Origin of the sequence: Nocardia sp. NPDC047654, from assembly GCF_043205035.1 — a bacterium.
Taxonomy (GTDB): domain Bacteria; phylum Actinomycetota; class Actinomycetes; order Mycobacteriales; family Mycobacteriaceae; genus Nocardia.
The window spans coordinates 282519-340189 of the sequence record NZ_JBIDDF010000001.1 but is presented as its reverse complement, the minus strand read 5'-3'; the positions used below and the strand labels follow the sequence as shown (position 1 = coordinate 340189).

The following is a 57671-nucleotide window of genomic DNA, read 5'->3' as shown; positions in this document are numbered from 1 at the left end:
CGTCGCAGCTCGCTCCGTGGCCGGTGCGAGACGCTGCACGAGCACCACCGCGCACAGCACATAGATCACGTCCGAGGCGATGAACAGCGGCGAGGCCCAGGTGGACATCTCCTGCGCCAAGACGAGGACGAGCCCCGTCGGCCAGAGCGCGAGCAGACGTAGTCGGCTCTCGGTACAGACGAACGCATCACTCCGGCTCCATTTCATTGAACAGTCTGTCTTGTCAAAGAATGAGCTTTAGGCGGACAGCCTGTCAACTGAAAATGGCAAGATGAAGCTCATGACCAAGCGCAAGTACGATCAGGTCGCGCGCGCCGAGGGCGCCGAACAGACCCGGCGGAGAATCCTCGACGCCGTCGCGCAGCGGTTACGTGAGGCCCCCACAGAGCAGCTGAGCCTCGACAGGGTGGCCAGGATCGCCGGCGTGTCCCGCTCCACGATCTACGTTGATTTCGGCTCTCGCGCAGGACTTTTCGACGCTTTCGTCGCCGATCTGTCCGAGCGGACGGGCATCGGGGAGCTGACCGCCGCGGTCGGAGCCGACGATCCTCGCACCCATCTTCGCGAAGCCATCGCCGCCGCCAGTCGCATGAAGGCGCGCGATCTCGACATCTATCGGGTCCTGCACGCGATGGACCGCCTGGACCCCACCTCGGCCGCGGAAGCCGTGCGCCGCATCGAGGACGATCGACGAGGCGGAGTCGCCCATCTAGCCCAGCGCCTGGCCGCTGCGGGAGTCCTCCGCGACGACGTTTCCGTCGAGTGGGCCATCGACGTCCTCTGGGCACTGACCAGTTTCGAGAGTCTCGACCTGCTGATCACCGGACGTGGACTCGGCGTGGAGGACGCCGTGGAACGCCTCACCGCCACCGCGGAGCGCACGTTGTGCACGTCGGCGGGGACGTCCGAGCGGTTCTCGTGATGGTCGCCTCGACCGGGAAGCGGGCCTTCGACCCGCTCCTCGACCAGCCGTTGTCCGGAGTCCGTGCGTCCCGGCACAACTCGGCACGATGAGCGCCGTGAACGCCCACGGACGCGTGGCAGCCGCACATCGGTCGCCGGGACAAGCCCGGTGATAGCGGGTTAGCATGCCTGCACGCTGCGGTGGTTTCGCGGCGTACTGCCGGAATGTTCGATGGGATGAGGGTATCGATGGAACCGACGGTTCGTCGTCTTGTGGTTGGCAGCTCGGTGATCGCCGCGCTCGCGCTCGGCACGCTGGTCGTGGCGCCGGAAGCGGTGGCGGATGCGCCGTGTCCGGAGGGCTCCGCGCGCGTATTCCTGGCCAACAGCACGAACACCTGCCAGGGCGGCGGGACGGTCAGTTACGACCCGCCCGGCGTGGTGTCGAAAGTGTGCTCGACCGCGAGCGCCGACGTGTCCGCCGAAGCGACGTTCAAGAATCGCCGCGGCAAGCTGATCACCCAGAAGCTCGACCTGAGCGGCGGCCGCTGCGGACGATTCGACATCGCGGGCCAGCTGGGCGCCACGGTCACGGTCGGCTGAGTCGACCACCCGGGCCGAACAGCAGCGCGCTGTCGCCGAACTCGTGCCACAGATAGCCGGTGTCCACGGCTGCGGTGTAGGCCGCGGCGACGGTTTCCTCCCCCGCCACGGCGACCAGGAGATCCAGGTGTGACGCGCCGGGCGCGTGCCAGCCTGTGATCAGGCCGTCCACCACCCGGGCCGGGCGATCCACTCCGAGCACCACGTCCGTCCATCCGCGCGAGGCGTGCACCAGGCCCGAGGGGTCGGCGGCGGTTTCCAGCGCCCGCGTCACCGTGGTACCGACCGCGACCACGCGTCCACCCGCGGCTTTCGTGGCGTTCACCAGCCGCGCCGTAGCGGGCGGCACGACGAACCGCTCGGGGCTCGGCGGTTCCCCCGCCTCCGGTGACGAGACCCCGGTGTGCAGGGTGATCGGCGCGAGAGCGACACCCGCGGCGATCAGATCCAGTACCAGACGCTCTGTGAAAGGGCGTGCCGCACTGGGCATTTCCGCGCTGCCCGGCACCCGGCCGAAGACCGTCGTGTAGTAGGAGGCCGACCATCTTTGCGGCACATACGAATACGTGATCGGTCTGCCGTGCGCGGCCAGTAGCCGAGGTACGTCGGTGGTGACGTCCGCGCTCCAGAGACGTCGTCCGCCGGGCAGCCAGGGCGTGCGCAGCGTCGCCGTGCCGCCCGGTAGTCGCAGCACGGTCCCGGACGAGAGCCGCTGCACCGGATAGGGAGTGCGCCGCGTCGTCCGCACCTCGATCACCCAGCGGCCGTCGTCCAGCCAGGTGGAGAAGTGCAGCACCACCGGCTCGTCCTCCAGCGCGGCGTCGAGGGCCGACGACATGGTCGCCGAGTTGTTGACCACCACGAGATCGCCGGGACGCAGCCGGTCCGGTAGTTCACGGAACATGCCGTGGGTCAGTTCCCCATCGGCGACGAGCAGGCGGACGTCGTCGCGCGCGATACCCCGCGCCTCGGGCGGGACGGCGGCGTTGCGTTCCGGGGACAGGTCGAAGGACGGCAGGGTGGTGCGCACCGTCATGACGCCGTTCCGGCCACGAAATCCGCTGCGGCATACCGCCCGCTCCTGGGTTTCTCCGCGAGCAGCCGCAGCAGCGCGGGTACCACCGTCGCGGGCTCCGGCCGGTCGGAGATGTCGGCGCCGGGAAACGCCGCCTGATGCATCTCGGTGCGCATGTCACCCGGGTCGAACGCGTAGATCGACAGGTCCGGATGCTCCGCGCCGAGGATGGCGGTGAGCTGGTCGAGCGCCGCCTTCGACGACCCGTATCCACCCCATTCGGGATACGGCTCCGACGCGGCGTCGGAACTGATGTTCACCACGGCGCCGCCCGGGCGCAGCAGCGGCAACGTGAATTGCAGAATCGCCAGTGGCGAAAGCACATTCGTGCGAAGTACGCGCTCGAATTCCTCGAGCGGATAGTCCGCGAGGCGAGGCAGCGGACTCGGACCGAGGCGGCTGGCGTTGTTCACGACCAAGCCCAGTTCACCCGCAGCGCGCGCGGCATCCGCCAGCCGCGCACGATCCGCGGGATCGGTGACGTCACCCGGGATCGCGCGGAACTCCGGTCCGAGTTCGGCGGCCACCCGCGTCAACCGGTCGGCACGACGCGCGGTCCCCAGCACCCGCCACCCCTGTTCGATCAGCGCCCGCGCGAGGGCCGCGCCGAATCCGGCCGACGCGCCGGTGACCAGTGCGGTAGGACGAGACATGATGGACCTCCTGGTAGTCGCCTACCAGTCGATCCTCATACCTCAACGGTCCTTCAGGTCAAGCGCCGATCACTCCTCGGCTTCGGCATCCTCCGCGGCCGTCTCGGGCGCGACCGCTACGGGGCCGCCCTCCAGCAGCCGCCGGAACCCCTCCTCGTCGAGGATCGGCACACCGAGTTCCTCCGCTTTGGCGGCCTTGGATCCGGGCGCGTCACCGATCACCACGAACGCGGTCTTCTTCGATACCGAGCTAGCGGCCTTGCCGCCGCGCATCAGGATCGCCTCCTTGGCGCCGTCGCGGGTGAAGCCCTGCAACGAGCCGGTCACCACGATGGACAGGCCCTCGAGGTTGCGCTCGATGGATTCGTCGCGTTCATCCTCCATCCGCACACCCGCCGCCCGCCATTTCGCCACCACGGCGCGGTGCCAGTCCACCGTGAACCACTCCGCCACCGCGGCCGCGATGGTCGGGCCCACGCCGTCGGCCGCGGCCAGGTCTTCTCCCGACGCCTGCTCGATACGGTCCAGGCTGCCGAATTCGGCGGCCAGCGCCCGCGCCGCGGTGGGCCCGACGTGCCGGATGGACAGGCCGACCAGCACCCGCCACAGCGGCCGGTCCTTGGCCACGGCCAGGTTCTCCAGCAGCCGCTTGCCGTTCGCGGAGAGGCTGCCGTTCTTGTTGGCGTAGAGCGAGGTGGTCAGCAGCGCCGCCTCGTCCAGATCGAAGAGGTCGCCCTCGTCGGTGATGGCGCCGGACTTCAGCAGATCGATCGCGCCTTCGTAGCCGAGGGCCTCGATGTCGAAGGCGCCGCGGCCGGCCACGTGATAGACGCGCTCGCGCAACTGCGCCGGGCAGAACTGCTGGTTCGGGCAGCGGATGTCGGCGTCGCCCTCCTTCTCCGGGCGCAGTTCGGTGCCGCACTCGGGGCAGTGCGTCGGCATGACGAATTCACGCGCGTCTTCGGGACGCGCGTCCACCACCGGCCCCAGCACCTCGGGGATCACGTCGCCCGCCTTGCGGATGGTGACCGTGTCGCCGATCAGCACGCCCTTGCGCTTGACCTCGGCGGCGTTGTGCAGGGTGGCCATCGCGACCGTGGATCCCGCGATGGACACCGGCTCCATCACCGCGAACGGCGTCACCCGGCCCGTGCGGCCCACGTTCACCTGGATGTTCAGCAGCTTGGTCGTCGCCTCCTCGGGCGGGTACTTGTAGGCGATCGCCCAGCGCGGCGCCCGTGAGGTGGAGCCGAGGCGGCGTTGCAGCGCGGTCTCGTCGACCTTGATCACCTGGCCGTCGATCTCGTGCTCGATGTCGTGCCGGTGCTCGCCCCAGTAGGCGACCCGTTCGATCACCGCGTCGATGCCCTGCACCCGCCTGGTGTGCTCGGACACCGGCAGACCCCACGCGGCGAGCGCGCGGTACGCCTCGTACTGCGAGGTCGGCGTGTAGCCCTCGATCCGGCCGAAGCCGTGGCAGATCATCCGCAGCCTGCGCCGCGCGGTGACCGACGGATCCTTCTGCCGCAGTGACCCGGCCGCGGTGTTGCGCGGGTTGGCGTAGGGCGGTTTGCCCTCGGCCACGATGGCGGCGTTGAGCGTCTCGAAATCCTCCAGCCGGAAGTACACCTCGCCGCGGACCTCCAGCAACCGCGGGATCGGGAATTCCTCGCTGGGGTTCAGCTCGCCGGGGATGTCATCGATGGTGCGCGCGTTGAGCGTCACGTCTTCGCCGGTGCGTCCGTCGCCTCGGGTGGCGCCGCGGACCAGCCGCCCGTTCTGATAGACCAGGTTCAGCGCGACGCCGTCGATCTTCACCTCGCACAGGTAGTGCAAGTCCGGCCCCGTCTCCGCCTCCACCCGCGCGGCCCAGCCGCGCAGCTCGTCGACGTCGAACACGTTGTCCAGCGACAGCATCCGCTCGAGGTGGTCGACGGCGGTGAAATCGGTCGCGAAGCCGCCGCCGACGAGCTGGGTCGGCGAATCCGGTGTGCGCAGGTCCGGATGTTCGTCCTCCATGGCCTGCAACCGCCGCAACATCGCGTCGAACTCGCCGTCGGAGATGATCGGCGCGTCCCGGACGTAGTAGCGGAACTGATGCTCACGCACCTCGTCCGCGAGTCGCTGCCACTCCACCCGCTGCTCTGCCGACGCCGGGGCCGCCGCGCTGTCGCTGTCACTCACCCAACGCACATTAGCGGAGGGCACCGACAGCACATCGCCGTGTTAGCGCACGTCGCCGCACCCGACGGCACGGATTCCGGCCGGTCCGTTTCCCCGGCCCGGCAACGAAGCGGCGGAACCGATGGCGCTCTCCGCTAGACCACGACATGCCGTTCGGAATGGTGCGGCAGCGCCACCGGGCGGGGGCACCGATCGCGACGAGCGGACGTCCGCGCCGAGCCCCGGGCCCATGGGAGTCATCGGGCCGCTGTGCTCGTCGGGAACCACCGCGCACCCATTTCGAGGCGACGCACGCCCCGGACATCAGGAAAACGAAAGTTCTTCCGGCTCCTCGGCATACGCGCGCGCGACATCCGTGGCCAGGCGCAGCGCCCGCCGGCTCCACTCCAGCGGGACGCCCGCCAGACCGCATGCCGGACCGACCGCCACCCGTTGCGCCAGCGTGCGGCGGCCGAAGCCGAGCCGATCGATCAGCCGCACGCCCGGCTCGGCGAAGGTCCGCCAGGTGACCTCGGTGGCCGGTACCCCGGTCGGGACGACGCCGAGCATCAGTTGCTTGCCCGCTTCCAGTGCCTCCCCGACCTCGTCGAGCTGCTCGGTGCCGATCGTGGCCAGGTCGAACCCGAGCGCGTCGGCGGCGCTGCGGCGCAGCAGGCCCAGCGCGGGTGGCTCGGCGCAGCTGTGCACCAGCACCGGCGCGGATTGGGCGGCGATCACCGTGTCGAGCAGGGCCAGCGCTTCCGGCTCGGGTAGGGCGCGCACGGTGTTCAGCACGCTCGCCCCGCGCAGCGAGCCGTCCAGCACCGCGGACAGCGACGGTTCGTCCAACTGCAAGACGACCTGCGCGCCGAGCCGCTTGCGCACCTCCGCCACGTGCTGCGCCAGCCCCTCGGCCAAGGATTCCGCGAGGTCACGCACCGCGCCGGAATCGGTGAGCACGCGATGACCGCCGGGCAGCTCGACCTGCGCGGCCAATGTCAGCGGGCCCGCCGCCTGCACCTTCACCGGATGGCCGCGGCCGGACAGACCGGCGTTCTCCCACGCTTCCTCGAGCGCGTCCAGATCGGTCCGCAGCAGGTCATGGGCCCGCCGCGAGACCGCACCCGGGCGTGGCGCGAGTCGGTAGCCCCTGGGCGTGGTGTCGAATCGCAGGTCCACCAGCAGCGCGGAGACCCGGCCGATCAGGTCCGCGCCCGCGCCGCGAGCGGGCAATTCCACCAGATGCGGTAGCTCGCCGAGTTCACCGACGATCGTCGCGGCGGCCTCACGCGGGTCGGTGCCCGGCCAGGAGCCCACACCGGTGGCGATCCCGCCTCGCAGGCGCACCGGCTCGGTCGCCACGTCCGTCCCGCCGTCTCGCGTCACGTCATCCGTGCCGGTCTCGTCCACTGCCGCCGTACTCCGTCCGTTCGATTCCGCCGTTCCGGGATTCCGTCGTCCGCAACAGCTACAGGGTCTTTCGGTCCCCTCACCACAAGGGGCTGCGAGGGAGAGGACGACGCCGGAGACCGCGCCGGGCGGGCCGGATCACCGCGCCGCCTCGGCCCCCGTTTCGCTGGCGACAGGTTCCCGCACGGTACCGGAGATGGTCCCACTGCCGACCACCTCGTCGCCCTGCGGGTCCGGACGGTAGAGCACCACCGCCTGGCCGCGCGCGACGCCGGTCAGCGGCTCACGCAGCCGCACGATCAGTCCGTCGTCGACCGACTCGGCGACCGCGGGCGCGGTGCCGCCGTGCGCGCGTACCTGCGCCACGCACTCGATCGGGCCCGCGGGCGCGGAACCGGAGGTCCAGATCGCGCGCTCCGCCTCGATCGTCCGGACCCGCAGGTCCTCGGCCGAGCCGACGTGCACCGTGCCGGAATCGGGATCGATGCCGGTGACGTAGCGCGGTTTGCCGTCGGCGGCCGGACCGGGCAATCCCAATCCCTTGCGCTGGCCGATGGTGAATCCGTGCACGCCTTCGTGCCGCGCGAGCACCTGACCGTCGGCGTCGACGACCGCGCCGGGCCGGATGCCGATCTTCGCGCCGAGGAACGCGCGGGTGTCGCCGGAGGGGATGAAGCAGATGTCGTGGCTGTCCGGCTTGTTCGCGACGGCGAGGCCGCGCTCGGCCGCCTCGGCGCGAATCCCCGGCTTGGGGGTGTCGCCCACCGGGAACATCGCGCGCGAGAGCTGCTGCGCGGTCAGCACCGCCAGCACATAGGACTGGTCCTTGTCGGCGTCGACGGCGCGGCGCAGCACGCCGTCCTCGAGCCGTGCGTAGTGCCCGGTGACCACGGCGTCGAAGCCGAGCGCCACCGCGCGGTCGGCCAGCGCGGAGAACTTGATCTTCTCGTTGCAGCGCAGGCACGGATTGGGCGTCTCACCCGCCGCGTAGGCCGCGACGAAATCGTCGATGACGTCTTCCTTGAAGCGGTCGGCGAAATCCCAGACGTAGAACGGAATGCCCAGCACGTCGGCGGCACGCCGGGCGTCACCGGCGTCCTCCTTCGAGCAACAGCCGCGCGATCCGGTTCGCAGCGTGCCCGGTGTCGCCGACAACGCCAGATGCACGCCGACCACCTCGTGACCGGCGTCGACGGCACGCGCCGCCGCCACGGCCGAATCCACACCACCGCTCATCGCGGCGAGTACCCGCATCAGACACCTCCTTTCGCACCGGCCAGGCCCGCGGCCTTGGCCCGCTCCACCACCTGCGGCAATACTTTCAGCACGGCGTCCACGTCGGCGCGCGTCGAGGTGTGCCCCAACGAGAAGCGCAGCGAGCCGCGCGCCTGCCACGGCTCGACGCCCATGGCGATCAGCACGTGACTGGGCGTGGCGACGCCCGCGGTACACGCCGAACCGGTCGAGCATTCGATCCCCGCCGCGTCCAGCAGCATCAGCAGCGAATCCCCTTCGCAGCCGGGAAATGTGATGTGCACGTTGCCGGGCAGACGCCGTTCGTCCGCCGGGCCGTTGAGCACCGCGTCGGGCGCTGTGGCGCGGATCCCGTCGATCAACGCGTCCCGCAAGGCGACGAGTTCGGCGGTGCGGACGGGCAGTTCGACCGCGGTCTGGCGCAGCGCCGCGGCCAGCCCGATCGCGGCCGCGGTGTCCGAGGTCCCCGACCGCAGGTCGCGCTCGTGGCCGCCGCCGTGCAGCAGCGGCACGCACGGCACCTGCCTGCCGAGCAGCAGCACCCCGGCGCCGTGCGGTCCGCCCACCTTGTGCCCGGCGAAGCTGGCGGCGGAAAGACCGCTCGCGCCGAAGTCGATGGGCAGCTGCGCCGCCGCCTGCACCGCGTCGCTGTGCATCGGCACGCCGAATTCCGCTGCCACGGCGGCCAACTCGGTGATCGGCTGGATGGCGCCGACCTCGTTGTTCGCCCACATGACGGTGACCAGCGCGACGTCGTCGGGATGCGCGGCGAACGCGGAGCGCAGCGCGCCGGGCGTGACCATCCCTTCCGCGTCCACCGGGAGCCAGGTGACCTCGGCGCCCTCGTGCCGCTCCAGCCACTCCACCGCATCGATCACCGCGTGGTGCTCGATCGAACTGGCGATGATCCGGTTGCGGCGCGGATCGGCGTCGCGGCGCGCCCAGAAGATCCCCTTCACCGCCAGGTTGTCGCTCTCGGTGCCGCCGGAGGTGAAGATGACCTCCGAGGGCCGGGCGCCCAGGTCGGCGGCGATCGACTCGCGCGCCTCTTCGAGCAGCCGCCGGGCGGCGCGCCCCGAGCCGTGCAGGGATGAGGCATTGCCCGTGGTGCGCAGGGCAGCCGTCATCGCCTCGATGGCCGCGGGCAGCATCGGTGTGGTGGCCGCGTGATCGAGGTAGACCGTGTGGGGCGCAGCACCGTTGACCGGACCCGAAAAAGCCGACTTCATGACCAGTTAAGGATAGCCGTCAGGGTGAGCCGGTTATTCCCCCCTGCTCGCGCGCCCGCGCGGGGCCGCGAAAGCCATGCGACCGGCCGGAACTCAGGGTTCTCACCTATTGAATGTACCGCTGAATAGCGGTACGTTGTTCAACGTATTGATCGCCGGTCGGTCCGTTCGCGAAGCCGGATCCAGGACCGGAACGCCGGGCGGTCGACTACCGGACGAATCGATCAGTGAGGAAGTTCCGATGGACCCACGCACCCATGGACGTACGCGACGTGTACTGGCACGCGCCGCCGCCGCGTCCGTACTCGCCCTGATGCCGCTCACCGCCGTCGCGGTGCCCGCGCTCGCCGACCCGATCGTGCTCGAGCCCGCCGACCAGGTCGACGCGGCCCACGGCCGCCCCGGGCACGGCCACGGCGGTCACCGTCACGACGGCTGGAACAACGGACGGCACAACGACTGGGACCGGGGACGTCACGACGACTGGTTCCGCGGCCGCGACCGCCACGACGACTGGGACCACGGCAGGCCCGGCTGGCACAACGGCTTCCGGCCGCCGACCGGAAGCGGCTTCTGAGTTCTTCCCTTTTCCGGGGCGGGCCGACATCGGCCCGCCCCGTACTCGTATGCACCCGCGTCTCCACTCGACGCGAGTGCTCACCAACGGCATCGACGGACAGAGCCCTCGGAACATACGCCCGCTAGTTGTTCCGATGCCTGAAACGCGCGCGTGGGACCCCATCGACCCAGGCGGATGCCTTGCGGTGCCGGATTACACCGGCCTGCGCGGAGCCGGGCACGCAGAGAATCGCCACCGGCCGAGATCCTCCTGGTAACGTCCGCTCCATGAGTGATGGGGGGACATCAGTCTCGGCCACGAACCTCTCCGTCGTACCGGCGGAGGTGCGCGAGTTCGGCCAGTACGTCTACGAGTTGGCAGAGGCGTTGCGCACCGCGTTGGACTCGGCCGCGAAGGACGTCAGCTCGCTGACCGACGGTTCTTGGACCGGCGACTACGCCGTGGAGTTCGCCCAGGGTTGGCATGATGTCCGCGACGGCGGCCGCCAGATCATGGCCGCGTTGACCGAGATCGCGGAGAAGCTCGGCGTCACCGCGGGTACCTATCAGGCGCGTGACGAGAGCAACGCCGCAGCGCTGACCACCTCGAGCCTGGATCTGCCGTGAGCTCGGAATTTTCGGTGGATTTGGACCACCTCGATGAGATCGTCACCAAGTTGTCCGCCCTTGCGGGGTTCATCGGTGAGCATCTCGACGAGATCGATGACCGAGTTGCCGCATTGACCGGCACCGGTTGGGAAAGTGTTGCCGCGCAAGCGTACTCAGATGCGCACCGCGAATGGGTCACCGGTGCGCGCGCCTTCGTCGAAGGCGTCAGGAATATGAGCGATGCTGCCAAAAAGGCGCATGAGAATTTCACCCACGCCGTCGATCTCAACAGTAAAATGCTCAACGGGGGATAATAATGGCATTGGCCGTCGACTGGCAGGTGTACTACGAAGCCGCCAAAAAATGCCATGACTTGGCCACTGCGCTGCGCACTGCCGACAAGCCGCTGCACGACATGAAGAACGAGTGCGCCGGCATGGCGGGTGATGCCGACGGCTGCAAGCAATGGGGCGAGAAGTACGATCTGGTCGCACGTGACACCATGCAGGCCTGCACCAACCTCGCCGACGCTTTGACGAATTTCGGGTACGTCCTCTACGCCGCTGGATACAACTACGGCATCCGCGGCAAAACCGATCCAGCGCCTGATCGGCCCAGCGTTCAGGCGATGTCGATGTACAAGGTGACGATCCCATCCTCGGTCGGCAGCAACGGCAACGGCGTCGACAAGCACGACGACGGCATCGCCGACTTCTACAACAAACTCGTCGACAAAATAGCCGAGGAATTCGGCAAACTACCCAACGGAGACGTCGGCAAACTGAAGAAGGCAGCCGACGAGTGGAAGAAGTTCGCCGAAAACAACACCGTCATCGATGCCGAGCGGCAGATCGCAACGATCAAGGCCCTCTTCGACAAGATCCAGGACAAAACCAATCTCCCCCCGCTCTACGAAAAGCTGGACACACTCGGCTCCAGCGCGAAACAAGTCGCCGGCGGCTCGACGATCCTCGCCGGTCTCGTCGGCGAGTACCACACCAGCACTGTCGCTGCCCGCAGCAGCTTCGAGCAGGAGATCAACGTCGCGGTCGCGTCCGCCGGAATCGCCGTCGCCGGCGCTTTGGTGTTCGCGGCCATCAGCTTCGGTGGCTCGCTCCTCGCCGGAGCGGGAGCCGTCGGCACCATCGTCCTCAACTGCATCAACGCGATACGCACCGCCTACCAGGCCAGCAACCTCATCAAGGTCGTCGGACTCACGGCCGCCGCTGCCGGCGCTACCGTAGTCCTCACCCATTTCGACAGAGTCCCCGGCCTCGATGATCTCGTGACCGAAGGCGGAAAACTCGGCGCCATCATCCTCATGAAAGTACTCGTCGATGGCGTCGACCCCTTCTGGGACCTGCCGGCAGCGCCGAACAATCCTGCGCCGGGCATGACTCAGGGGGCAGAGGATTACATACTCGGGAAGCACATCAAAGATGCTGCCAATTATGATCAGTCGAAGGGTACTTGGCCTGACGGTACCACGGGCGAAGACCTCGACGATCTAGCCGACGCCGCCGAGGACTCACCTGCGCGAGGGCCGAACAAGGACGGTAATTACGAACGGGAAGTAGACGCCGGAAAAGCAATCGGTAGCGTGTCGGAGCAGTTGGGCGGTCATGTAACCAGTCGGTACAAAGTGGTTACCGATCGATTCGGCGGCGTCATTACCATGTATCCAATCCCATAGTATCGAGAGGTCAAAAGTTGGGAATCGCGATAGTTATCCAAAATCAAGTACACCAGAAGATCGAAACGATTACCGGAAGACCGTCGGAGACTCTCGAAAAGATGATTTGGGATGCTCCGACAGGATCGATGATGTGGGCTATTCACGGGCACGCGGACACGATGTTCAATACTACTCAGCTGAATGTCTTTCTGGACGAAATCGCGGCACTCTCACCGAGAGACGACAGCGAAAAGGAGCTGTTCTCCGTGTTGCGCAACGCTGCGGAAACCGCCATCCGCCAGCGCGGATATCTGTGGTTCAGCGGAGACTGAGATCGACATGGCCATGAGCGCGGTGACGAATGACCGGTCCGGCCCGAAGAACAGCCACGGGCGAACTGTGACGGCGCCGGGATCACTTCGATCGGCCTTGCGGGCAGGTCTGCGAACACCGTGTCGAAGAGGTCCGGGAGACGCGCCAAGGGCCACCGCCCACTGCCGCAGCGGCGCCTACCGGCCGACCGCGGTACCGCGGCGACCGCGCAACATGCGCCGCGGACGGCGCACCTCCGGGGCGTCGGCCGCGAGCGACGGATCCTGCACCCGCGTGTGTCCGGCCTCGATCCACTCCGTCGCTTCGCGCGCCCCACGGCGCGACAGCGCGGCACCGCGGACGGCGGCCTCGCAGCGGCGGGCCAGCTCGCGCCGGTCCGTGCCGGGCTCCAGCACCGGTTCCAGCACCACCTCGGCGACCATCCCGCGCGACCGCAGCACCCGCCGCGCGGAAGAGGCGAACGTGTCGATGCCGACGAACGCGGGCACCGTGCACGGCACGCCGTGCCGGTCCAGGTACCGCAATCGCACCGGCTGCACGGGGGCGCCGGTGTCCACGGCCGCTTGGAACAGCGCGGAACGCATGGTGCCGTAAGCGCGGCCGCACCAGGTGGTGCCCTCGGGGAAGACGCCGATCCGCTCGCCCGCGGCCAGTCGCGCTCCCACCGCGGCCACCACGCCGGGCAGCTGCCGCAGGCTCTCGCGCTCGATCGGGATCACCCGCATCAGTGTGGCGAGCTTGCCGATCAGCGGCCAGTCCACCATGTCCGCGCGGGCCACGAAGCCGAGTGGCTGCACCGAGGCCAGCGCGACGATGTCGGTCCAGCCGATGTGCCCGGTGACGACCAGCACGCCATGGCCCGCCGTCCCGAAGCCCGCGGCTGTGAGCGCGGCGTCGCCCTCATCGACGACACCGCGCTCGTGCACGACCCCTCGGTTGTCGACGATCCGCAGCCGCATGCCCAGCGAACCGAGCAGCAGGCGAGCGTAGCGGCGCTGCAACGGCACGCGCTTGCCCCGTGGTGTCACCGCGTTCACGAACGGGAAGCTGAGCAGCAGTCCGGCGACCCCGGCCAACCGGGCGGCCACCCGCGCCGGTCCGACCCCATCGATCGAATCCAGGCAGCCGGTCCCGCAGGGGCTCGACGGCATCCAAGCGTGTGCGGTGGACATCGCGGGCGGCGCGTCGAAAACCACGGTCCTCACCGTCCCCCATCGAGCGACGCGGCCGCGTCTTGTAGTCGGTCGAGGTAACGCTTGTTGATGGTGTCCAACCCGAGCAGCACGACGAAGTCGGCGACCGCGAAATCGGGATCGTGAGCGGGTTCGCCGCACACCTCCGCGCCCAGCCGCAGGTACCCGCGCACCAGCGGGGGCAGCTTCGGCCGGGACGGCGGCGTCAGTTCGTCCAGGGACTTGCCGTCGACGATCACCGGGTTGTGCGGGTGCACCCGGCGCTCCGGGTCGGAGGCGTGCCTGCCGAGCAGCATGTCGCGCACGCCACGCACGTTCACCCCGGGCGGGTCGGCCGGGGTGTCCTGCATCGGCACCGACACGCAGCCCATCACCCACTCGTAGCCGGTGAGCTGGATGTAGTGCAGGATGCCCGCCCACATGAGCGTGAGCACCGAGCCGTTGCGGTGGTCGGGCACCACGCAGGCGCGGCCCATCTCGACGATCCGCATCCCCTCCGGATCCAATTGGGCGAGATCGAATTCCGTCGCCGTGTAATACCCGCCCGCGGCGGCGACTCTGTCCGGCGGCAACATCCGGTAGCAGCCGACGAACTCGCCGCTGGCGTCGTCGCGCACCAGCATGTGGTCGCAGTGCTCGTCGAATCGGTCGGCGTCCAGGCCGGTTCCGGCGTCCGGGATCCGGAAGCCCGGCTCGTTCGCGAACACGTTGTAGCGCAGGCGCTGTGCGGCGACACGGTGGTCGCGGTCGGAGGAGACCACCAGCGAGTAGCGCGACCGCCCCTCCCCGGAGTCCGTCGCTCGAGCCGGGGCTGTCAACACGGACGAAATAGTCATATCCATGATGAAGCCAGTCCGACAATGCGCCTCAGCGACCTCGAAGTGTCGCCGCGATGCCGGTTGGGTTAACGAGACGGCGGTCACACCGAGCGTTCACCGAACGGTTCCACCGTGTTCGTCCATCGGCATCGCAAACGCTTCCGACATGCGGTTTGTCGCGCGGGTCGCCGTTTTCGGCCGGCACGCCGCACACCGGGCATCGCGCCGCTTCCGGCTGGAAGCAGCGCGATTCGTCAGGTGCGGGAAGTACTCAGGCCGCGCGGCTTTCCGACGCGCGTACCGTCGGCGCGGTCGTCTCCTCTTCGGCGAAACCGGGACGTCCGGTGCCGATGAACGCGACCAACCACGAGGCGACCGCCGCGAAGCGGTTGCGGAAGCCGACCAGATAGAACAAGTGCACCGCGAGCCATATGACCCAGGCGACGACGCCACGGAAGGTGATGCGCTCGTTGAGCTTCGTCACGGCGCTGAACCGGCTGATCACCGCCATGCTGCCCTTGTCCCAGTAGGTGAACGGGGTGCCGGGCTGCTTCTTGCGGCGGATGATGTCGGCGGCGTGCCTGCCCTCCTGCATGGCGACCGGAGACTGGCCGGGGTAGCCGTTGAGCGAGGTCATGTCGCCGATGGCGTAGATGTCGGCGTAACCGCCGACGGTGAGGTCCGGGTTGATCAGCAGCCGGCCCGCCCGGTCGGTCGCCACGCCCGTGGCCTCGGCCAGGATCTTCGCGAACCCGCCCGCCTGCACGCCCGCCGACCAGACCACCGTCTCCGCCGCGATGCCGTGCTCGACGCCGTCGGCGCCCTTGACCGTGACCTTGCCGTGCTCGATGTCGGTGACGAAGGTGCCGAGCAGCACATCCACGCCGCTGCGCGTGAGCGACTTCTTCGCGTACTCCGACAGCCCGCCCCCGAACGGCGGAAGCACCTCGCCCGCGCCCTCCACGAGCGTGACCGAAACCTCCTGATGGTAATACCGTTTCGCCAGCTCCTTCAGCTGTCCCGCCACCTCGACGCCGGTCGCCCCGGCACCGACCACGACGAAGCTCAGCAGCCTGCGCCTGGTCTGCTCGTCGGCCTGCGCGGCTTCGGTGAAGACGCGCTGGATCTGCGCGCGCAGCCGCCGCGCGTCATCGATGGTCTTGAGCGAGAAGGTCTTCTCGGCGAAATCGTCCCGGCCGAAGTAGGACTGGCTGGCCCCGGTGGCCGCGATCAGCGAGCCGTAACGGATGCGGTGGCGCTCGCCCTCGTGCTCGTAGGTGAGGACGGCCCGGTCGGGATCGATGTCGACCACCGTGCCAAGGCGCACGTCCGCCTCGCGATGGCGGCGCAGAATGCCCGCGATCGGCGGCGCGATCTCATCCGATGCGAGCACACCGGTCGCTACCTGGTACAACAGCGGTTGGAACAGATGCTCGGGCGTGCTGGAGATCAGCACATAGTCCACCCCCGACTTGGCCAGCTGCTTGGCGGCGGCGAGCCCGCCGAACCCCGATCCGACAATGACGACACCCGCGGTTTCGATTCCCGCTTCCACGTACTGCATGACAGCCTCCTTCTCTCATTACCAACCGCGATCCGGAGGACGGATATTTCAGGTGTGTGGGCGCATAATTCAGATGAGTCTTATCTCGATTCGTAATTAATAGGAGGTCGCTGTGGAACTTCGGCAGCTCACCTACTTCGTCGCGGTGTGCGAGGAGCTCAGCTTCAGCGGCGCCGCGGCGCGGTGCTTCATCTCGCAGTCGGCGATCAGCCACCAGATCTCCCGGCTCGAGCGCGACCTCGGCGTGCAACTGTTCGAGCGCTCGACCCGCTCGGTCGTCCCCACCGACGCGACCGCCCGGCTACTTCCCCTGGCGAAACAGATGCTGAGCCTGGAATCGGCGATCCGGGCCGCCGTGCGAACGGTGGGGCCGCGCATCCGGCTGGCCGCGAACATGTCCTTCGCCACCCGCTCGCTGTCGGCCATCGCGGGAGCGCGCGCCGCGCATCCGGAGGCGGAGATCGAGTTCGTGATCAAACCCTTCCGTCAGCGCATCACCGCGGTGGCCGACGGGGACTGTGATCTGGCGCTCATTCGCGGCCGCGTCGACCAGCCGGGCCTCGTGGTGGAGCAACTCTGGGTCGAGGACCTCGTGATCGCCACCTCCAGCGCGCATCCGCTGGCGACCAAAGACACGGTGACCCTGGCGGACCTGAGTTCGTACCCGCTGCTTCTGCCGCCAGAGCAGGAACAAGTCCTGCTGCACACCGTGATCCGCAACGCCTTCGCCGAACTGCCCACCGGCCCCACGTTCGGACCGCCGATCCCGCCCGATCATACGGCGACGATGGAGTTGATCAACCGGCCCGACGCGTGGACGGTCCTGTACGCCGAGAGCACCACCGAAGGACTGGTGGTGCTGCGGCTGGCCGAGTCCAAACTGCGCATCCCCGTGTCAGCGGTCCTGCGCGCCGACGCCCGGCGATCACCGATCCTGGACACCCTGCTCTTGGCGCTGCACCGCTGCTGAGCACGATCATTCGTCAGCGGGCCGTTCATCGCCGCGAGACGTCGGCGGCGAGCGGTCCCCTGCTCCGGTTACGGAACCGGCGACATGGTCCACAGCGACGATCGATGCCGAGTCGATCGAGCGGGGCAGCGTGCTCGCACAACGCTCAGGGAAGCGGAGTGAATCCGATTCCGATCGGGTTCGGTCCTTGCGCTGCGATGTCGTCGAGAATTCCGTGATTCCGGTGAACCGGAACGGTGCTCACGGCTCGAGCGGATCGATCGACCTCGCGCGAGCCCGTGAACTGCTGCCGACCCCATTGTGCGTCGGCGGCATCTCATTCCGAGCCTGCCCACCCGATCGAGAACGGCCCCGAGGGGTTGCCGGGGCCGTTCAACCGAGTCCAGGTGCGCGAATCAGACACCCAATTCCGTGGCCGCCAGCGCCGTGCCCTCGATGCGCGCACGGATCTTTGCGAACGCGGTCTCCCGTGAGGTGGAGGTGTCGTCGGCGAACGGCGAGAAACCGCAGTCGTCGCAGGTGCCCAACCGTTCGACCGGCAGGAAGCGAGCGGCGAGCAGCACCCGGTCACGCACCTGTTCGGGTGTCTCGACCTGCGGATCGATCGGGTCGGTGACGCCGATGAACACGCGCGCCGTGGCGGGCAGGTGTTCGGCGACCACGGCCAGCACCTTCTCCGGGTCGGGCTCGCTGGCGAACTGGAGGTAGAACGCGCCCACTCGCAGTTGCAGCAACTTCGGCAGCAAATCGACGTAGTCCACGTCCAGGCTGTGCGTGGAGTCCTGGTCGCCGCCAGGGCAGGTGTGCACGCCGATCCTGGCCCGCTCCTCGTCCGAGAACCGGTCGAGCACAGTGTTGTTCAGCTCGATGAACTGGTCGAGCACACCGCCGCTGGGATCCAGCTTCAGCGAGAGCCGCCCTTCGGTGAAGTCGAGCTGCACCAGGTGCGCCCCCGCCTCCAGACAGCCGCGGATGTCGGCCTCGGCCGCGTCCGCGAGATCGGCGAGGAACTGCTCGCGCGGATAACCCTCGATGCCCTCGGCCGGATACAGCAGGCTCAGCGCCGACGGCGCGATGACGGCCTGCTTCACCGGAACGGTGGCGTACTGCTGTGCGTCGCGCAGATAGTCCGCCGCGTGCGCGGCATAACGGAACGGGCCGGAGGCCAGCCGGGGAAGCTGTCTTTGGTGCCCGTCGGCGAACGGGATGACCGCCCCGTCCGGGGCCAAATTGTCCAGCCCGGCGATCGGATAGGTGGCGAAGCTCGGCTTGGACTGCTCGCCGTCGGTGACGACGGGAGAGCCGAGTTCCTCCAGACGGCGGACGGTCTCGGCGACCGCGCTGCGCTGGAGTTCGGCGAGTGCGGCGGCGTCGCCGGAATCGTTGGCCATAGCGGCCAGCAGATCGTGAGGTCGAGGGATGCTACCGATCGGTTCCGTTGGGATGCTCACCGGCCGAGTGTACGTCCGGGAGCTGTGGTTTCGACGCGAAATCGATTGCGGCGGAATTTCATTCGCATCGATCACGAATTCCGTCCGACGCACCTCGAGAATTGTCACCATGTCGCGGCGATATTTTCCGAACCACTACACTCACGCAGCCAACGGGATGCCTAGGAATTCGAACGGCCCCGGAGACGAAGTTCGGGCCGTTCGACGGCGTGCCGCGGATCAGTCCTGGTGCGCCTTGACCGCTTCGGTCAGCTGCGGCGCGGCGTTCGATCGATCAGCCACCTGGCGGAGTACTTCACACCCCGACGTCAGTGTTCGCGGTGTAGATAACTCAGAAAACGAAAAGTGGCCCCGACCATTCGGTCGGGGCCACTTTCGATCACTCCGAGCGTGTCAGCCCTTGTGCGACTTGACCGCTTCGGTCAGCTGCGGGGCGACGTTGAACAGGTCGCCCACGATGCCGTAGTCGGCGATCTCGAAGATCGGCGCCTCTTCGTCCTTGTTGACCGCGACGATGGTCTTCGAGGTCTGCATGCCCGCGCGGTGCTGGATCGCGCCGGAGATGCCGAGGGCGATGTACAGCTGCGGCGAGACCGTCTTACCGGTCTGGCCGACCTGGAACTGGCCCGGGTAGTAGCCCGAGTCGACGGCGGCGCGCGAAGCGCCGACCGCCGCGCCGAGCGAATCGGCCAGTGCCTCGACGACCGAGAAGTTGTCGGCGGAGCCGACGCCGCGGCCACCGGAGACCACGATGCCCGCCTCGGTGAGTTCCGGACGGTCACCGGCCACGACCGGCTCCCGCGAGGTCACCTTGACCACGCCGTCTTCCTGCGCGGGCACCTCGACGGTCACCTTCTCGCCCGCGCCGGCCTGCGCCGAGGCCTCGACGGCGCCCGGACGGACCGAGATCACCGGAACATCGCCGGTGACCTTGGCGTCGACGGTGAACGCGCCACCGAAGATGGAGTGCACCGCGGTGCCGTCGGACTTCACGTCGATGACGTCGACCAGCAGGCCGGAGCCGATGCGGGCGGCCAGGCGACCCGACACCTCCTTGCCTTCGGCGGTGGCGGCGACGATCACGGCGGCGGGCGAGACCGACTCGGTCAGCGCGGCCAGCACGTCGACCTTCGGGGTCACCAGGTAGTTCTCCACATCGTCGGACTCGGCGATGTAGATCTTCTCGGCGCCCGCGGCGGCCAGCGCGTCGGCGAGCTTCTCGCCGGTGCCAGCCGTGCCGAGCACGACGGCGGCGGGCTCGCCGAGAGCGCGAGCCGCGGTGAGCAGTTCGGTGCTGACCTTCTTGATCGCACCCTCGGCGTGCTCGACGAGCACGAGTACTTCAGCCATTTGTTCTCTCCTAGGAAGTCTGCAGGCGCTACCGAGATCAGATGATCTTCTGGCCGATCAGGTACTGAGCGATCTTGCTGCCGCCGTCGCCCTCGTCCGCGATCTTCTCGCCCGCGGTGCGCGGAGGCTTCGGCGTGGCCGCGGTGACGGTGGAGCCCGCGTTCGCGACGCCCACGGTCGACGGGTCGACGCCCAGATCGGCCAGCGTGAAGGTCTGCACTTCCTTCTTCTTCGCGGCCATGATGCCCTTGAAGGACGGGAAGCGCGGCTCGTTGATCTTCTCGGTGACGCTGACGATGGCCGGGAGGGAGGCCTCCAGCTTGAACACGCCGTCGTCGGTCTCGCGCTCGCCGGTGATCTTGTCACCGTCGACGGTCAGCTTGCGCAGGTGCGTCAGCTGCGGGAGGCCGAGGTATTCGGCGATGATCGCGGGCACGGCGCCGGCGCGACCGTCGGTGGCCTCGTTGCCCGCGATGACCAGCTCGACACCCTCGACCTGGCCGAGCGCACTGGCCAGCACCCAGGCCGTCTGCACGGCGTCGGAGCCGTGGATGGCCGGGTCGTTGATGTGGATGGCCTTGTCGGCGCCCATGGACAGCGCCTTGCGAATGGCCTCGGTGGCGCGGTCGGGACCGGCGGCCAGCACGGTGACCTCACCGCCCTGGGCTTCCTTGATCAGCAGCGCTTCTTCGACGGCACGCTCGTTGATCTCGTCGAGGACGGCGTCGGCGGCCTCGCGATCGAGCGTGTAGTCACCGTCGGTGAGTTTGCGCTCCGACCATGTGTCGGGAACCTGCTTGATGAGTACGACGATGTTCGGCATCGGTCTTCGTCGACCTCCTGTTCTGGTTACACGTAAATGGTGGTCGCACGAGCTGCGCCGTACGCCCGGGTGGGTGGCTCAGGCCGTGACATTACCTTACGTTAAGTTACCCGTGGGTAACTTAGTGGCTTCTCTCTCACAAGTGGGTACCACGCGTTACAGTGCCCCGGTTCGGCGACCCCGGGTCCGGCCTGCCCGAGCCGCCCTTCCGGGCCGACCGGGTGGGGTGTTTCCCGCGGATGCGGTGCCAGTAACGTCGGAGTGATGAGCGAGGCTGTGATCCCTGCCGCAGTGGGCGACCCGTCCGGCATCTCCGTGGACACCGAGGCCGCCGTCGGCGCCGTCGAACCACTGCCGCTGACCGGCGAGCGCACCGTTCCCGGCATCGCCGAGGAGAACTACTGGTTCCGCAGGCACGAGATCGCCTACGCCCGCCTGCTGGACCGCTGTGCCGGAAAGACCGTGCTGGAGGCGGGTTCCGGCGAGGGCTACGGCGCGGACATGATCGCGGGCGTGGCCACCAAGGTGATCGGCGTGGACTACGACACCAGCGCCGTCGAGCACGTGCGCGCGCGCTACCCCCGCGTGGAGATGATCCAGGGCAACCTCGCCGAACTGCCGCTGGAGGACGCCTCGGTCGACGTCGTGGTGAACTTCCAAGTGATCGAACACCTTTGGGACCAGTCCCAGTTCCTGCGCGAGTGCCTGCGGGTGCTGCGTCCCGGCGGCGAGCTGCTGATCAGCACGCCCAACCGGATCACCTTCTCCCCCGGTCGCGACACTCCGCTCAACCCGTTCCACACCAGGGAACTGAACGCGGCCGAGCTGACCGAATTGCTGGTCGACGCCGGTTTCGAAGTCGCGCAGATGATCGGCGTGCACCACGGTCCCGGCCTGAAAGCGTTGGACGCCAAGCACGGCGGGTCGTTCATCGACGCGCAGATCGAACGGGCGCTGGCGGGCGAACCGTGGCCGGCGGAACTGACCGCGGACGTCGCGAGCGTCACGGTGGACGATTTCGCGCTGGTCGCCGCGGACATCGACGCGAGTCTGGATCTGGTCGCCATCGCGGTGAAGCCTTGACCGATCGCAGTACCGTGCCCGGCGGGCACGCCGCAAGCCCGGTGCCGGGCCAGTTCACCTTGGTCCTGCACTCCCACCTGCCCTGGCTGGCCCATCACGGCCGCTGGCCGGTCGGCGAGGAATGGCTCTACCAGTCCTGGGCAGCGTCCTACCTGCCCCTCGTCGAGGTACTGCGAACCCTTGCGGCCGAAGGACGTTCGCATCTGCTCAGCCTCGGCATCACGCCGGTGCTCGCGGCCCAGCTGGACGACCCGCACTGCCTGGCGGGCATGCACCACTGGCTGGGCAACTGGCAGCTGCGCGCCGACGAAGCCGCCATGGCGGGCAATGTCGCGCTGGGCAGGCACGAACATCGGCTGGCCGCCGCCGCCCTGGCCGAGTTCGAACAGCACTGGCGGCACGGCGCGGCGCCGGTCTGGCGGGCGCTCATCGACGCGGAGACCATCGAACTGCTCGGCGGCCCGCTGGCCCACCCGTTCCAGCCGCTGCTGGATCCGCGGATGCGCCGGTTCCAGCTCACCGAGGGCCTCGCCGACGCACGGCACCGCTGGGGTCACACACCGACGGGCATCTGGGCGCCGGAATGCGGATACACGCCCGGTATGGAGGTCGGCTACGCCGACGCCGGTGTGACGCATTTCATGGTCGACGGTCCCGCGCTGCGCGGCGACACGACGCTCGGACGTCCGGTGCGGGATTCCGACGTGGTCGCGTTCGGCCGCGATCTGCAGGTGAGTTACCGGGTCTGGTCCCCGAAATCCGGCTACCCGGGCCACGGCGCCTACCGTGACTTTCATCACTATGACCATGCGACGGGTCTCAAACCCGCGCGGGTCACCGGCAAGACCGTGGCAGGCCCGGACAAGGCTCCCTACGATCCGGAACTGGCCGTCGCGGCCGTGGCGCGGGACGTGGACGACTTCGTGCGGACCGTGCGCGAACGGTTGATCGCCGAGTCCGACCGGATCGGCCGGCCCGCCCTGGTCGTCGCCGCGTTCGACACCGAACTGTTCGGCCACTGGTGGCACGAGGGTCCGCAGTGGCTGGCGCAGGTGTTGCGCGCGCTGCCGGAAGCGGGCGTCACGGTGGGCACCCTGGCCGACGCGCGAACACGCGGCTACCTGGGCGAACCGGTTCCACTGACCGACTCGTCCTGGGGTTCGGGCAAGGACTGGCGGGTGTGGGCAGGCGAGCAGGTGCGTGATCTGGTCGAGCTCAACGACGACATCGTACGGCTGACCCTGGACACCATCGACAAGATGCGCGCCGCGCAGGGCGGCGCACTCGGGCTGCGCGATCACGTCGCCGATCAACTGCTGCGCGAGGCGATCCTCACCGTCTCCAGCGACTGGGCGTTCATGGTGAGCAAGGACTCCGCCGCGGGTTACGCGCGCGACCGGGCGCACCGGCACGCCCACGCGGTCCGGGAAATCGCCGCGGCCGTCGGGGCGGGCCAACTCGCGAAAGCACGGCAGTTGGCGGCAGGATGGGGGGCAGCTGACGGACTCTTCCCCGGCGTGGACGCGCGACGACTCACCTCCGCGGGGTCCGTACCCAGCGCCACCGGGGCAGTATCCGCCGCCGTGCCAGGACCGGGCTCCGCCACCGCGGACCACGGGCCGGTTCCGGCGGACCCGGGCTCGGCCGCAGAAGGACTTGCATGAAGATTTTGATGGTGTCGTGGGAGTACCCGCCGGTTGTGGTGGGCGGGCTCGGCAGGCACGTGCATCACCTCGCCGTCGAACTGGCCGCGGCCGGTCACGAGGTGGTCGTGCTGTCCCGGCGCCCCTCCGGCACCGACGCCGCTACCCATCCCACGCACTCCTACATCGCCGACGGCGTGCTGGTGGTGGCGGTCGCGGAGGACCCGCCGGTCTTCGACTTCGGCGAGGACATGCTCGCCTGGACATTGGCCATGGGACACGCGATGGTGCGCGCGGGCGTCGCGCTCGGCAAGCCGGGCATCGGGGACGGCTGGACGCCCGACGTGGTGCACGCGCACGACTGGCTGGTCGCCCACCCCGGCATCGCCCTGGCCGAGTACTACGACGTACCGCTGGTGTCGACCATCCACGCCACCGAGGCGGGCCGGCACAGCGGCTGGGTCGCGGGCAAGGTCAACAAGCAGGTGCACTCGGTGGAGTGGTGGCTTGCCAACGAGTCCGACGCGCTGATCACCTGTTCGTCGTCCATGCAGGACGAGGTCGAACGGCTCTACGGTCCGGAGCGGATCCCGATGACGGTGATCCGCAACGGAATCGATGTGGGCGCGTGGACCTTCCGCCCGCGCTCGCCGCGCAGCGGTCCGCCCCGGTTGCTGTACGTGGGCAGGCTCGAGTACGAGAAGGGCGTGCAGGACGCGATCGCCGCTCTGCCTCGCATCCGCCGCGCCCATCCCGGCACCACCCTGACCGTCGCGGGCGTCGGCACCCAGTTCGAGTGGTTGCGCGAGCGCGCCCGGGTGCACCGCGTGGCCCGTGCGGTGACCTTCGCCGGTCAGCTCGACCACTCCGAACTGCTCGGCTGGCTGCACGGCGCCGACGCGATCGTGCTGCCCAGCCGGTACGAACCCTTCGGCATCGTCGCGCTCGAGGCGGCCGCGGCGGGCACCCCGCTGATCACCTCGACGGCGGGCGGCCTGGGCGAGGCGGTGATCGACGGCGTCACCGGCGCCTCGTTCGCGCCCGCGGACGTCGACGGCTTGGTCGAGGCGGTCCGCGCCACCCTCGACGACCCCGCCGCCGCGCAGCAGCGGGCCTACGCCGCCCGCGAACGGCTCACCGCCGATTTCGCGTGGGACGTGGTGGCCGCGGAGACCGCCCAGGTGTACCACTCGGCCAAGCGGCGGGTGCGCAACCCGCTGGGCCGCCCCTCGATCGTGGAACGTCCGCTGCCGGAACGCGATCCGAAGTAATCCCGGCCCGGCTAGGCCGCGAGCTTCTTGACGATGCGCTCGACGGTGAGCCAGGTGCGAGTGGTGATGTCCTTGCCGTACGTCTTCTCCAGCCACGCCATGAAGTCCGGCGTCTTGCCCGGCTCGCTGTTGTCGATGATCGCGAGGAAGGCGCGCGCGGCCTCGTCGTAGCCGACGACCCGGGTGAGCGGATCGGGGTGCTCGGGCAGGCTGGCCGGCGGCTCGGCGGTGTCCTTGAGGAACGTCGCGATCAGGTACGTGCCCCGCCCGTGGGTCAGACCGTGGAACGGGTCGGTATCGAGTAGCGCACGCAGTTCGTCGTGGCTGCGGATGATCGTGCCGCCGCCGATCCCCAGCTCCCGGATCAGCGCCTGCTGGATGCGATCCTCGAGCTCGGGCACGTCGGACTCCGCGGTGTGGAACACGATATTGCCGCTGGCCAGTACCGAACCGACGCCTTCGAAGCCGAGCGATTCGAAAACCCCGCGCAATTTGGCGTTGCTCATGTTCGGATTGCTCGGCATGATCCCGCGCAACAGCGCGGCGTAGGCAGTCATAGCGCCGAACCTACTCGCCCGCACCGACGAATCAGGGCCTCGAACGGGCAGCCTCGGGTCTCCGCTCGGATCGGAGGTGCGGGCGTGGGGAACCCGAGCAGGCGACGCTCCTCCAGCGGCAGCCGCGCACGGCTCGGGCGACGAACTCCGCGGATGAACGGGCGCTCAGGCGCGACTGCGTAGACCCTCGACGGCCCTGAGGTGAGGCCGCCGTGACTCGCCCGGCTACCCGTCAGGCGGTCTGCGTGGCCCCGTTCTTCTTGCGGGCGATGTCCTCGAGCGCGGCGAGGTATTCCGCACGCTGTTCGGCGCCCGCCTCCCAGGCCGCCTTGCGGTTCTTGACGACCTTGGCCGGTGCGCCGACGGCGATGCTGTAGTCCGGGATCTCACCCTTGACCACGGCGTGCGCGCCGAGCACGCAGCCGCGGCCGACGCTGGTCTCGCGCAGCACGGTGACCTTGGCGGCGATCCAGGTGTCGGGGCCGATGCGCACCGGGCTCTTCACGATCCCCTGGTCCTTGATCGGAACGTTGATGTCGTCCATCTTGTGGTCGAAGTCGCAGATGTAGCACCAGTCGGCGACCAAGGTCGATTCCCCGATCTCGATGTCGAGATAGGTGTTCACGACGTTGTCCTTGCCGAACACCACCTTGTCACCGATGCGCAGCGAACCCTCGTGGCAGCGGATCGCGTTGCCGTCGCCGATGTGCACCCAGCGGCCGATCTCCATGCGGGCCAGTTCGGGGGTGGCGTGGATTTCCACGCGGCGGCCCAGGAAGACCATGCCGCGCAGCACGATGTGCGGGTTCGCCAGGCGGAACTTGAACAGCCGGTAATAGCGCACCAGATACCAGGGCGTGTACGCCCGGTTCGCGAGCACCCAGCGCAGCGACGCCGGCGTCAGGAAACGCGCCTGCTGCGGATCCCGGCGGCGCGATCCCCGCCAGCGCGAGCGCAACGGTGCGCCCCACATGCTCGTCACGAACGGTTCTCCTGTCGTGGTCCTACCGGCCGTCGCGCGCCTCGGCGGCGACGGATAGAGCCTATCGCCCGCGGTGAGCACCACGACGAGCACCCGCGACGAGAACGCCGGGACGCGTTCACCCGCGCGCGGGCCTCCCGTACAGTGACTCGTGCGCCGGAGACGGCGACGGCGAACGCCAACGACGACAGGAGTGCGGCAGGTGCGAAGCGGCGGCGTACTGGCTACTTCCATGTGGCGACCGTCCCGGAAACGTGCCGCGGCCGCGCTGGCCGCGGTCGGCGCGCTGGCATTGGCCGGGTGCGGCACCGATTACGACGACATCACCGTCGGCACCGGCAAAGGCTGGACCGCCGCCTATCACGACGGCCACAACAGCGGCACCGGTCCGGTCACCGGATCGCGGGAGCTCGAGCTGAGTTGGCAGCGGCCGGTCGGCGGCCCGATCGCCCAGCCGATCACGCTGGGGCCCGACAGTCAGCTGTTCGTCACCACCCGCCTGCAGAACTGCTCGATCTTCTCCTTCCAGATGGCCACCGGCCGCAAACGGTTCTGCAACGCCTTGGGCCCGAGCGCGATCTCCGCGCCCTCGTCGGTCGACGGGATGACCAACGTCTACGTCGGCGACGACAGCCGGGTGATCTCGTTCAACTACCTGGGGCAGCCGCGGTGGGCCACGCCCGTCGCGGGAACACCGGCCTCGGTGCAGTTCACCGGTGACGGAAAGCTGCTGATCGTCACGCGATCCGGGCAGGTCGACGTGCTGTCGAGGCAGACAGGCGACCGGACGGTGCCGACGGTGCAGTTGCTCGGCGAACCGGACTTCCTCGTGCACGCGGGCCTCAGCTGGCCCGACGCGAGCCAGGGCCTGGACGACTGCGCCACCGGCGGGCCGCAGTGCCCCGTCGCGACCACCTCCGCCGTCGACGCCGACAGTGGCCGCTTCTACGTGACGCTCTGGCAGCCGGGGCGGCCCGCGGCGGCCGTGGTCGCGTTGCGCTACACCGGCGAGAAGCTCGTGCGGGAGTGGAGCGCCGAACTGCTGCTCGGCGGCAGCGCGACCAGCCCGGCCCTGTCCGCCGACGGCGCCACCCTCTACGTGGGCGACAACAACAACCGCCTGATCGCCTTGGACACCGCCGACGGGCGAACCAAGTGGGTCCACCGGCTGGACTGGACGCCGCGCGGGGGCATCTCGGTGTCGGACGACGGCCTGATCATCCCCTCCGGCGACGACGGCTACCTGCTCGGACTGCGTGACAACGGCGACGCGGTGGAAACCGTCTGGGAGCGCAAGGATCTGGCGCTGCGCGGCTCCGCGGCGCAGACCGCGGGCGACACCGGCTACGCCGTCGCGGCGATCGGCGACGGCCTGAACCTCGTCACCTTCGACACGCAGACCGGGGCCACCGTCGACTCCGATGTGCTGCCGGGCGCGAAGGGCGCCACCACCGGCACGTCGGTCGGCGCGAAGGGCGAGGTCGTGGTCGCCACCCGCATCGGCGAGATCTTCGCGTTCGCGCCGGAGAAGTAAGCACCGTCGGTTCTCTCACCCGCTCGTACGCCGTGTGGGTTTTCGGCTGACCCGGACCGCGAAGTGGCGAATGGAATCGCTACCGCGGCGTGCGCCGGCACGGTCGACGGGCGTCCGGTGGCAGCGTCGCAGAGCCGGGCCGCGACAACCACACCGGCGCCGGTCGCCGACGAGCCGTTCCAGGAACACGCCGTCGATGACGAGTGTGTTCTGAGCGGGGCGGAAATCAGTGCGCTGGCGCAGGTGAGCCTCGGCGATGGGCACGACACCAAGACCAAGCGCGACGACGGTTCCTACGGCCGAAGCTGCACCTACCACCTCACCGCCGGTGGGATTCTGTCCTTCACCGCATCGATCAAAGTGATACGGCCGCAACAGGGTTCGGTGACCGAGGCGACCATCGCGCGGCTGAAGAGTCCGACCACGCGCGAACTCCCCGGGATCGGGCGATCGGTCCTCATCGAAGCGAAGGCCGAGTTCCCGCAAGCTTGGGTCCTCACCGACCGGTTCGTCGTCCGCGTCTTTCTCGTCGGCAGCAATCTGTCCGCCCCGCCGACAGACCAACGGTGGGCCTCCGCGGCGAGACTCGTCGTCGCGAAACTCCCGGCGTAGCGCGCGACGCAGCCGGATCGTCACGGGGTGGAACAGAGGAAGACCGTCGCGGCACGGCCGATTCGTGTGATCACCAGCGTGTGCGGTTGAGCGCCACGGAGTTTGAGGCGCGAACGGAGCGCATCGGGGTCGATATCCACGCCTCGCGTGAGGATTTCGAGAGGGCCGCAGTCGCGGCGATGGAGTTCGGCGCGAAGGGATTTCTCGCGGAAGTCCATGCGGTCGAGGATGCGGAAGCCACGCACCCCCTCGGGGACGGTGTCTCCGGTGAGATAGGCGATGCGCGGATCCAATTGCCACAAGCCGTGTTTCGCGGCGTAATGACGGACCAGTCCGGCACGCACGACGGCGCCGTCCGGGTCGATGATCCACTGCCCCGGCGGGCGCTCCTCGATGACGTCGGGTTCGGCATCGGTGATGGTCCACCCGCCGCCCTTGGACGAAAGCACCCTCGCGCGACGGGTTACTCCGGCCTCGGTGAGCCCCGGAGACCACAGGCACGCCTCACGCACCGAGCCGTCGAGCGAGACCACCTCGACCTCACCGGACCAGTCGAGCCGGTCGAAGTCCAGACCGGGAGCGCATTTCACGGCGATATCACGGGCGGCGTAGGCCGCGAGCAGGTCCGGCAGCGGCGGTTGGAGTTTGGCCGGGTCGTGCGTGCGGCGTCCATCGGCGCGCCGGGCCGGGTCGGCGATGATCACGGTGTCGCGACTGCTCGGACGCAGCGCATCCGCCCTGATCAGCATCACATTCCTGGTCAGCTCCGAGGGGCCGGCGGCGGACGTGAGGGAGTCCCGCTCCCCCGCTCCGAGCCGGTGCGCCCCCAGGTTGTGCGCGGCGATCGCCAGCCGCACCTCGTCCAGATCGCTGCCGAGCACCGCCGGGCACACCCGGGCCAGCTCGACGAGTTCGGCTCCGATCGAGCAGGTGACGTCGTGCACCGTCCGCCCGGCCAGCCGGGTGGCCCGCTGCCGTGCCACGAGCGTCGGGGTGGCCTGCTGAAGCGCGTCGTCGGTGAGAAGCCACTGCCCGGCGTCGAGGAGTTTCGCGGCGGCTCTGCGCCGCAATCGCACGGTCTCGATCAGGGCCGCCGCCCGGTCGCCGTGCGCGCGACGCACGAGCTCGAGATCCCGCAGGTGCGTCGCCGGGGTGAGCGCCAGCCGATCCGCCTCGGCCAGCGCGTCCCGGCCGATCGCGCTACCGAGGTACCCGACATCATCACGGGTGAAGCGGTAGCCCACTACCGAGCACCCGCAGTTGTCCGCACCGTGCCGACCAGCCTGGGTCCGGGTGTCGGGACCGTCACCCGAGTTGTCGCGACGGCCCGGCTCGGGTTGCCGGTGCGGGCGATCCCAACGGCGACCTGTTCCCGAATTTCTGTGGCGATCCCGTGAGCCTTGGTCCGGTCACCGTTGCGGTGGCGCCCCATCTCCGGGTTCCGACGCGCAGACGCGGGCCGTCTCACCTGGGCAGCATGGTCGCTGCCCAGGTCGGCGATGCGGTCGCGAGAGGTAGCGCGGCCCACTACTTTCCGGCGGAGTTCGGCTTCACGCCGGTGATCATGGCGTTGTAGAAGAACTGGCGCGGCACCACACGGCGCATGACGTTCTCGTCCACCCAGCTCAACCCCAGCCAAGCGCGGTACATCGCCATCCGGTAGCGCCAGGTGAGCTTCTCGGCGGGCACGGCCGCCTCGAAGGTGCGCACCGGCCAGCCCCACAGCGCGGCCGCGAACTCCTCGGTCTTGGCGGCCACCTCGACGGCGCCCGCCGAGCGGGCCATCGCCTCCAGGGCGCGCGGATCGAAGGTGTGCAGGTCGACGACCGCCTCCAGGGCCGCCGCGCGCGAGGACTCGTCCAGCTCCTCCTGCGGGCGCCGCCAGTCGCTGAGCATCGGCAGCTTGGTGACCGTGGTGGTGGCCTTCCAGGTGATCCGGCCCAGCCAGCGCGCGTAGAAGTTGCCGACCGTGGTCGGCTCACCGGCGAACACGAAGCGGCCGCCCGGCTTGAGCACGCGCAGGCATTCCTTGAGCGCCAGCTCGACGTCGGGGATGTGGTGCAGCACCGCGTGGCCGACCACCAGATCGAAGGTGTCGTCGTCGTAGGGGATGGTCTCCGCGTCGGCGACCCGGCCGTCCACGTCCAGACCGAGGTGCTGCGCGTTGCGCAGCGCGACCTTGACCATGCCCGGCGACAGGTCGGTGACCGAGCCGGACTTCGCCACGCCCGCCTGCATCAGGTTCAGCAGGAAGAAGCCGGTACCGCAGCCCAGTTCCAGCGCCTTGCCGTAAGGCAGTGGCGCGGGACCCACGGCCAAGTCGAACCGGCCGCGCGCGTACTCGATACAGCGCTCGTCATAGGAGATGGACCATTTGTCGTCGTAGGTCTCGGCCTCCCAGTCGTGGTAGAGAACCTGGGCCAGCTTCGTATCCTTGAGCGCTGCTTCGACCTCTGCCTCGGTGGCGTGCGGGTTCGGCGCGGGGTCGTCGGGACGTACCGTCATGGTCGGCAAGCCTACCCAAATCCGCAGTTGACGCCTGCTATCGCCCCACGAATTCCGCCGACCCCGGACCGTCGGTCAGATAGGAACCTGTTCCTATCAGGCGATCTTCCGTCGTGAACAGGGCCGACCACTCCCCACGGGCGCGATCGAGGCCGTGCGGACCTGCTTCGAAGACCGTTTTGGCGGCGGCCAGCGCGCGGGCGGGACCGTCGGTGAACTGGCGTGCCCACCGCATCGCGGCCGTGTACACGTCGTCGGGCGCGACGACCTCGTCGACGAGGCCGAGCGCCTTCGCCTCGTCCGGCTCGATGAAACGACCGGTGTAGACGAGGTCCTTGGCCGGGCCTGGTCCGATCAGCAGGGCGAGCCGACGGATGCCCGCGAGTGGGATCAAGCCCGTCTTGATCTGCGGCAGACCCAGCTTGACGTTGTCACCGATGACGCGGCGGTCCGCGCCCAGCGCCAGCTCCAGCCCACCGCCGAGGCAATAACCGCTGATCGCCGCGACCGTGGGCTGCGGGATTCGGGCCAGGCAACCGAGGTCCTGCTGCAGGTCGGCCGCCATCGCGGCGGCCTGATCACTGCCGAGACCGAACAGTTCGGCCACGTCGTCACCCGCTGAGAACACCCGTTCGTCGCCGTACACGACCACCGCGGCAACGCCCGGGTCGGCGGCGACGGCGTCGGCCGCCTCGGCCAGTTCCCGCACCAGCTGCGCGTTCAGCAGATTCATCGGCGGGCGGGCGAACCGCAGGACGGCCACGCCGCGCGCGGCATCGCCCTCGGGCAGCTCCAGGGTCACGAATTCGGCCATGGCAGGCCACGCTACCGGGTGCGCACCGGCACCAGCGGTCAGGCCCGGCGGCGGCACGCGGCGTTCGCCGGAGGCAAAACGCGCCCACCCTCCACCTGGGGCAGGGGCACTTGTTCGCCCACCCCGCCCGTCAGGGCCGCACGGAACCCTTGAGGCGCCCGGCGTCGGGGAGATCGGCGAAGTAGCGGTGATTGTCCGGGAAGGAGAGCAACTGTCTGCCGTCCGAATCGGCCAGTACCGGCAGAATCGGATCGATCGCCCGCTGCGCCGCCAGGATGTCGGCGGTGGAGTGGAATTCGCCGAGTTCGACCAGTTGTGTCCAGGTCGGCGGCAGCAGCACGTCGGCGCCCGAACGCCAGCGCGCCAGCGCTTCGGCGGGGGTGCTCCACCGCACCTCCGCCGCCTCGGACGTGGCGCCGTCGGCGAGTTGCCCCTCCGGGAGGATGGCGACGAAGAACCGGGTGTCGTAGCGGCGCGGCTCGATGACCGGGGTGATCCAGTTCGCCCACGGCCGTAACAGATCGGCGCGCAGGACGAGTTCCTCCTCGGCGAGGAAGGATGCCAGCGACAATTCCCTGCGCTCCAGCCTGCCGCGCGCGTCACGGTAACCGGTGGTGTCGGAGACGACGCTGTCGGCGGTCGGGCCTGCCAGCAGCACGCCGCACTCCTCGAACGTCTCCCGGACGGCCGCGCAGACCAGCGCCTTGGCCCTGGCCTCGGTGGTGGCGAACCGCTCGGCCCACCACGCGGGCTCGGGCCCGGACCAGGCGATGTCCGCGGTCCCGTCGGACGGGTCGACGCCGCCGCCGGGGAACACGGTCATGCCCGCGGCGAACGCCATGGCGCCGACCCGGCGCTGCAGGAAGATCTCGGGCCCGTCGGCGCCGTCGCGCACCAGCATCACCGTCGACGCGTCTTTGATCGGTTGCTGAGAGTCTGCCTGCGGTTCTTTCTCACTCACCCCTGCACCCTAACGCGCGCTTGGTGAGCGACGAAGACCGTCCGAGTCAGCGGGTGCGGTGCCGGCCCGCGCGACGCGAGCGGCGCGCGAAGTAACGTCCGTCGACTCGATCCAGCGCGATCGATTGACGGAAGGCGTCGCTGAGGTTCTCCGAGGTGAGCACGTCGGACAGCAGTCCCTGCGCGACCACTTCGCCCTCGTTGAGCAGCAGGCCGTGGGTGAAACCGGGGGGAATCTCCTCCACGTGATGGGTGACGAGCACGATCGCGGGGGCGTCCGGGTCGGCGGCGAGATCGCCGAGCCGCTCCACCAGTTCCTCGCGGCCGCCCAGGTCCAGGCCCGCCGCCGGTTCGTCGAGCAGCAGCAGCTCGGGATCGGTCATCAGCGCGCGGGCGATGAGCACCCGTTTGCGCTCGCCCTCCGACAGCGTGCCGTAGGTGCGGTCCGAGAGATGTTCGGCTCCGAGGCTTTCCAGCATGTCGATGGCGCGGTCGGTGTCCACCTCGTCGTAGCGCTCCCGCCAGCGGCCGAGCACCGCGTAGCCCGCGGACACCACCAGGTCGCTGACCTTCTCATCGATCGGAACCCGGCTGGCCACCGCGGCCGAGGACAGGCCGATGCGCGGACGCAACTCGTTGATGTCCACCTTTCCGATCCGCTCCCCGAGCAGATGGGCGACACCCGCGGTGGGGTGCATCTCGGCGGCGGCCATCCGCAGCAGCGAGGTCTTGCCCGCGCCGTTGGGGCCGAGGACAACCCAGCGTTCGTCGAGTTCGACCTGCCAGGTGACCGGACCGACGAGAGTATGGCCCGAGCGGCGGACGGTCACGTCGGTGAAATCGATGAGCAGATCGGGATCCGGTTGCGGCACGCGCTCCATCTTGGCCCACCTGAGGGGACACTTGCCAACGCGGGGAGGGAAAACCGATCCGGTCGGTCGGATCTACGCCGGAACGCCGCCGTCACGGCCACGTCGGCCGCCGCACCGACACGCCCGCGACGGGGTCGCCGCAGGAGGTTTCACCAGGATCGGGCGGGCACCGCGATCACCGTCATCGAGCCGGGCGCCACTTCGGTGAATCCGGCGTCGCGCACGGCGACCGCACCGCCCTCGGCCACTTGCCCGGCCAGCGACGCCCAGCGCGGCGGGTCGGCTTCGCGCACCGCGCACCTGAAGCCCAGTTCCGCCCAGCGCAGCGCGTGCTCGACCGGCAGCGCGCCGGCCAGCAGCATGCTCGCGTGACCCACCTGCGCGGCCGTCTTGCCCAGCGTCATCCCCAGCGCGGCGTTCACCCACAGCACCGGCAGGAGCGGATCGGGCGGCCCGGGAGCGTCGTGCTCGAGATCGGTGCCGCCGATTTGCAGACGCTTGATCCGCGGATCGACCTCGCCCACCGGTCCGGGGACCAACGCGCGCGCCTGCGCGCCGTCGATCTCGACGGTGACGCCCGGCACCGCGCAGGTCGCCTGCCACTGTGCGCCGCGCGCACGCCGGGCCACCTTGCGAATGCGCGACCGCTTCCATGCGAGATACGGCTGTTCCCACTCGCCGCCGGGCCCGACCCGCTCGTCCAGGCACAGCGCCACCGCCGCGGCCGCGGCCGCGGCCAGCAGCGCGCTGCGCGGGGGCGGATCGGCCTTGGGCAGGTGCAGGACCATCTGCATCGCTTGCACCATGGCGGGGTCGTCCGGATCGCCCGCGCCGTGGTAGCCGCGCGCCAGCTCCGCATGCCGGGCATGGAATGTCGCGAATTCCGATGTCGCGGCGGCGAGGTCAGATGGCGGGGCGGCCGTGTAATTCTCTGCGCCGCGCGCGACTTCGGCGCCGCATTCCGGAATGCGCGTCATCACTGCACCTCGATCGTCAACGAAAACGTCCGGGCCGGCGCCAAGCCCTGGTCCCACGGACGCGTGTACTCCAACTTCAACGGGGTGACCCCGGCCGCGACTCCGACGAAGTTCCATACGGCGGTGCCACCCGCGCCCGGCGCGACCGGCACGGCCGGATCGGGCTCGTAATCCGCCTCGCCGTCCTGCCGCACCGCGGACGAATCCAGCCGCGCGACACTCCAGGAGTATCCGGTCGACGGGTTGGCCGGCAGGGCGACCACGAGACGCTGTCCGACCAGCAGCCGCCGCTGCCGCCCGTCGTCGGCATCACCAACCCGCACAACAGGTTTCGCGTCCTCGGCCGGATGGGTCTCGCGCGAGTCGTTGCCGCACCCCACCACCGTCGAACAGAGCAGCAGAACCAGCAGGGACTTGCGCACCTGTCCTCCGATCGGCGAATGATCAACTCGCAGCGAGCCTACCGAGCGGCGAACTGCGCAGCGGCAGCCCGCGAGTCGTCCGAGTGCTCGGTTCCGGACCGCTCACCCCAGCGGAACGCGGCGCAGCAGGCCGTCCCTGGCGTCGGCGGCCTCCACCTCGTGCCGGGTGACCCCGAGGATGAACAGGACGGCGTCCAGGTACGGATGCGAGAGCGCGGCGTCGGCGACCTCGCGCAGCGCGGGCTTGGCGTTGAAGGCGACCCCGAGCCCGGCGGCGTTGAGCATGTCGATGTCGTTGGCGCCGTCACCCACGGCGACGGTCTGTTCCATCGGTACCCCGGCCTCGGCCGCGAACTTGCGCAGCGCGGTCGCCTTGGCCGCACGGTCGACGATCTCGCCCACGACGCGGCCGGTCAGCTTGCCGTCGATGACCTCCAGCGTGTTCGCCTGCACGAAGTCCAGCTCCAGTTCGTGCGCCAGCGGCTCGATCACCTGCCGGAAGCCGCCCGACACCACGCCGCAGCGGAAACCGATCCGGCGCAGGGTGCGAATGGTCGTCCGCGCGCCGGGGGTCAGCTCGATCCGGTCGGCCACTTCCTCGATCACCGACTCGTCCAGCCCGGCCAGCGTCGCGACCCGCTGCCGCAGCGATTCGGCGAAGTCGATCTCCCCGCGCATCGCGGCCTCGGTGACCTTGCGGACCTCGTCCTCGACGCCCGCGTGCGCCGCGAGCATCTCGATGACCTCGCCCTGGATCAGCGTCGAGTCGACGTCGAACACGATCAGTCGCTTGCCCCGGCGGGCCAGCCCGGCCCGCTCCACGGCGACGTCCACCTGCTCGGCCACGGCGACCTCGGCCAGCGCCGTACGCAGCCGCGAGTCGGTGTCCGGACCGGAGTCGGTCGCGGTGACCAGCAGCTCCATGCCGGTCACCGGGTAGTCGGCGATACCGCGGATGGTGTCGATATTGGCGCCCAAGGTGGCCAGTTGCCGTGACACCGCGCTGAACGCCCGCGCGGTGACCGGGCTCCCGAGGATCACCACCGCGTGCGTGGACATCGGCTGCCTGCCGATCGCCGCGTCCACCTCGACGTCGACGTGCATGCCGACGGTGTTCATGGCCTCTTCGAGTTCGTCCTGCAACGCCTCGGCGTCGGTCGGGCAGGTGACCAGGACGCCCAGGGTCAGCCTGCCCCGGATCACGACCTGCTCCACGTCCAGCAGGCTCACGTGGTGCCGGGACATGGCCGCGAGCAGCACGGAGGTCACACCGGGACGGTCGGGTCCGGTGACGGTGACGAGGACGGTGGTGTCGGCCAACTGATGCGCTCCATGTTCGATGTTCGCCGTCGCTGTGCTGGACGTCGTTGTCGCAACGCACGGTGCGTACTGATCTCCACAAACGAGTGTGCACCCGCTGGTGACCAGCGGGTGCACACTCGTCGCGATGAATCCTACGGCGGGGCCGGACGTCGCCCGCCCGTTACCCCGGCGCCGAAACGCCCTACTTCGCCAGGGCGTTCGGCTCGTGCAGCTCGGTCGCGTGCTTGCCCGCGCCCCAGCCCACGTGCGCCTCGGCGCGCATGCGCTCGACCATGTGCGGGTAGTGCAGCTCGAACGCGGGGCGCTCGGAGCGGATGCGCGGCAGCTCGTAGAAGTTGTGCCGCGGCGGCGGGCAGGTGGTGGCCCACTCGAGGGAGTTGCCGTAGCCCCACGGGTCGTCCACGGTGACCACCTCGCCGTAGCGGTAGCTCTTGAAGACGTTCCACAGGAACGGCAGCATCGACGCGCCGAGCACGAAGGCGCCGATCGTGGAGATCGTGTTCAGCGTGGTGAAGCCGTCGCCGGGCAGGTAGTCGGCGTAGCGGCGCGGCATGCCCTCGGCGCCCAGCCAGTGCTGGACCAGGAAGGTGGTGTGGAAGCCGATGAAGGTCGTCCAGAAGTGCCACTTCGCCAGGCGCTCGTCCAGCATCCGGCCGGTCATCTTCGGGAACCAGAAGTAGATGCCCGCGTAGGTGGCGAACACGATGGTGCCGAAGAGCACGTAGTGGAAGTGCGCAACGACGAAGTACGAGTCGGTGACGTGGAAGTCCAGCGGCGGGCTGGCCAGGATGACGCCGGACAGACCACCGAAGAGGAAGGTGACGATGAAGCCGATGGAGAACAGCATCGGCGACTCGAAGGTCAGCTGACCGCGCCACATGGTGCCGATCCAGTTGAAGAACTTCACACCGGTCGGGACCGCGATGAGGAAGGTCATGAACGAGAAGTAGGGCAGCAGCACCGCGCCGGTCGCGTACATGTGGTGCGCCCACACCGCGATGGACAGCGCGGCGATACCCAGCGTGGCGTAGACCAGCGTGGTGTAACCGAAGATCGGCTTACGCGAGAAGACCGGGAAGATCTCCGAGACGATGCCGAAGAACGGCAGCGCGATGATGTACACCTCGGGGTGGCCGAAGAACCAGAACAGGTGCTGGTAGAGCAGGATGCCGCCGGTCGCGGGGTCGTAGATGTGGCCACCCAGGTGGCGGTCGTAGGCGAGGCCGAACAGCGCGGCGGTCAGCAGCGGGAAGGCCAGCAGCACCAGGACGCTGGTGACGGCGATGTTCCAGGTGAAGATCGGCATCCGGAACATGGTCATGCCGGGAGCGCGCAGGCAGACCACGGTGGTCAGCATGTTCACGCCACCGAGGATGGTGCCCAGACCGGACACCGCCAGGCCCAGGATCCACAGGTCGGTGCCGACGCCGGGCGAGTGCAGGATGTCGGTCAGCGGCACGTACGCCGTCCAGCCGAAGTCCGCCGCGCCGCCCGGGGTGATGAAGCCCGCGGTCGCCATGCTGGCGCCGAACGCGTACAGCCAGTAGCTGAAGGCGTTCAGGCGCGGGAAGGCGACGTCGGGGGCGCCGATCTGCAGCGGAAGGATGATGTTGGCGAAGCCGAACACGATCGCGGTCGCGTAGAACAGCAGCATGATCGTGCCGTGCATGGTGAACAGCTGGTTGAACTGCTCGGTGGAGAGGAACTGCAGGCCCGGCCGGGCCAGCTCACCGCGCATCAGCAGGGCCATCAGGCCACCGATGAGGAAGAAGCCCATCGACGTGGTCAGGTACATGACACCCAGGACCTTGGGGTCCGTGGTGGTGACCATCTTGTAGATGAACGAGCCCTTCGGCCCGGTCCGAGCCGGATAAGGCCGAGTCGCTTCCAACTGAGGGACTGGCTGGGGCTCTACGGCAGTCACTGATCCTCCTGAAAGGTGCCTTCAATTCGCTCCGCAGGCTCCGCTGATCGCATCCATCCCTATGTCGGGACAGACGACAGTTCGCTTGCGCTCTTCGAATCGTAAACCCGCGCCTCCCGAGCCGACCGAACGGGTCCTACTCTCTGTCGTATTTGTTTGGCGGCGTTGTTTGGCCGCGAACGGCACATGCTCGGTCTCGCTTCGCTCGAAAGACGTGGCCGGGCTGAGTGGTCGCGTCGGCGACAATCCATGAGCTGGATGCTTGCGGTGCCGGGTGGCCGACATAGACGGCTTCGCGGCCGGTTCGGGCAGCGGGGGTGGATCAGCAGGAAGTCGGCAAGTTCGACTCGGGTGGGTATGCGCGATTCGCGCCCTTGCGCCGGGGGTCGGCCATCCAGGGGTCGCACTCGGCGGGTGGGGACCGATGAGTTCCGTGGGCGACGGGCGTCTGTATCGGTGACACGACTTCTCTCTCGACCAGGAGACCAGCGATGACGACACCGAATGGCCGCAAGCCCGGCGATCCCTGTTGGGTGGATCTGTACAGCTCCGACCTCGATCGCAGTATCGCGTTCTACCGCGACCTGTTCGACTGGACCGCCGAGAGCGCGGGCGAGGAGTTCGGCGGGTACGTCACCTTCCGCAAGGACGGGCGCGCGGTGGCGGGCGCGATGGCCAGGATGCCCGGCGACACCGACAGCCCGGAGCAGTGGACGGTGTATCTGGCCCGTCCCGACGCGCAGGCCACCGCCGATGCGGCGAGCGCGGCGGGGGCGTCGCTGGTGGTGCCGCCGATGGCGGTCGGTGAACTGGGCACGATGGCCGTGCTCGGCGACGTCGGAGGCGCGGGCGTCGGCATCTGGCAGGCCGGGACGTTCCCCGGGTTCGAGACCACGGGTCTGGTGTCGGGCGGCCGGTGGCGCGACCACGCCGGCGCGCCGTCCTGGTTCGAGCTGCATACCCGCGCCTACGACGCCTCGCTGGCGTTCTACCGGGAAGTCTTCGGCTGGTCGGACGTCTTCACGATCTCGGACGCTCCGGAGTTCCGTTACTCCACCATCCACGCCGAGAGCCCGATGCTGGGCGGGGTCATGGAGGCCTCGGCATTCCTGCCCGAGGGCGCCCCCGCGGGGTGGACGGTCTACTTCGGCGCCGACGACGTGGACAAGTCCGTCGAACGCCTCGTCGAACTCGGCGGCTCGGTGCTCTCCCCGCCCGAGGACACCCCCTACGGCCGCATGTCCGCGGTCACCGACGCCACCGGCGCCCGCTTCAGCATCGGCGGCAATCGAGCCTGATTCCATTCGATTTCCGGCCGCGGACGGTCCCACCCCGGCGCACACCGAACCCCGGTGCGCGGACGTTCACGGCTCCGACCTCACCCATGGGACGACCGGCGCCGACATGTACCCTCACTCGCATGCCGGTGAGCGACGTTTTGCATGTACGCGGCCGAATTCGCGCGGTCCGGTCCCGCAGCAGCGCGGGCGGTCACCGGTTCCGGGGGATCCTGGCAGGGTGCGCCGCGCTCCTCGTGGCCGGGTGCGGCGGCACCACCGACGACGCCGCGTCCATCGTGCGCACCACCACGAATATCGCGGGCGCGGGCGTGGTGGGACTGGAGCGCGACACCACCCGGGCATGCGCGCTGCCGAGCGCGCCGGATCCGGGGGGCGAGGCCACCCGCGGCGTCACCCATGCATCGGGCGTCTCCGAGGTGCCCGCCGACCCGCAGCGCGTCGTCGTGCTCAGCACCTCCGCGCTGGACGCGGTCTGCGCACTCGGTCTGTGGGAGCGAGTCGTGGGCACGGTCACGATGGACGGGCCCAGTCCGCAGCCGGCCTACCTCGGCACCGGCGTGCTGACGATCCCCGCCGTGGGCACCGCCGCGCAGCCCGACCCGGCGCGGATCGCAAGCCTGCACCCCGACCTGATTCTGGGCGAGATCCCCACGCAGTCGGCGAGTTTCGCGGCGCTACAGGCCATCGCCCCGACGGTGCTGGTCGGCTCGAACGACAGCTGGCAGGCCGAATTCGCGGCGTTCGCGGCCGGTTTGGGACGTCGCGGCGCGGCGGAGACCGCGTTGCAGAACTACCGCACCGAGGCGCGCGACACCGGTGTGGCGCTGGCGGCGGGCCAGACCCAGGCGTCGGTCGTCAGGTTCACCGCCGACGCCGAGCGGGTGCAGGGCGGCGACAGCTTCTCCGGCCAAGTGCTCGCCGACGCGGGCGTGCAGCGTCCCGCGGCTCAGCGCGGCGCTTCGTTCGATGTGCGCGAGGACGCGTTCGCCACGAAGGTGGAGGGCGACCTGATCTACGTGATCCTCGCCGGCCCGGAGGGCAAGAAGCACGCCGAAGCGGTGCTGCGCACCGACGAGTGGAAGGAACTCGGCGCCGCCACCGATCGCCGGGTGTTCGCCGTGGAGGACAGCGTCTGGCACGGCGATGGACTCACCGCCGCACGCGCCCTGCTCACCGATCTGCGCAATACGCTGAACGGCTACGTGACCGACTGACCGCCACCACCCCCTTGGGTGCGGTTTCCCCCACCCTGGGAGTGCGCGGACCAGCGCTGGGGTTGCTGTCGGAGAGCCCCTTCGAGGACGAGATTAAGAGGTACGCCAAGAACCTCTCAATCGACTCTCGAGGACACGACATGCACACGCTGACCGATTCGCTCGCCGACAACCTGTACGCCCTGCCGATCGCACAGCCCGTCGCCGAGGTCGACCCGCAGGCGGTCGTGGTGTCCACCGCGGATTGCGACCTCACCTACGCCGAGCTCGATCGCTGGTCCAACCGCCTGGCCCGGCTGCTGCTGCGCATCGGCGCGGGGCCGGGCACCCGTATCGCGGTGGCGATCGACCAGCCCATCGAGTCCGTGGTGGCCGAGCGGGCCGCCATGAAGATCGGCGCCATCACCGTCCCGGTCACCGATGACGGCTCCTACGCGCTCGGCACCACGGTGGGCGTCACCACCAAGGATCAGCAGCCCGAGCACGCGGATCGGATCACCTGGCTGGTGCTGGATGAGCGCTCCACCCTGCAGCGCTACCTGACCAGTTCCGCCGCGCCGCTGCGCGCGTCCGACCTGGATCTTCTGCCGGCCGCCGCCTGAGCGGGCATACCCCTCCCAACGCGACCCGAACAGCGATGTTCGGGTCGCGCAGTGTGCGCAATACCCCCGCAGCGCCGACCACGCCGGTTCAGAATTGAGGTGCCGCGTGCTGTGCGGCGGCAGGTACTACCGCTACCGCGGTGGCTGCGGGCGGTCCTCGCCGGGTAGCCCGACCACGGTCAGAACGTAGGACACGTCATGCAACAGCCTTCCCTTTCGGTGAAAGATTCGGACACAGCGCTCCCCGACGGGGCCTTCGCCCTGTCGGCGGCCCAGCGCGGCATCTGGTTCGCCCAGCATGTCGCCGGTGACACTCCGATCTCCATCGCCCAGTACGTCGAACTGAACGGACCGATCGATCTCGACCTGCTGGCGCGCTCGGCGCGGCAGGCCGGGCGCGAGTTCGGCACCGGCTACCTCCGCCTGATCGAAGTGGAGGGGCATCCGTTCCAGTTCGTCGACACCACCCTCGACGACAGCCTGGAAACGCTCGACTTCCGCTCCGAGCCCGATCCGGAGGCGGCCGCGCGCGCGTGGATGCGCGCGGAGTACGAGGCCCCGCTGGAGTTGACCCGCGACCGGCTGGTGCGGATCGCGATGTTGCGCGTCGGCGCGCAGCGCTGGTTCTGGTATTCGCGCATCCACCACATCGTGCTCGACGGCATGGGCGCGCTGACCATGGTGCAGCGCACCGGCGAGCTGTACAACGCCGCCGTAGAGGGCCGCGAAGCGCCACCGGCGAAGGCCGAGGACCTGCGCAAGATCGTCGAGGCCGAGCTGGCCTACCGCAGCTCGGAGCGGTTCGGCACGGACCGGGAGCACTGGCTCGCGCATCTGGACGGGATGGCCGATCCGGTGAGCCTGGCCGGCCGCACCGCGGGCGTGAACGGGCATCCGAGCCGGGTCGCGGGCGCGCTGCCCGCCGATACCGCGCGACTGCTGGACGCCGTCGCCGAGCAGCTCTCCTCCGGTGTCGCGCCGACCGTGGTCGCCGCGTTCGGCGCGTACCTGTCCGCGATGACCGGCTCGCCGGAGGTCGTGCTGAGCCTGCCGGTCTCCGCGCGCACCACCGCGACGCTGCGGCGTTCCGGCGGCATGATCGCCAATGTCGTCCCTCTGCGGCTGCGGCTGACGCCGGCCACCACGGTCGGCGACGTGATCCGTGCGGCCCAGGGTGAGCTGACCGGGGCGCTGCGACGCCAGCGCTACCGGCAGGAGGACATCTTCCGGGATCTGGGCTGGCCGATGGACGAGGCCGGGTCGTTCGGCCCCACGGTGAACCTGATGATGGTCGACACCAGGATCCAGCTCGGCCCGGTCACCGGACGGCTGCACGTGCTGACCTCCGGGTTGATCGACGACCTGTTCGTCAACCTGTATCCGGGCGTCGGCGGCGAGAGCACGCACATCGACTTCCAGGCCAACGGCAACCTCTACTCCGACGCCGAGCTGACCGGGCAGCATCACCGTTTCCTGTCGTTCCTGCACCGCTTCCTGGCCGCGGGGCCGGACGCGCCGCTGGCCGGGGTGTCGGTGCTGTCGGACGACGAGCGCGCCGACTTCGCTCCCGCTCGCGGGCCGCTCGGCGAGACGGCACGGACGCTGCCGAGCATCCTCGCCGAGGGCGCGGCCCGTGACCCGCTGGCGACCGCGCTCGTGGAAGACGACACCGCGCTGACCTACCGGCAGGTGGACGACTACACCAACCGGCTGGCTCGGGTACTGATCGCCGCGGGCGCCGGCCCCGAGCGCACGGTGGCGATCTCGATCCCGCGGTCCCTCCGGTCGGTCCTGGCGACGATCGCGGTGGTCAAAACCGGCGCGGCGTTCGTGCCGATCGATCCGACCTACCCGGCCGACCGGATCGAGCACATGATCGGCGACAGCGGAGTCGTCGCGGGCATCACGATCACGTCCGCCCGAAAGGCGTTGCCGGGCAGGGTGTCCTGGCTGGTCCTCGATGACGAGAACACCGAGCGGAAAGTGGCCGAGCGGGACGCGGCGCCGTTGACCGACGCCGAGCGGCTCACCGCGGTGCGCCCGGACCACGTCGCCTACATCATCTACACCTCCGGCTCCACGGGGCTCCCCAAAGGCGTGGCCGTACCGCACCGAGGGCTGGCCGACCTGGTGGCGAGTTCCGGCGCCGGATTCGGCGTCGACGCGAGTTCCGTTGTGGCCCATGCCGTATCGCCGAGTTTCGACATCTCGGTCGAGGAAATCCTGGTCACGCTCGCCGCGGGCGCGACGCTGGCCGTTGTGCCGCCCGCGGCGTACGCGGGCGAGGATCTGGCCCGGGTGCTGCGCGCCCATCGCGTCACCCACCTCAACGTGACCCCGGCCGTCGTGGGATCGCTCGATCCGGCGACCCTGCCCGATCTGCGCACCGTGATCGTCGGCGGTGACGCCTGCCCGCCCGAACTCGTCACGAAGTGGTCGGGCCGGACCCTGCTGAACGGCTACGGCCCCACCGAGACCACCATCACCGTGACGCTCAGCGCCCCGCTGACGCCGGACGGCCCGGTCACCATCGGCGGTCTGGCCCGCGGCGTAGCGGCCGTGGTCCTCGACCCGTGGCTGCGTCCACTGCCGCCGGGCACCACCGGTGAGCTCTACCTCGCCGGACCCCGGGTGGCCCGCGGCTACCACCGGCGCAACGGGCTGACCGCCGATCGTTTCGTCGCGAATCCGTACGCGAACGGCGAGCGCATGTACCGCACCGGCGACCTCGTGCGCTGGGTGTACAACGACGGGCGCGTCGAACTGGAATACCAGGGACGCAGCGACTTCCAAGTGAAGGTGCGCGGGTTCCGCATCGAACTCGGCGAGATCGACGCCGCCCTGCAACGGCATCCCGACGTCGACTTCGCGCTCACCCTGGGCGTCGAAACCGGTTCGGGCGCCACCGCGCTGGTGTCGTATGTGCTGCCGAAGCCGGGAGCGCAGCTGCATCCCGAGGCGTTGAAGGCCGCCGCCGGGGAATCGCTTCCGGCCTACATGGTTCCCGCCGTGGTCATGGTGCTCGACGAACTGCCGCTCACGCCGCTGGGCAAGGTGGACCGCAAGGCGCTGCCCGCACCGGAATTCGGCGCGCGCACGGCGACGAGCAGGCCGCCGTCCACGCCGAGGGAGGAGACGCTCGCCGCGCTGTTCGCGGAGGTGCTCGGCCTGGAATCGGTGGGTGTCGACGAGAGCTTCTTCGCGCTGGGCGGCGACAGCATCGTCTCGATCCAGCTGGTGTCGCGGGCGAAGGCGGCCGGACTCGGATTCGGCGCGCGGGATGTCTTCGAACGCAAGACCGTCGCGGCGCTGGCCGCGGTGGCCACCGAAGTCCCGAGCGCGGTGGTGCACGAACTGCCCGGCGGCGCGGTGGGCGAGGTGGAGCTCACGCCGATCGTGCACGCGATGCTCGAGGCCGGCGACACCTGGCGGCGCTTCGCCCAGGCGGTGCTGATCGAGCTGCCCCCCGGCACCGAGCACGCCGGTCTCGTCTCGGCGCTGCAAGCACTGCTCGATCGGCACGACCTGTTGCGTTCTACGCTGCGCCGCACCGGTGACGGATGGAGCTGGGTGGTCGCCGAAGCCGGTGCGGTGAACGCGGGCGCCCTGCTGGAGGTCGTGACCGCGGGCGCGGATGCCGAGGCAACCTGCGAGCATGCGTTGCAGCGCGCCGCCGACCACCTCGACCCGGAGGCGGGCGTGGTCGCGCGTTTCGTGTGGATCGACCGCGCGGGCGCGGCGCCGCTGCTGTGGCTGGTGCTGCATCATCTGGTCACCGACGGCGTCTCCTGGCGCATCCTGCTGCCGGATCTGGCCACCGCCGCGCTGGGCGGCGAGCTCGCGCCGGTCGGCACCTCCTTCCGGCGCTGGGCGCACGGGCAGCGCGAGCACGCGGTTACCCGCGCGGGCGAGTTGCCGCTGTGGCAGCGCGTTCTGGCCACGCCCGACCCCGCCCTCGGGTCGGCGCCGATGGACCCGGCACTCGATGTGGTGGGCACCATGGCGCATCTGTCCACCGTCGTGCCGCCGGATGTCGCGCACACGGTGCTCAGCACCGCGCCGGACCGGTTCCACTGCGGCGCCGACGACGTGCTGCTGGCCGGACTCGCGCTGGCGCTCGCGCGGTGGCGCGGACGTACCTCCACGCTGTTCACGCTGGAGGGTCACGGCCGCTCGGAGAGCGTTGTGCCGGGCGCCGACGTCGCACGCACGGTGGGCTGGTTCACCAGCGTCTACCCCGCCGCGGTCGACCTGACCGGCATCGATGTGGCGGATGCGTTCGCGGGCGGGGCCGCGGCGGGCGCCGCGATCAAGGCGACCAAGGAACAGCTGCGCACCCTGCCGGACAAGGGCATCGGGTACGGCATGTTGCGTTACCTGGTCCCGGAGACCGCGGCGGCGCTCGCGGACGCGCCCACCCCGCAGATCAGCTTCAACTACCTGGGCCGCGCGTCCACCGGCGGGGAGGCCCAGGCGTGGCTGCCGCGCCGGTTCGCCGCCACCCAGGACGACCGCGCGCCGCTGGCCGCCGCGGTGGACATCAACGCCGTGCTCACCGACGCGGGCCTCGAGGTGACCTGGGCCTACGCCGGACGACTTTTCGACCCGGCGGATCTCGGCGAACTCGCCGCGCTGTGGGGGCAGGCGCTCGGCGCGCTGGCCGCGCACGCCGGATCCGCGAACGCGGGCGGACGCACGCCGTCGGACTTCGACCTGGTCGCCGTCACCCAGGCGCAGATCGACGCCTGGGAGCGCGACTACCCCGACCTCGCCGACGTGTGGCCGCTCTCGCCGCTGCAGTACGGGCTGCTGTTCCACGCGTTGTACGACTCCGACACCGCCGACGGCTACACGGTGCAGTCGCTGCTCACCCTGGCGGGCACCGTCGACGCGGCCCGGTTGCACCGCGCCGCACAGGCTTTGGTGACCCGACACGAGAACCTGCGCGTCGCCTTCGCCGAGACCGAGGACGGCCCCCGTCAGCTCGTCCTGGCCGACGCCGAGATCGACTGGCGGGAAGCGGATCTCACCGGCATCACCGACGCGGAGGAACGCGCCGGGGAACTCGACCGTTTGGTCGCACTGGATGCCCGCACCCGGTTCGAACTCACCCGTCCCCCGCTGTTGCGCTGCACGCTCATCCGGATCGCACCCGACACCTACCGTTTCGTGCTCACCAACCACCACTTGGTGCTGGACGGGTGGTCGACGCCGCTGCTCGTGCGCGAACTGCTCACCCTCTACGTCACCGACGGTGACACCGCGGCATTGCCGCCCGCGCACTCCTACCGGGAGTTCCTGACCTGGCTGTCGACCAGGGACGACGCCGAATCCCTCGCGGCGTGGACCGATTCGCTGGCCGGTATCGACACGCCGACCCGCGCGGTGCCCACCCTCGCCGGGATCGAATCGACCGAAACCGGGATGCTCTCCGTCGACCTGTCCCGCGACACCGTGGCCCGGCTGGAGGCCGCGGGACGGGAGGCGGGCGCGACGGTGAACACCCTGGTGCAGGCCGCGTGGGCGATGCTGCTGGCCATGCTCACCGGCCGCACCGACGTGGTGTTCGGCGGCACGGTCTCGGGGCGTCCGCCGGAACTGGGCGGGGTCGAGGAGATGGTCGGCCTGTTCATCAACACGCTGCCGGTGCGGGTGCGGCTCGATCCGGCCGAGAAGGTGGCCGACCTGCTCGCCCGCGTGCAGTCCGAGCAGGCGCGCCTGATGGACCATCAGCACGTCGGGCTGGCCGCCATCCATCAGGCGGTGGGCTTGGCCGAATTGTTCGACACACTCACGGTGTTCGAGTCCTACCCCATCGATCGCGAAGCGCTGTCCCAGGCGCTGGACATCGCGGGCATGCGGGTGCTCGACGTGGAAGGCACCGACGCGACGCCGTATCCGCTGAATCTGATGGTGATCCCGCTGCGCGGCGACGACGGCCGCGACACGCTGCGGATCACGCTGAAGTACATGGCCGGCCAGCTTCCGGAGCAGGAGGCGCGTCCGCTGCTGGATCGCTTCGTCCGGCTGCTGACCCAGCTCGGGGACAACCCGCGCGCGCTGGTCTCCCAGCTGCAGTACTGCGACGACGCCGAGCGCACCGCGCTGGTACCGGTGCGCGGCCCGGAGTCGGTGCCGCAGGCCACCCTGCCCGAACTGCTCAGCGCGGGCGCGAGGATCGCTCCGGACGCGATCGCGATCACCGCCGGTGAGCTCACCATGTCCTACGGCGAGCTCGACGCGTGGTCCAACCGCTACGCCCGGGTGCTGCTGCGCCGCGGGGTCGGGCGCGAGGTGTTCGTCGTGCTGGCGCTGACCCGCTCGCTGGAATCGGTGATCGCCGTGTGGGCGCTGGCCAAGACCGGCGCGGCCTTCGCGCCGCTGGACCCGAACTACCCGGTGGAACGCATCGAGCACATGCTCAGCGACTCCAAGGCTCCGATCGGCGTGACGGTCACCGCCACCGGCGAAACGCTGCCCGGCACGATCGACTGGCTGCTGCTCGACGACCTCAACACCATCCGCCGGGTGATGACGGTCTCCGAAGCGCCGATCACCGACGAGGAGCGCGGCGGGCCGATCGATCTGGACCAGACGGCGTACCTGATCTACACCTCCGGCTCCACCGGCAAGCCGAAAGCCGTGCTGCTCAGCCACCGTGGCATCGCGAATCTCGTTGCCGCGCAAAGGGAGACGCTCGGTCTGGAGCCCACCGCCAGCGTGCTCCAGGTGGCCTCACCCAGCTTCGACGCCTCGGTGTTCGAGCTGCTCATCGCCCACGGCGCGGGCGGCAGGCTGGTGGTGTCGCCGCCGGACGTCTACGGCGGGACGGAACTGGAAACCCTGCTGCGCGCCCAGCGCGTCACCCACGCGGTGATCACGCCCTCGGCGCTGGCCACCATGGATCCCACCGGCCTGGAACACCTGCGCGTACTCGCGGTCGCGGGCGAGGCCGCGACGCCGGAGCTGATCGAGCGGTGGTCACCGGGCAGGCGCATGGTGAACCTGTACGGCCCCACCGAATTCAGCATCTGGGCCACCGGGCCCGGCGAACTCCGCACCGGCGAGCCGATCACGATCGGCGGACCCATCCGCGGCGCCGCCACCGTGGTGCTGGACGCCTGGCTGCGTCCGGTGCCGGTGGGGGTGCCCGGTGAGCTGTACCTGGCGGGCCCGGCGCTGGCGCGTGGCTACTTCAACCGGTTCGAGATGACCGCGAGCAGGTTCGTCGCCGACCCCTTCGGCGAACCCGGCGAGCGGATGTACCGCACCGGTGACATGGTGCGCTGGGTCGAGGACGACGGCGGTTACGAGCTGGAATATCTGGGCCGCAGCGACTTCCAGGTCAAGATCCGTGGCCTGCGCATCGAGCTGGGCGAGATCGACGCGGTGCTCTCCCGCGACGAGGAGGTCGAGTACGCGGTGACCATCGGGCGCCCCGGCCCGGCCGGGGCCACCGTGCTGGTCTCCTACGTACTGCCCGCCGAGGGCGTGCGACTGGACGTCGAGCGGCTGCGCGCGCGGGTGGCCGCCGAGCTGCCCGGGTACATGGTGCCGGGCTACCTCGTCGTGCTGGACTCGATTCCGCTCACCCCGGTCGGCAAACTCGATCGCAAAGCCCTTCCGGTGCCGGACTTCGCGGAGAGCCACCGGCCCTACCTCGCGCCAAGCACGCCGGTCGAGGAGGCGGTGGCCGCGGTGTTCGGCGAGGTGCTCGACCGCGAGCGCGTCGGCGTCGACCAGTCGTTCTTCGAGCTCGGCGGCAACTCGCTGAGCGCGACGAAGGTCGTGGCGCGGGTGAACGCGGCGCTCGGGTCGCGGATCGCGCTGCGCGATCTGTTCGACGCGCCGACCGTGGCCCAGCTGTCCGCCCGGGTGGTACCCGCCACCGGCGGGACGCACGGCCGGTTCGCCCTCGCGCCACGCATCCGGCCGGATCGGGTTCCGCTGTCCCCCGCGCAGCAGCGCATGTGGGTGCTCAACCGGATGGATCCGGCCTCACCCGCCTACAACATCGCGGTGGCGCTGCGGCTCACCGGCGATCTGGACGTCGAGGCGCTGCGCGCCGCGCTCGTCGACGTGGTCGACCGGCACGAGAGCCTGCGCACGCTGTACCCGGCGGATGCGGAGGGGCCGCGTCAGGTGGTGGTGGGTGCGGACGTGGCCGTGCCCGCCATGCCGGTGGTCGACACCGAGGACGGCGACGCGCTGCGCGGGCGGATCACCGAGCTGGCGGGAACCGGTTTCGATCTCGCCGCCCAGCCGCCGCTGCGGGTGGGCCTGTTCCGCATCCACGGGGGCGCCGAGCCCGCCGCGAGTGCGGCACCGGTGTCGTCGGCTCCTGCCATGGGTGAAGCGCCGGTCTCGTCCGGGCCCGTAGCCGGGACCGCGCCGGTGACGTCGAGCTATACCGCGGGCCCCGAGGAGATCTCGGCCGCCACTGCGCCGGTGCACGTCGTCGTGCTGGTGGTGCACCACATCAGCGCGGACGGCGCGTCGATGGCGCCGCTGGCCGCCGACCTGGTCGCCGCCTACTCCGAGCGGGCCTGCGGCGGGCACGCCATCCGCGTTCCGCTGCCGGTGCAATACGCCGATTTCGCGCTCTGGCATCGCGAGGTGCTCGGCGACGAGACCGACCCGGAGTCGCTGGCGTCCCACCAGATCGGCTTCTGGCGTGAGACCTTGGCGGGCGCGCCCGATGTGCTGGAACTGCCCGCCGACCGGCCGCGCCCGGCGGTACAGACCATGCACAGCGCCGACTTCGGCTTCACCGTCGACGGCGAGACGCACCGGGCGCTGGTGGATTTCGCCGCCGCGCACGGCGTCAGCCCGTTCATGGTCGTGCACGCCGCGCTCGCGGTCCTGCTCGCGCGCCTCAGCGGCACCGACGACGTGCTGATCGGCACCCCGGTCGCCGGGCGCGGCGAGGAGGCGCTCGACCAGCTCGTCGGCATGTTCGTCAACACTCTCGCGCTGCGCACCCCGGTCGATTCGGCAGCGGGCTTCGCGACGTTCCTGGACACGGTGCGGTCCGCGGACCTCGACGCCTTCGCCAACGCGGATGTGCCGTTCGAGCGGCTGGTCCAGGTGCTGGATCCGGCGCGATCGACCGCGCACCACCCGCTGTTCCAGGTCTCGCTGTCGCTGCAGAACTTCGTCGAACCGGTGCTGGAACTGCCCGGCCTGCGGTTCGAGGTGGAGGACTTCGAGCGCGACGCCTCCCAGTTCGACCTGACCCTGGATCTGCGCGAGCGCTTCGCCGACAACGGTCCGGCGGGCATCGACGCCGTGCTGACCTACGCCACCGATCTGTTCGACGAGGCGACGACGGCCTCCTTCGCCGCCCGGTGGTGGCGCGTGCTCACGACGGTGCTTTCCCGGCCCGACGTTCGCATCGCCGATATCGACATCCTCGACGAGGCCGAACTCGCCACGCTGGTGCCCGTGCGCGGGCCTGCGTCCGTCGCGGCCGTGACCCTGCCGGACCTGCTGAGCGAGACGGCGCGGCGGTACCCGGATCGCGTCGCCCTCGTGGTCGGCGGGCACATCACCACCTACGCCGAGATCGATGCGCACGCCAACCGCCTGGCGCGAGTCCTGCTCGAGTCGGGCGCCGGGCCGGAAACCGTTGTCGCGCTGGGTCTGCCGCGCTCCACGGAACTGCTCACCGGGATGTGGGCCGCGGCGAAGGCGGGCGCGGCGTTCCTTCCGGTCGATCCGAAGCACCCGGTCGAGCGCATCGACCACATGCTCACAGACTCCGGCGCGGCACTGGGCCTGACCCTGGCCGCGTTCCGGCCGATGCTGCCCGACAGCACGGATTGGCTGGTGCTCGACGACCTCGCCGTCGTCGAACGCTGGAGCGCCGCGAGCAGCCGTCCGCCGCGCGAGCGCGATCTGCCCGCGCCGGTCCGGCCGGACAACGCGGCATGGATGATCTACACCTCCGGCTCCACCGGCACGCCGAAAGGCGTCTCGGTCTCCCATCGCGGTATCGCCGATCTCGTCGCGGCGCAACAGGCTTCGCTCGGTGTGGACCAACACTCCCGGGTGTTGCAGGTGGCGTCGCCGAGTTTCGACGCGTCGGTGTTCGAGGCGCTCATGGCGTTCGGCGCGGGCGGCGCGTCGGTGGTCGCACCGCCGGAGGTGTTCGGCGGCAGCGCGCTGGCCGAGCTGATCGACACCGAGCAGGTCACCCACCTGGTGATCACCCCGTCCGCGCTGGCCACCCTTGATCCCGATGAGGTGACCAGCGTCCGGGTGCTCGCGGTGGCAGGCGAGGCGGTCGGCGCCGAACTGGTCGAACGCTGGGCGACCGGGCGCGACATGGTCAACCTGTACGGTCCCACCGAGTCGACCATCTGGGCGACGGGTTCGGCGCCACTGGAGGTGGGCGCCCCGGTGTCCATCGGCACGCCGGTGCAAGGCGGGGAGGTGCTGGTTCTCGACGATCGGCTGCGCCCGGTCCCCTTCGGCGTGGCGGGCGAGCTGTATCTCGCCGGACCGGCGCTGGCACGCGGCTACCACGCGCGGGCGGGCCTGACCGCCGCCCGCTTCGTGGCCGACCCGTTCGGCGCGCCGGGTGAACGGATGTACCGCACCGGCGACCTGGTGCGCTGGATTCGCGGCGACGCGGGCCCGGAACTGGAGTACCTGGGCCGCACCGACTTCCAGGTCAAGGTGCGCGGACAGCGCATCGAGCTCGGTGAGATCGACGCGGTGCTCGGCCGGGCCGAGGGCGTGGACTTCGCGGTGACGCTCGGCGTGCCCGGCCCCACCGGCGCGACCGCGCTGGCCGCCTACTTGGTCCGCGCACCCGGATACGAGCTCGACGTGGCGAAGGTGCGCGCCTTCGCCGCCGATATCCTGCCCGGCTACATGGTGCCCCCGGCATTCGTCGTGCTGGACGAGATCCCGCTCAACGCGGTCGGCAAGCTGGACCGCAAGGCGCTGCCGGAACCGGAGTTCCTCGCCGACCGCACCGCGTACCGCGCGCCGGAAACGCCGACCGAACAGCAGCTGGCCGCGATCTTCGGCGAACTGCTCGGGGAGGCGCGAGTCGGCGCCGACGATTCGTTCTTCGCGCTCGGCGGTGACAGCATCCTGGCGATCCAGCTGGTGTCGCGCGCCAAGCAGCAGGGCATCACCTGCACCCCGCTGCAGGTGTTCGAGCACCGCACGGTGGCGGCATTGGCCGCGGCCGCCGACGCGGCGGGCACCGCGGTGACCCTGGACGAACTGCCCGGCGGCGGTGTCGGCGAGCTGCCGCTCCCGCCGATCACGCACTACATGCTGGAGCGCGGCGGGAACTACGATCGCTTCGCCCAGACCGCGGTCCTGGAACTGCCGGTGGGTATCGAGCGCGCGCAGATCATCGCGGTGCTCACCGCAGCGGTGGACCGGCACGACATGCTGCGCGTCCGGCTGGTGACCGACGGCGAGGACGGGCCGCGCCTACTGGTCGGCCCGCCCGGATCGGTCGACGTGGACGCGCTGCTGCACCGCATCGAGTTCACCGCCCTCGACCCGATCGAACTGCACGAGTTCGCCATGACCGAGCTGGACGCCGCCGCCGACCGGCTCGATCCCGCCGAGGGCACGGTGCTGCAATTCATCTGGCTGGACCCGGTGGGCGACGCGGGCGCGCGCACCGGATCGGGCCGGCTGATCGTGCTGGCGCACCACTTGGCGATCGACGGCGTGTCCTGGCGCATCCTGGTGCCGGACCTGGTGGCCGCGTGGGCCCAGGTGTCGGCCGGGAACACCCCCGTGCTCGCGGAGACCGGTACCTCGATGCGCCGGTGGGCCCACGCGCTGGCCGACGAGGCGCGCTCACCGCAGCGGATCGCCGAACTGGCCTACTGGCGCGACGTGCTCGCCGCACCCGACCCGGTGATCGGCGGCCGGGAACTCGATCCCGCCGTGGACCGGACCGCCGCACTGCGCATGGTCGAGCGAGAGGTGTCCGCGGAAGTCACCAACGCGCTGCTCACCACCCTGCCCGGCTTGTTCCAGGGCAGCGTCAACGACGCGCTGCTGACCACCTTGGCGCTGGCGCTGGTGCGGTGGCGGGCCTGCGACCCCTCGGCGCTGGTGCGCCTGGAAGGCCACGGCCGCCAGGAGGAAGTGGTGCCCGGCGCCGACCTCTCCCGCACCATCGGCTGGTTCACCAGCATCTACCCGGTGCGCTTGGACCTGGCCGGAATCGACATCGATGACGCGCTGGCCGGCGGCCCCGCGCTGGGCGCGGCGATCCGCGCCGTCAAGCACCAACTGCTGGCGGTGCCGGACAAAGGCATCGGTTTCGGCTTGCTGCGCTATCTCAACGCCGAGACCGCGCGGCAGCTCCCGGAACGCCTGCCGGGGCGGGTCGGCTTCAACTACCTCGGCCGATACTCCACCGGCGATATCCCGGCCGGGCTCGAGGGGCTGGGCTGGCTGCCGACCGACGAACTCGGCGACGTGCACGTGGCCGAAGATCCCGGCGTGCCCCTGCAATCGGCGATCGACGTCAATGCCGTCGTCATCGGAGACCGGCTGCGGGCGAGCTTCGGCTTCCCGTCCACCCTGCTCGACCGAGACGACGTCGCCGAGCTGGCCGATCTGTGGATCGGCGCATTGCGCGCGGCGGCTCGATTCGCCCAGACCCCGGCGGCACGGACCGCCGCCGAGGAGGAAGCGGAGGCCACGGCGGCGCCGGCCGTTCCGGCCGTCCCGGCGGCGGGCGGGCTCGGTCTGGACGTGGTGCTGCCGATCCGGCTCGGCGGGGAGCAACCCGCGCTGTTCTGCATCCACCCCTCGTCCGGAATGTCGTGGACCTACCTGGGATTCGCCGACGCTCTCGCGCCCGGCCGCCCGATCTACGGCCTGCAAGCGCCCGACCTCGGCGGCCAGGAACCGCCCGCGCGCTCGATCGAGGACTTCGCCGATCGCTACGTGCGGGAGATCCGGGCCCTGCAACCCGAAGGGCCATACCACCTGCTCGGCTGGTCGTTCGGCGGCCTGATCGCCCACGCGGCGGCCGTGCGGCTGAAGGCCGCGGGAGCCGAGGTCGGCGTGGTCGCGCTGCTGGACGCCGACACCGCAGACATCGACGGCGACAGCATCGAGCGCCTCACCGCGGGCTCGTTCGTGAACAGCTTCGGCGCGGTGTTCGGCATCCACGACGTGCCGGCGGACGCGACCGCGCAGCAGGCGGCGGAGCTGATCCGCGAACAACTCGGCGGGGTCTCGCTGATCGACGCCGCCACGCTGGAGCGGATGGCCGGGTCCTACAACGCCGCCGCCCAGACCAGAACCGGATACCGCCGACCCGTGTACGACGGCGACATCGTGTACTTCAGCGCGACCGTCGACACCTCCGACATCTTCGGTCCCGACGGCTGGCGGCCGTACGTGACCGGCGACATCATCAATCACGACATCGAGGTCACCCACGACGAACTGACGGCGCCGCAGGTGCTGCCGGTCATCGCGCGCGTGCTCGATGCACATCTGGGAGGCCGAGGATGAATTCCGATCAAGGCGTCGTCGTCGAGGGGATCGAGAAATCCTTCGGCGCGGTCAAGGCATTGCGGGGAGTCGATTTCGCGGCCGAGCCGGGCGAGGTGCTCGGCATCCTCGGACCGAACGGCGCGGGCAAGACCACCACGGTGAACATCCTCTCGACACTGATCCGGCCGGACCGCGGCCGGGCCACGGTCGCCGGGTACGACGTGGTGGACGATCCCGCGGCGGTGCGCCGCAGCATCATGCTGACCGGGCAGTACGCCGCGCTGGACGACATGCTCAGCGGCTACGAGAACCTGGTGATGTTCGGCAGGCTGATGGGCTTGCGCAAGCGGGCCGCCCGCGCCCGTGCGGACGAACTGCTGGCCGAGTTCGATCTCGAACGCGCGGCGGGCCGCCGGGTGGGCACCTACTCCGGCGGTATGCGCAGGCGCATCGACATCGCCTGCGGTCTGGTCGTCCGGCCCGATGTGGTGTTCCTGGACGAGCCGACCACCGGGCTGGATCCGCGCAGCAGGCAAGGCGTGTGGGATCTGGTCTCCGGCTTCAAGAAGGCGGGCATCACCACCCTGCTCACCACCCAGTACCTGGAAGAAGCCGACGCGCTCAGCGACCGGATCATCGTCATCGATCACGGCGTGGTGATCGCCCAGGGCACCGCCGACGAGCTGAAGTCGCGCACCGGCGGCAGCTACTGCGAGGTCGTGCCGCTGAACCTGCGCGACCTGCCCGCTATCGCCGCGGCCCTGGGTCCGCTGCTGCCGCAAGAGAATCGGGACGCGCTGGGTCCGGATTCCGATCGGATCGCCATACCCGCGCCCGACGGCGCGAAGACACTGCTGGAGGCGCTGCGCCGACTGGACAGCGCCGGGGTCGACCTCGTGGACGTCGCACTGCGCCGCCCCTCGCTCGACGACGTCTTCCTCCAGCTGACCGGGCATCTGGCGACGACGGCGGAGATCGCGCAACGGGAGGTCGTGTCGTGACGGCGGCGACCTGGCTCAGCCAGACCCGCGCCGCGCCGCTGCGGCCGCAGCAGTGGTGGGTGCTGACCAGCCGGCTGGTCGTGCCCTCGGTACGCAGCGGCGAGGTGCTCACCTCGGTGCTGGCGCCCGCGACGTTCACCGCCAGCTTCTACATTCCGCTGAAGATCATCATGACCGTGATCGGGACCGGCTTCAGCAGTTACGCGCAGTACATGATGCCGCTGGTGATCCTGCAAGCCGCCGCGTTCACCGCCGTCTCGGCGGCCTTCCGCGCCGCCACCGATTCGGTCGCCGGGCTCAACCGGCGTTTCGGCGCGATGCCGATCGGCCCGCTGGTGCCGGTCGCGGCGCGCCTGTCCGGCAATATCTTCCGCTTGGTCATCGCGTTGATCACCGCGTTGATCTGCGGCCACGTCATCGGCTTCCGCTTCTACCTCGGCGCCGCGCACACGATCGGGTTCGTGCTGTTCTCGTTGCTCATCGGGCTCGCGCTGATCTGGGCCGGAGACGTGATCGGCACCGTGTCGCGCAACCCGGAGGCGACCGCGCAGGCACTGGTGTTGCCGCCGTTGATCTTCGGCATGCTGTCCACCGGCATCGCGCCCGCCGACCAGTTCCCGGCATGGGTGCAGCCGTTCGTGCGCAACCAGCCGGTGTCGCAGTGGGCCATCGGCCTGCGGGCGTTCGCCGGCGACAGCGGACCGAACGCGGGCCAGGTGAGCTTGTCGCTGCTGGGACCGCCGGTGGCGTGGGCGCTCGCCATCCTGATCATCTGCGTCCCGCTGTCGCTGCGGCTGAGCTCGAGGAGGGCGTGATGGCGCTGCTGGCGGATCACAGGCACGAGTCGTGGACCGGCTCGGAAGTGTCGGTGTCTGCGCTGATAGCGCATACGCTGATCCAGACCCAGCGCCTGCTGCTGCGCTGGGCACGCAATCCGGTCACCCTGCTGGAGACGCTGATCATCCCGTGCCTGCTGCTGATCATGCTCAACACCGTGATCGGCGGGCAGATCCGGAAGTTCACCGGCGAGAGCGCGCTGTACGGCTCGGTGCCCATGGTCGCCCTGGTGGGCGCGCTGTCCGGCGCGGTGGCCGGGGGCGTGCTGCTCGGCCGCGAACGCGACGCGGGCCTACTCGCGCGCTTCTGGGTACTGCCCGTGCACCGCGCCTCCGGCCTGGCCTCGCGGGTGCTCGCCGAGGGCTGCCGCATCTTCGTCTGCACTCTCGCCGTCGTGCTGGTGGGCTCGGTGCTCGGGTTCCGCTTCCACCAGGGCGTCGCGGCGGCGATCGTCTTCCTGTTCGTCCCGGTGCTCTTCGGCCTTGCCTTCGCCACCGTCGTCACCTCGGTCGCCGTGTTCACCGCGAAATCGACGCTGGTGGAGGGCATCACGATCCTCACATCCCTGATGATGTTCTTCAGCACCGGCTTCGTTCCGCTGGCCGCCTTCCCCAAGTGGGTGCAGCCGGTGGTGCGCAACCAACCCCTGTCGGTGGGGGTCGACGCCATGCGCGCGCTCGCCTTCGGCGGACCGCTCGCACGCCCGCTCACCCTCACCGTCGTGTGGTCGCTCGGCGCGATCGTCCTGTTCGCGGTGCCCGCGACCATCGGCTACCGCCGGGCGAGCAGACGCTGATCCCCGGCTCACAGCGAACTCCCAGCACGAACACAGCCGGACACGAGCGCCCGTTCCTAACGTCGTGCGGAACGATGTCGGCGATCGAAAGGACAGACGGTGGGCGCACGGCGCGATGAGGTGCACGAACACGATCTCGGCCTCACACACGATATGAAGGTGATGGTGTCCCGGCGCCGCGCCCTGCTCTTCTTCGGGGCGACCGCGGGCGCGGCGGCGGTCGCGGCAGGCTGCGCGTCGGGATCGAACGACACGACGGCCGGCACGACCGGGACCACGTCGGCGACCACCGCGCAATCCGGCGGCGTCACCG

44 protein-coding genes (1 of these 44 only partly in view) are annotated in these 57671 nt (G+C 69.8%); 21 read left to right on the top strand and 23 right to left on the bottom strand.

Annotated elements, in window-relative coordinates:
* Nucleotides 1–271 precede the first annotated feature (271 nt).
* Both ACGF7Y_RS01555 and ACGF7Y_RS01550 read left to right on the top strand, forming a co-directional pair.
* Nucleotides 272–922, top strand: coding sequence for a TetR/AcrR family transcriptional regulator (locus ACGF7Y_RS01555; RefSeq protein WP_393228204.1), 651 nt, complete (start codon nt 272–274; stop codon nt 920–922).
* 269 nt (nt 923–1191) lie between these two features.
* The gene (locus ACGF7Y_RS01550) at nt 1192–1506 is read left to right on the top strand and encodes a hypothetical protein (RefSeq protein ID WP_391465867.1); all 315 of its coding nucleotides are present in this window, start codon (nt 1192–1194) and stop codon (nt 1504–1506) included.
* Here the strand turns inward: ACGF7Y_RS01550 and ACGF7Y_RS01545 are convergent.
* The 6 genes from ACGF7Y_RS01545 to ACGF7Y_RS01520 all read right to left on the bottom strand — a co-directional run bounded on the left by ACGF7Y_RS01545 (nt 1493) and on the right by ACGF7Y_RS01520 (nt 9290).
* Entirely contained in the window at nt 1493–2542 is a 1050-nt protein-coding gene (locus tag ACGF7Y_RS01545) for an S-adenosylmethionine:tRNA ribosyltransferase-isomerase (protein WP_393228201.1), read from the bottom strand. The two genes, ACGF7Y_RS01550 and ACGF7Y_RS01545, sit on opposite strands and share 14 nt — an antisense overlap.
* Nucleotides 2539–3234, bottom strand: a complete 696-nt coding sequence (locus ACGF7Y_RS01540) for an SDR family NAD(P)-dependent oxidoreductase (RefSeq protein WP_393228199.1) — start codon at nt 3232–3234, stop codon at nt 2539–2541. The genes ACGF7Y_RS01545 and ACGF7Y_RS01540 overlap by 4 nt, the downstream gene beginning before the upstream one ends.
* Nucleotides 3235–3303: 69 nt before the next feature.
* The gene (ligA, locus tag ACGF7Y_RS01535) at nt 3304–5418 is read right to left on the bottom strand and encodes an NAD-dependent DNA ligase LigA (protein WP_393228197.1); all 2115 of its coding nucleotides are present in this window, start codon (nt 5416–5418) and stop codon (nt 3304–3306) included.
* Between the two features lie 303 nt (nt 5419–5721).
* Nucleotides 5722–6759 carry a methionine synthase gene (locus ACGF7Y_RS01530; protein WP_393230852.1) on the bottom strand — a complete coding sequence of 346 codons (1038 nt, stop codon included), beginning with the start codon at nt 6757–6759 and terminating at the stop codon, nt 5722–5724.
* A 186-nt stretch (nt 6760–6945) separates the two neighbouring features.
* Nucleotides 6946–8061 carry a tRNA 2-thiouridine(34) synthase MnmA gene (gene mnmA / locus ACGF7Y_RS01525; RefSeq protein ID WP_393228195.1) on the bottom strand — a complete coding sequence of 372 codons (1116 nt, stop codon included), beginning with the start codon at nt 8059–8061 and terminating at the stop codon, nt 6946–6948.
* Complete coding sequence (locus ACGF7Y_RS01520) at nt 8061–9290, bottom strand: cysteine desulfurase family protein (RefSeq protein ID WP_393228193.1); 1230 nt, start codon at nt 9288–9290, stop codon at nt 8061–8063. Before ACGF7Y_RS01520 ends, mnmA begins: the two co-directional genes overlap by 1 nt.
* Before the next feature lie 241 nt (nt 9291–9531).
* Here ACGF7Y_RS01520 and ACGF7Y_RS01515 point away from each other — a divergent pair, with 241 nt between their 5' ends.
* From ACGF7Y_RS01515 to ACGF7Y_RS01495, 5 genes are all read left to right on the top strand, one after another.
* Complete coding sequence (locus ACGF7Y_RS01515; protein ID WP_357033520.1) at nt 9532–9867, top strand: hypothetical protein; 336 nt, start codon at nt 9532–9534, stop codon at nt 9865–9867.
* A 269-nt stretch (nt 9868–10136) separates the two neighbouring features.
* Nucleotides 10137–10475 (top strand): ESX-1 secretion-associated protein, encoded by a 339-nt coding sequence (locus tag ACGF7Y_RS01510; protein WP_393228191.1) that lies wholly within the window; start codon nt 10137–10139, stop codon nt 10473–10475.
* Nucleotides 10472–10771 carry a WXG100 family type VII secretion target gene (locus tag ACGF7Y_RS01505; RefSeq protein WP_393228190.1) on the top strand — a complete coding sequence of 100 codons (300 nt, stop codon included), beginning with the start codon at nt 10472–10474 and terminating at the stop codon, nt 10769–10771. Before ACGF7Y_RS01510 ends, ACGF7Y_RS01505 begins: the two co-directional genes overlap by 4 nt.
* A 2-nt stretch (nt 10772–10773) precedes the next feature.
* Complete coding sequence (locus tag ACGF7Y_RS01500) at nt 10774–12150, top strand: hypothetical protein (protein WP_393228188.1); 1377 nt, start codon at nt 10774–10776, stop codon at nt 12148–12150.
* Between the two features lie 17 nt (nt 12151–12167).
* Nucleotides 12168–12464, top strand: a complete 297-nt coding sequence (locus ACGF7Y_RS01495; RefSeq protein ID WP_393228186.1) for a hypothetical protein — start codon at nt 12168–12170, stop codon at nt 12462–12464.
* Between the two features lie 177 nt (nt 12465–12641).
* Here ACGF7Y_RS01495 and ACGF7Y_RS01490 read toward each other — a convergent pair whose 3' ends face one another.
* From ACGF7Y_RS01490 to ACGF7Y_RS01480, 3 genes are all read right to left on the bottom strand, one after another.
* Nucleotides 12642–13661 (bottom strand): lysophospholipid acyltransferase family protein, encoded by a 1020-nt coding sequence (locus ACGF7Y_RS01490; protein ID WP_393228184.1) that lies wholly within the window; start codon nt 13659–13661, stop codon nt 12642–12644.
* 5 nt (nt 13662–13666) lie between these two features.
* Complete coding sequence (locus tag ACGF7Y_RS01485; RefSeq protein ID WP_393228183.1) at nt 13667–14494, bottom strand: GNAT family N-acetyltransferase; 828 nt, start codon at nt 14492–14494, stop codon at nt 13667–13669.
* Between the two features lie 253 nt (nt 14495–14747).
* Nucleotides 14748–16040, bottom strand: a complete 1293-nt coding sequence (locus ACGF7Y_RS01480) for an NAD(P)/FAD-dependent oxidoreductase (protein ID WP_393228181.1) — start codon at nt 16038–16040, stop codon at nt 14748–14750.
* Nucleotides 16041–16152: 112 nt separating this feature from the next.
* Here ACGF7Y_RS01480 and ACGF7Y_RS01475 point away from each other — a divergent pair, with 112 nt between their 5' ends.
* Nucleotides 16153–17010, top strand: coding sequence for a LysR substrate-binding domain-containing protein (locus ACGF7Y_RS01475; RefSeq protein ID WP_393228179.1), 858 nt, complete (start codon nt 16153–16155; stop codon nt 17008–17010).
* A gap of 395 nt (nt 17011–17405) precedes the next feature.
* On the opposite strand, the gene ACGF7Y_RS01470 is transcribed toward ACGF7Y_RS01475, so the two are convergent.
* The 3 genes from ACGF7Y_RS01470 to ACGF7Y_RS01460 form a co-directional block, all read right to left on the bottom strand.
* Nucleotides 17406–18461 carry a 5-methyltetrahydropteroyltriglutamate--homocysteine methyltransferase gene (locus ACGF7Y_RS01470; protein WP_393228177.1) on the bottom strand — a complete coding sequence of 352 codons (1056 nt, stop codon included), beginning with the start codon at nt 18459–18461 and terminating at the stop codon, nt 17406–17408.
* A 393-nt stretch (nt 18462–18854) separates the two neighbouring features.
* Complete coding sequence (locus ACGF7Y_RS01465) at nt 18855–19811, bottom strand: electron transfer flavoprotein subunit alpha/FixB family protein (protein WP_040868613.1); 957 nt, start codon at nt 19809–19811, stop codon at nt 18855–18857.
* A gap of 37 nt (nt 19812–19848) precedes the next feature.
* Nucleotides 19849–20634, bottom strand: coding sequence for an electron transfer flavoprotein subunit beta/FixA family protein (locus ACGF7Y_RS01460; RefSeq protein WP_393228175.1), 786 nt, complete (start codon nt 20632–20634; stop codon nt 19849–19851).
* Nucleotides 20635–20898: 264 nt separating this feature from the next.
* On the opposite strand from ACGF7Y_RS01460, the gene ACGF7Y_RS01455 reads away from it, so the two are divergent.
* The 3 genes from ACGF7Y_RS01455 to ACGF7Y_RS01445 are packed head-to-tail and all read left to right on the top strand — an operon-like array spanning nt 20899 to nt 24631.
* Nucleotides 20899–21717 carry a class I SAM-dependent methyltransferase gene (locus tag ACGF7Y_RS01455; protein ID WP_393228173.1) on the top strand — a complete coding sequence of 273 codons (819 nt, stop codon included), beginning with the start codon at nt 20899–20901 and terminating at the stop codon, nt 21715–21717.
* Complete coding sequence (locus ACGF7Y_RS01450; protein ID WP_393228171.1) at nt 21714–23381, top strand: 1,4-alpha-glucan branching protein domain-containing protein; 1668 nt, start codon at nt 21714–21716, stop codon at nt 23379–23381. The genes ACGF7Y_RS01455 and ACGF7Y_RS01450 overlap by 4 nt, the downstream gene beginning before the upstream one ends.
* Complete coding sequence (locus ACGF7Y_RS01445; protein WP_062969569.1) at nt 23378–24631, top strand: glycosyltransferase family 4 protein; 1254 nt, start codon at nt 23378–23380, stop codon at nt 24629–24631. Before ACGF7Y_RS01450 ends, ACGF7Y_RS01445 begins: the two co-directional genes overlap by 4 nt.
* A gap of 11 nt (nt 24632–24642) precedes the next feature.
* Here ACGF7Y_RS01445 and ACGF7Y_RS01440 read toward each other — a convergent pair whose 3' ends face one another.
* On the bottom strand, nt 24643–25188 hold the full coding sequence (locus ACGF7Y_RS01440) for a DUF1697 domain-containing protein (RefSeq protein ID WP_393228168.1): 546 nt from the start codon (nt 25186–25188) through the stop codon (nt 24643–24645).
* 232 nt (nt 25189–25420) lie between these two features.
* Complete coding sequence (locus tag ACGF7Y_RS01435) at nt 25421–26170, bottom strand: acyltransferase (RefSeq protein WP_063048586.1); 750 nt, start codon at nt 26168–26170, stop codon at nt 25421–25423.
* Nucleotides 26171–26402: 232 nt separating this feature from the next.
* Here ACGF7Y_RS01435 and ACGF7Y_RS01430 point away from each other — a divergent pair, with 232 nt between their 5' ends.
* Complete coding sequence (locus ACGF7Y_RS01430) at nt 26403–27704, top strand: PQQ-binding-like beta-propeller repeat protein (RefSeq protein ID WP_393228166.1); 1302 nt, start codon at nt 26403–26405, stop codon at nt 27702–27704.
* 63 nt (nt 27705–27767) lie between these two features.
* A complete protein-coding gene (locus tag ACGF7Y_RS01425) occupies nt 27768–28316 on the top strand; it encodes a hypothetical protein (RefSeq protein ID WP_393228164.1) in 549 nt (182 codons plus the stop codon).
* Nucleotides 28317–28336: 20 nt separating this feature from the next.
* Here the strand turns inward: ACGF7Y_RS01425 and ACGF7Y_RS01420 are convergent, their stop codons facing one another.
* The 9 genes from ACGF7Y_RS01420 to ctaD form a co-directional block, all read right to left on the bottom strand.
* A complete protein-coding gene (locus ACGF7Y_RS01420; protein WP_393228162.1) occupies nt 28337–29560 on the bottom strand; it encodes a class I SAM-dependent methyltransferase in 1224 nt (407 codons plus the stop codon).
* Between the two features lie 283 nt (nt 29561–29843).
* Nucleotides 29844–30821, bottom strand: coding sequence for a methyltransferase domain-containing protein (locus tag ACGF7Y_RS01415; RefSeq protein WP_393228160.1), 978 nt, complete (start codon nt 30819–30821; stop codon nt 29844–29846).
* A gap of 37 nt (nt 30822–30858) precedes the next feature.
* A complete protein-coding gene (locus tag ACGF7Y_RS01410; RefSeq protein WP_393228158.1) occupies nt 30859–31635 on the bottom strand; it encodes an enoyl-CoA hydratase-related protein in 777 nt (258 codons plus the stop codon).
* A gap of 130 nt (nt 31636–31765) precedes the next feature.
* The gene (locus ACGF7Y_RS01405) at nt 31766–32536 is read right to left on the bottom strand and encodes an NUDIX hydrolase (RefSeq protein WP_357958004.1); all 771 of its coding nucleotides are present in this window, start codon (nt 32534–32536) and stop codon (nt 31766–31768) included.
* A 106-nt stretch (nt 32537–32642) separates the two neighbouring features.
* Complete coding sequence (locus tag ACGF7Y_RS01400) at nt 32643–33476, bottom strand: ABC transporter ATP-binding protein (RefSeq protein ID WP_063048592.1); 834 nt, start codon at nt 33474–33476, stop codon at nt 32643–32645.
* A 140-nt stretch (nt 33477–33616) separates the two neighbouring features.
* Nucleotides 33617–34444, bottom strand: coding sequence for an aminoacyl-tRNA hydrolase (locus ACGF7Y_RS01395; RefSeq protein WP_393228155.1), 828 nt, complete (start codon nt 34442–34444; stop codon nt 33617–33619).
* A complete protein-coding gene (locus tag ACGF7Y_RS01390; protein WP_393228153.1) occupies nt 34444–34866 on the bottom strand; it encodes a protease inhibitor I42 family protein in 423 nt (140 codons plus the stop codon). Before ACGF7Y_RS01390 ends, ACGF7Y_RS01395 begins: the two co-directional genes overlap by 1 nt.
* Before the next feature lie 102 nt (nt 34867–34968).
* Nucleotides 34969–36186 carry a phosphoserine phosphatase SerB gene (serB, locus tag ACGF7Y_RS01385; RefSeq protein ID WP_393228151.1) on the bottom strand — a complete coding sequence of 406 codons (1218 nt, stop codon included), beginning with the start codon at nt 36184–36186 and terminating at the stop codon, nt 34969–34971.
* A gap of 184 nt (nt 36187–36370) precedes the next feature.
* Entirely contained in the window at nt 36371–38113 is a 1743-nt protein-coding gene (ctaD, locus tag ACGF7Y_RS01380) for a cytochrome c oxidase subunit I (RefSeq protein WP_083863925.1), read from the bottom strand.
* 491 nt (nt 38114–38604) lie between these two features.
* Between ctaD and ACGF7Y_RS01375 the strand changes: the two genes are divergently transcribed.
* The 8 genes from ACGF7Y_RS01375 to ACGF7Y_RS01340 form a co-directional block, all read left to right on the top strand.
* Nucleotides 38605–39411 (top strand): VOC family protein, encoded by an 807-nt coding sequence (locus ACGF7Y_RS01375; RefSeq protein ID WP_393228149.1) that lies wholly within the window; start codon nt 38605–38607, stop codon nt 39409–39411.
* A 122-nt stretch (nt 39412–39533) separates the two neighbouring features.
* On the top strand, nt 39534–40628 hold the full coding sequence (locus ACGF7Y_RS01370; RefSeq protein WP_393228147.1) for an ABC transporter substrate-binding protein: 1095 nt from the start codon (nt 39534–39536) through the stop codon (nt 40626–40628).
* Nucleotides 40629–40768: 140 nt separating this feature from the next.
* Nucleotides 40769–41230, top strand: coding sequence for an AMP-binding protein (locus ACGF7Y_RS01365; protein WP_393228146.1), 462 nt, complete (start codon nt 40769–40771; stop codon nt 41228–41230).
* A gap of 198 nt (nt 41231–41428) precedes the next feature.
* Entirely contained in the window at nt 41429–54742 is a 13314-nt protein-coding gene (locus tag ACGF7Y_RS01360; RefSeq protein WP_393228144.1) for an amino acid adenylation domain-containing protein, read from the top strand.
* Nucleotides 54739–55725 (top strand): daunorubicin/doxorubicin resistance ABC transporter ATP-binding protein DrrA, encoded by a 987-nt coding sequence (locus ACGF7Y_RS01355; protein WP_062969554.1) that lies wholly within the window; start codon nt 54739–54741, stop codon nt 55723–55725. Before ACGF7Y_RS01360 ends, ACGF7Y_RS01355 begins: the two co-directional genes overlap by 4 nt.
* Nucleotides 55722–56540 carry an antibiotic transporter gene (locus tag ACGF7Y_RS01350; protein WP_062969553.1) on the top strand — a complete coding sequence of 273 codons (819 nt, stop codon included), beginning with the start codon at nt 55722–55724 and terminating at the stop codon, nt 56538–56540. Before ACGF7Y_RS01355 ends, ACGF7Y_RS01350 begins: the two co-directional genes overlap by 4 nt.
* Nucleotides 56540–57358, top strand: a complete 819-nt coding sequence (locus ACGF7Y_RS01345; protein ID WP_393228141.1) for an ABC transporter permease — start codon at nt 56540–56542, stop codon at nt 57356–57358. Before ACGF7Y_RS01350 ends, ACGF7Y_RS01345 begins: the two co-directional genes overlap by 1 nt.
* A gap of 153 nt (nt 57359–57511) precedes the next feature.
* Nucleotides 57512–57671, top strand: the 5' portion of a protein-coding gene (locus ACGF7Y_RS01340) for an intradiol ring-cleavage dioxygenase (protein WP_393230849.1). It continues 713 nt past the right edge of the window; 160 of the gene's 873 nt are visible here — the first part of the coding sequence; it begins with the start codon at nt 57512–57514; its stop codon lies beyond the right edge, outside the window.

Bases quoted from the DNA above. Each gene is read 5' to 3' on its own strand.
- mnmA (WP_393228195.1), bottom strand. From the start codon at position 8,061: ATGCGGGTACTCGCCGCGATGAGCGGTGGTGTGGATTCGGCCGTGGCG.
- ACGF7Y_RS01430 (WP_393228166.1), top strand. From the start codon at position 26,403: ATGTGGCGACCGTCCCGGAAACGTGCCGCGGCCGCGCTGGCCGCGGTC.
- ACGF7Y_RS01410 (WP_393228158.1), bottom strand. From the start codon at position 31,635: ATGGCCGAATTCGTGACCCTGGAGCTGCCCGAGGGCGATGCCGCGCGC.
- ACGF7Y_RS01445 (WP_062969569.1), top strand. From the start codon at position 23,378: ATGAAGATTTTGATGGTGTCGTGGGAGTACCCGCCGGTTGTGGTGGGC.
- ACGF7Y_RS01365 (WP_393228146.1), top strand. From the start codon at position 40,769: ATGCACACGCTGACCGATTCGCTCGCCGACAACCTGTACGCCCTGCCG.
- ACGF7Y_RS01520 (WP_393228193.1), bottom strand. From the start codon at position 9,290: ATGAAGTCGGCTTTTTCGGGTCCGGTCAACGGTGCTGCGCCCCACACG.
- ACGF7Y_RS01480 (WP_393228181.1), bottom strand. From the start codon at position 16,040: ATGCAGTACGTGGAAGCGGGAATCGAAACCGCGGGTGTCGTCATTGTC.
- ACGF7Y_RS01405 (WP_357958004.1), bottom strand. From the start codon at position 32,536: ATGCTGGTGCGCGACGGCGCCGACGGGCCCGAGATCTTCCTGCAGCGC.
- ACGF7Y_RS01440 (WP_393228168.1), bottom strand. From the start codon at position 25,188: ATGACTGCCTACGCCGCGCTGTTGCGCGGGATCATGCCGAGCAATCCG.
- ACGF7Y_RS01345 (WP_393228141.1), top strand. From the start codon at position 56,540: ATGGCGCTGCTGGCGGATCACAGGCACGAGTCGTGGACCGGCTCGGAA.
- ACGF7Y_RS01540 (WP_393228199.1), bottom strand. From the start codon at position 3,234: ATGTCTCGTCCTACCGCACTGGTCACCGGCGCGTCGGCCGGATTCGGC.
- ACGF7Y_RS01415 (WP_393228160.1), bottom strand. From the start codon at position 30,821: ATGACGGTACGTCCCGACGACCCCGCGCCGAACCCGCACGCCACCGAG.
- ACGF7Y_RS01460 (WP_393228175.1), bottom strand. From the start codon at position 20,634: ATGCCGAACATCGTCGTACTCATCAAGCAGGTTCCCGACACATGGTCG.
- ACGF7Y_RS01400 (WP_063048592.1), bottom strand. From the start codon at position 33,476: ATGGAGCGCGTGCCGCAACCGGATCCCGATCTGCTCATCGATTTCACC.
- ACGF7Y_RS01515 (WP_357033520.1), top strand. From the start codon at position 9,532: ATGGACCCACGCACCCATGGACGTACGCGACGTGTACTGGCACGCGCC.
- ACGF7Y_RS01370 (WP_393228147.1), top strand. From the start codon at position 39,534: ATGCCGGTGAGCGACGTTTTGCATGTACGCGGCCGAATTCGCGCGGTC.
- ACGF7Y_RS01510 (WP_393228191.1), top strand. From the start codon at position 10,137: ATGAGTGATGGGGGGACATCAGTCTCGGCCACGAACCTCTCCGTCGTA.
- ACGF7Y_RS01375 (WP_393228149.1), top strand. From the start codon at position 38,605: ATGACGACACCGAATGGCCGCAAGCCCGGCGATCCCTGTTGGGTGGAT.
- ACGF7Y_RS01355 (WP_062969554.1), top strand. From the start codon at position 54,739: ATGAATTCCGATCAAGGCGTCGTCGTCGAGGGGATCGAGAAATCCTTC.
- ACGF7Y_RS01360 (WP_393228144.1), top strand. From the start codon at position 41,429: ATGCAACAGCCTTCCCTTTCGGTGAAAGATTCGGACACAGCGCTCCCC.
- ACGF7Y_RS01455 (WP_393228173.1), top strand. From the start codon at position 20,899: ATGAGCGAGGCTGTGATCCCTGCCGCAGTGGGCGACCCGTCCGGCATC.
- ACGF7Y_RS01485 (WP_393228183.1), bottom strand. From the start codon at position 14,494: ATGACTATTTCGTCCGTGTTGACAGCCCCGGCTCGAGCGACGGACTCC.
- ACGF7Y_RS01500 (WP_393228188.1), top strand. From the start codon at position 10,774: ATGGCATTGGCCGTCGACTGGCAGGTGTACTACGAAGCCGCCAAAAAA.
- ACGF7Y_RS01545 (WP_393228201.1), bottom strand. From the start codon at position 2,542: ATGACGGTGCGCACCACCCTGCCGTCCTTCGACCTGTCCCCGGAACGC.
- ACGF7Y_RS01555 (WP_393228204.1), top strand. From the start codon at position 272: ATGAAGCTCATGACCAAGCGCAAGTACGATCAGGTCGCGCGCGCCGAG.
- ACGF7Y_RS01395 (WP_393228155.1), bottom strand. From the start codon at position 34,444: ATGACGCGCATTCCGGAATGCGGCGCCGAAGTCGCGCGCGGCGCAGAG.
- ACGF7Y_RS01465 (WP_040868613.1), bottom strand. From the start codon at position 19,811: ATGGCTGAAGTACTCGTGCTCGTCGAGCACGCCGAGGGTGCGATCAAG.